A 54,063-nucleotide genomic window follows, 5' to 3' on the forward strand; every position below is an offset into this window, starting at 1 on the left:
CCGCAGCCGGCCGGGGCGCCCGTCACCCACGCGGCCACCACGCCGTCCTTCGGCCCGCCGCCGCCCGGGTTCGGCCCCGTCCGGCCGGACACCCCGCCGCCCGGCTTCGTTCCGCCGCCGCTCGGCGCGTACGGCGCGGCGCAGCCGCCCACCGAGGCGCCCACCGGCCCGCTGCTCGGCGCCCCGCCCACCGTCCAGCTGCGGCAGGAGCCGCCGTCCTACGACACCCCGCCGCCCGGACCGGTGGTCACCGACAGCCCGGCACCCGCGCCGGAGCGGGCCCGCAGCAGGGGCGGGGTCTCCTGGAAGGTGCTGCTGACCGTCGCCCTGGTGATGGCGGTCGGCGGCACGGCCGGCGGGGTCGCGCTGATGGCCAAGTTCAACAAGGACGACGACAAGAACAACTCCGCCCACCAGTCCGGCTCGACCTCGGGGAGCTCCCAGCCGGCCGCGCCGCCGGCGGGCGGCGCCGCCGCGGCCGCGACCACCCCCACGACCACCCCCTCGACCGACCCCAGCCCGTCCTCGGCCAAGTCCTCCGGCTCCTCCTCCGGGGCGGTGACCTCGGCCCCCTCGGCCTCGTCGGGCACCGGTGTGACCGCGCCGGCCCGGCCGACCGGCTACTCCCCGCTGCTGACCCAGAAGCCGCTGTCCATCCCCGGCACCGACGCCTACTACGACTCCTACCGGATCGACCTGGACGCCGGGACGGTGGTGCCGCGCGGCACCGACCTCAAGTGGGGCCTGGGCCTGAACGCCACCGGCAGCAGCAGCAAGGCCAACTCCTTCGTCACCGCGGGCGACAACAAGTCGGACTTCGCGGTGATCACCGAGTCCACCGTGACGCCCGACCAGTGCGCCGTCGCGATCGACTCCCGGCCGGACACCGACCTGTCCTTCAACCGGGTCTCGCCGGGCCGCCTGCTCTGCATCCGGGACCGGGTCACCCGCAACATCGCCGTCGCGGTGGTCGAGGTCGCGGACGTCACCACCGGCGCGGTGAAGCTCACCGTGAGCACCTGGCGCGCCAGCTGACCCGGTCTATCCTGACCAGGTCGAATCCCCACCGGACCGGAGCGAACCGTGTATTTCACCGACCGAGGCATCGAGGAACTGGCGAGCCGCCGCGGCGACGAGGAGGTCACCTTCGAGTGGCTGGCCGAGCGCCTGCGCGAGTTCGTCGACCTCAACCCGGACTTCGAGGTCCCGGTCGAGCGGCTGGCCACCTGGCTGGCCAGGCTCGACGACGAGGACGACGAGTGACCTGGTGAAACGGTGGTCCTGAGGGCCCGGAGGCAACCGCCTCCGGGCCCTCTCGCATGCTCCCCGTAGGGGCGGGTCTCGGGGTGCACTCCGGGTCGGCCTCGGGGTCGGACTCCCTTGACTTCGCCGTCACGCGATATATCGTCTTTGGAAGAGGACGCGATACATCGCGAGTCACAGCAACGGGAGGCGGCAGAGATGAGCCAGTGGACGGTCGAAGGACCCGACAGGATCACCATCGAGGAGACGGTCCGGACGCTCCAGGTGCGGACCATCGACGGCACGGTCAACGTGGTCGCCGCCGAGGGCCCCGCCCGGCTGGAGGTCACCGAGCTCAAGGGCGAGCCGCTGCACGTCACCCTGGTCGACGGCGTCCTCACCGTCACCTACAAGGACCTCAGCAGCTGGAACGAGTTCGGCGACGTGCTCAAGTCGGTCGACTCGGTGAAGGGCTTCTTCTCCTCCTTCAAGCGCAAGCGGACCGCCGCCGTCACCGTGACCGTCCCGGCCGGCACCGAGGTCAAGGTCGGCACCGTCTCCGCCGCGACGACGGTCTCCGGCTTCAGCGAGCACGTCTCGACCCAGACCGCCAACGCCGACATCACCCTGGTCGGCCTGACCGGGCGGACCGACGCCAACACCGTCACCGGCGACGTGGACGCCCAGTCGGTGGCCGGGCAGCTGCGGCTGAACACCGTCTCCGGCCGGCTCACCGTGCTGGCCGGCACCGCCGAGAAGGTGAGCGCCAACGCCGTCACCGGCGCGGTCACCCTGGACCTCGCGGCCGCCACCCCCGCCCAGATCAAGGTCAACACGGTCAGCGGCGCGGTCGGCGTCCGACTGCCCGCGCTGACCGGCACCAAGGTCGAGGCCGGCACCACCAGCGGCGACCTCTCCTCCGGCTTCGAGGAACTCACCGTCGCCGGCAGCTGGGGCACCAAGCGCCTCTCCGGCCAGCTCGGCGACGGCAGCGGCAGCCTCTCGGTCACCACCGTCTCCGGCGCGGTCACCGTGCTCCAGCGTCCGGAGGCCGAGGACGACACCCGGGCCGCCCGGGAGCTGCCCGCCCCCGACCTCACCAAGTCCGACACCCCCGGCACCGGCCCCGACCTCACCAAGGAGGCCTGACATGACCCCCGTCTTCGGCCACGGCCGGCTCCGGCTCTACCTGCTCAAGCTGCTCGACGAGGCCCCGCGCCACGGCTACGAGGTCATCCGCCTGCTGGAGGAGCGCTTCCAGGGCCTGTACGCGCCCTCGGCCGGCACCGTCTACCCGCGGCTCGCCAAGCTGGAGCAGGAGGGGCTGGTCGCCCACAGCACCGAGGGCGGTCGCAAGGTCTACCGGCTCACCGACGCCGGGCGCGCCGAACTCGCCACCCGGCAGGGCGAGCTGGACGAGCTGGAGCTGGAGATCCACGACTCGGTGACCCAGCTCGCCGGGGCGATCCGCGAGGACGTCCGGGACAGCGCCAAGGACCTGCGCGAGCAGCTCTGGGGCGCGGCGGCCGAGCAGGCCAGGCGCGGCGCCCCGGACCCCGGGGAGCAGGGCCAGGAGAACGGCGGGAACCCGTGGGCCGGGCCGTGGGGCGACCAGGCCGCCTGGCAGCGCGCCAAGGAGGAGTTCGCCGCCTTCAAGCGGCAGGCCAAGGAGCAGGCGAAGCGCGCCAAGGAGCAGGAGAAGGCCGCCAAGGCCAAGGCGAAGGCCGCCGAGGAGGAGGCCCGCCGGCTGCGCGAGCAGTCCCGGGCGGCCCGGACGGCGGCCCAGCAGGAGGCGCTGCGGATCAAGCGCCGGGTGGAGCAGCAGGTCCGCGAGCACGCGGCGCGCGGCGACTGGCCGACCGGACTGGCCGAGGGGCTCTCCGAGCTGACCAAGGGCCTGGCCGGGCTGGCCGACGCGGCCCGCTGGGGACAGCCCGGGGAGTCGAAGGAGGACCTCGGCGCCGAGCGGGTCACCGTCACCCGGATCGACCTGGACAAGACCGACCTGGACGGGCCGGCCGACGCCGTCCCGGCCGAGCTGCCCGGGTGGACCGCCGTCGACCCGGCCGGCGACCCGGCCCGGGAGCTGGAGCGGCTGCTCGACCGCTTCCGCGACCAGGTCCGCGACGCGGCCAGGGACGGCGGGGTGACCCCGGCCCGGCTGGCCGAGGCGCGTGCCGTCCTCGGTACCGCCGGCGAGCGGCTGAAGCGGCTGCTCGACCGCTCCTGAGTGCTCCTGAGTGCTCTCGACTGCTCTCGACCTGTCCTGACCGACCGGTCCGGCAACCGGCGCCCGGCTCCCCGCACAGGGAGCCGGGCGCCGGCGCGTCACGGGCTCACGGCGTCAGGACGAGCTTGCCGAACACCTCGCCCTTGGCCAGCCGGGCGAGCGCCTCCGGCGCCCCGTCCAGCGGCAGCACCGAGTCGATCACCGGCCGGACCCCGGTGGTGGCGCAGAACGACAGCAGCCCGGCCAGCTCCTCCTTGGTCCCCATGGTCGAGCCGACCACCCGCAGCTCCAGGAAGAAGATCCGGTTCAGTTCGGCGGCCGCCGGGCTGGGGCCCGAGGTGGCCCCGGAGATGACGATCGTGCCGCCCGGGCGCAGCGACTTCACCGAGTGCGACCAGGTCGCGGCGCCGACCGTCTCCATCACCGCGTCCACCCGCTCGGGCAGCCTGGCCCCGCTCGGGAACGCCGCGTCGGCGCCGAGCTCCAGGGCCCGGTCCCGCTTGGCCTCGTCCCGGCCGGTGACCCAGACCCGCAGGCCGGCCGCCTTGCCGAGCACCACCAGCGCGGTCGACACCCCGCCGCCGGCGCCCTGCACCAGCACGGTGTCGCCGGGCTTCACCCCGGCGTTGGTGAACAGCATCCGATAGGCCGTCAGCCAGGCCGTGGGCAGGCAGGCGGCCTCCTCGAAGGAGAGCCCGGCGGGCTTGGGCAGCAGGTTCCAGGTGGGGACGGCCACCTGCTGGGCGAAGGTGCCCTGGTAGCGCTCGGTCAGGATCGAGCGCGGCTCGTCCGGGCCGACCCCGTGCCCGCTCTGGCCGATCACGGAGTGCAGGACCACCTCGTTGCCGTGCTCGTCGATGCCGGCGGCGTCGCAGCCGAGGATCATCGGCAGCTTCTCGGCGGGCAGCCCGACCCCGCGCAGCGACCAGAGGTCGTGGTGGTTCAGGCTGGCGGCCCGGACCGTGACCACGCTCCAGCCCGGCCGGGCCACGGGTTCGGGGCGTTCGCCCAACTCCAGCCCGCTCAGCGGGTCGTCGGCGTCGATTCGTGCGGCATAGGCAGCAAACATGCACCGGACGATAGCCAGAACGCCCCCGGGCCCGGAACAACGCGTGAGTGTGACGCGTGTCCCGGGCCCGGGCGGGGTTCCGGTACGGGTACCGGCTAGCGGCGGGCGACGCCCTCGGCCCGGGCGGCCTCGGCGACGGCCTTGGTGACGGCCGGGGCGACCCGCTCGTCGAACGGCGAGGGGATGACCTTCTGCGGGGTCAGCTCGTCGGCCACCACGCCGGCCAGCGCCTTGGCGGCGGCCAGCTTCATGCCCTCGGTGATCCGGGTGGCCCGGACCTGCAGCGCGCCGGCGAAGATGCCCGGGAACGCCAGCACGTTGTTGATCTGGTTCGGGAAGTCGCTGCGGCCGGTGGCCACCACGGCGGCGTACTTGTGCGCGACCTCGGGGTGGATCTCCGGGTTCGGGTTGGCCATGGCGAAGACGAACGCGCCCTCGGCCATGGTCGCGACGACCTCCTCCGGCACGGTGCCGCCGGAGACGCCGATGAAGACGTCGGCGCCGGCCATCGCGTCGGCCAGGGTGCCCTTGAGGCCGGTCCGGTTGGACAGGCCGGCGATCTCCGCCTTGACGTCGGTCAGGTCCCCGCGGCCCTCGTACACGACGCCCTTGCGGTCGCACACGGCCACGTCGCCGATGCCGGCCGCCAGCAGCATCTTGGCGATGGCGATGCCGGCCGCGCCGGCGCCGGAGATGACGGCGCGCAGCGAGCCGATCTCGCGGCCGGTCACCTTGGCCGCGTTCCAGAGCGCGGCGGTGGTGACGATCGCGGTGCCGTGCTGGTCGTCGTGGAAGATCGGGATGTCCAGGGCCTCCTGGAGCCGGCGCTCGATCTCGAAGCAGCGCGGGGCCGAGATGTCCTCCAGGTTGACGCCGCCGAAGGACGGGGCCAGCCGGACCACGGTCTCGACGATCTCGTCCACGTCGGTGCAGGCGAGCGCGATCGGCACCGCGTCGACGCCGCCGAACTGCTTGAACAGGATCGCCTTGCCCTCCATGACGGGCAGCGAGGCCTCGGGGCCGATGTCGCCGAGGCCCAGCACGGCGGTGCCGTCGGTGACCACGGCCACCGTGTTGGCCTTCCAGGTGTAGTCGTTCACGAGCTCGGGCTGCTCGGCGATGGCCGTGCAGACGCGGGCGACACCGGGGGTGTAGGCGAGGGACAGGTCGTCCGCGTCGCGCACCGGGACGGTCGCCCGGACCTCCATCTTGCCGCCGCGGTGGAGCGCGAACACGGCGTCGACCGGATCGTCGGTGTCCTGGGTACTGCTGTGGATGATCTCCGCTGCCACGATGACCTCTTCGTCATTGATCGAGCGAGGACACCCGGCCGACGGGGCGGACGACCCGGCCGGTCCCGGCATCCGGTGACCGGCGGCCGGTCAGCGGAACCCGGGAACGCCGAAGCGCCCCCGGGGGAAGGCTGGGTCGGGGCGCCGCCGTCGGACGAGCGCCTCGAAATGAGGGTTTATGGAGTTGTCCGCGAGTGGTCCGCGCTGTGCTTCCGGGCCGAGCGTAGGTCGGACGAGGGCATCGCACCCATGCCTTTTCGTCCAAGTCACATGGTTGTCGTACGCCTCACGGCCACCTGTGGGCACCAGGAACCATGAGAACCGGACCCCGGCAGCGGCAGTGGCGCACACGTACGCACACCCGCGGGGGTGAACACGGACACGGTGTGGAGGCCGGTGCCGCCGGATACGGAGTCGACGTTCTGGACTTCCGTTCCTGTGCACCCCGGGCCTGTTTGCGGCCCGGCGGTCCGGTTCGAGCGTCGGGGGTCACCCGGTACCGAATTCTGACACACCCGCCCACGGACGCGGCAGGTCGGGATGGGAGGATCCGTTGTTCCGCCATCTCGCGTCCACCTCCGCGATGCCGCGGCGCCTCCCCCTCCCTCCCTCAGGAGCAACCGATGCACCACCGTGCCCTGTCCCCCCGCCGGGCCCCCGCCGCGCTCGCCCTCGCCACCGCCGGAACCCTGCTGCTGACCGCCTGCGGCGGCGACAAGACCGTCGCCGAGGACCCGCTCCAGCAGCTCCGGGCGAAGGTCCCGAGCGCCCAGCAGTCGGGCAAGGTGCTGCGGATCGGGATGGACGTCAACTACCCGCCGGTGGAGTTCCGGGGCACCGACGGCAAGCCCGACGGCCTGGACCCGGACATCGCCGCGGCGCTCGGCCGGATCCTCGACCTGCGGATCGAGTACGTCGACACCCCCTTCGACAAGCTCATACCGAACCTCCACCACAAGCAGTACGACGTCGCGATGTCCGCGCTCAGCGACATCCGCCAGCGCCGGGACGGCGTGGACGAGGCCGGCAAGTCGACCGGCCTGGCGGTGGACTTCGTGGACTACTTCATCGCCGGCACCTCGATCGTGGTGCCGAAGGGCAACCCCAAGGGCATCCGCGGTCTGGACGACCTCTGCGGCCGGACCGTCGCGGTGCAGAGCGGCACCACCCAGGACGAGATCGTGGCCCGCCAGGTGACCGCCTGCACCCGCGCCAACAAGCCGCTCACCGTCCACAAGTTCGACAGCGACGCCAAGGCGCTGGCCGAGGTCGCCGCCGGCACGTCGCAGGCGGGCCTGAACGACTTCCCGGTGGCCGCCTACGCGGCGAAGAACACCGACGGCGGCAACCGCTTCGAGGTGACCGGCGCGCAGTCCCGGTCCAACCCGTACGGGATCGCGCTGCGCAAGGAGGACACCGAACTGCGCGACGTCCTGGCCAAGGCGATCGACCAGCTGATCCGCAGCGGCGAGTACGACAAGATCCTCTCCAAGTGGAACGTCGCCGCCGGTGCGGCCCAGAACGCGGTGGTCAACGGAGGCATCTGAGCCGGGTCCGATCGGCCCTCCGGGGCGGGGGCACGGGTGGCGGTCCGGGCGGGGGTCCGGGCCGCCGCGGAGCGGGCGCACGATCGGGCGAGTGCGCGGCCGGGCCTCCGGGCGGACCGCAGGGAGATCTGCATACTTATACGCAGGGTGACAGGGACACGGTATTCGTCCGAATAGCGGACAGCGCGGCCCCCCGTTATCCGATTTTGATCTGAATGAGGGCCACCCGAGCGTCATCAGATGGCAGGATTCCCCCCATCTCGGATCGAGCCGACCACTGGTCGAGGCGGTTCGGTCAACGCCCACCTCGGCGGACGGTGGCGGAGAGCAGTACCCGGTACCACCCTGCGTGTTCTCCCTGCCCGGCCGTACAGCGCCGTACGGCTCTGCTGCTCCGGCGCGCCGCTCCCCCGTGGCACGCCCGTCCGACCTCTCCCTCAGGAGGAGATCCCCCATGATCGCCCGTACCCAGCGCACCCGCCTCCTCGCCTCAGCGGCGGTGCTCGCGTCCGCGTCGCTCGTGCTGACCGCCTGCGGCAGCAGCAAGTCCTCCTCCAGCGGCGGCAGCAGTGCGGCCAACCCCAGCGTCAGCGTCGCCGCCGTGTCCGCCGACCCCGCGCTCGCCGGGCTCGTCCCCGCCGACATCAAGTCCTCCGGCAAGCTGATCGTCGCCGCCGACGCCTCCTACGCGCCCAACGAGTTCAAGGACGACAAGGGCAACATCGTCGGCCTCGACGTCGACCTGGCCGACGCGATCGCCAAGAAGCTCGGCCTGACCGCCGACGTGCAGAACGCCGACTTCACCTCGATCATCCCGGGCATCACGGCGAAGAAGTACCAGCTCGGCATGAGCTCCTTCACCGACACCAAGGAGCGCGAGCAGACCGTCGACATGGTCACCTACTTCACCGCGGGCAGCGCCATCGCGGTCAAGAAGGGCAACCCGGACAAGATCGACCCCAAGGACCTCTGCGGCAAGAAGGTCGCCGTCCAGACCGGTACCACCCAGGCCCAGGAGATCACCGACGTCCGCAACCCGGAGTGCACCAAGGCCGGCAAGCCGACCATCCCCAACGACGGTGACAAGTTCACCCTCCAGACCGACGTCACCACCGCGCTGGTCTCCGGCCGCGACCAGGTGATGATGGCCGACTCCCCGGTCGTCGACTACGCGATCAAGCAGACCAACGGCCAGCTGGAGAAGCTCGGCGGGACCTACGACAGCGCGCCCTACGGCGTCGTCGTCGACAAGGGCTCCCCGCTCTCCCCCGCCGTCCAGGGCGCCGTCCAGTCGCTGATCGCCGACGGCACCTACAAGCAGATCCTGGCGAAGTGGGGCGTCGAGGCCGGCGCGATCGACAAGTCCGAGATCAACGCCGCCAAGAGCTGATCCTCCGCACCACCACACCCCCTGAGGCCCCAAGGTGAAATCTTCCGAGCAGGGGGCGGTGAAATCGGGACGGCCTGAGACCATCAAGGCCGTCCCGGTGCGCCACCCCGGACGCTGGGCCGGAGCAGTAGTGATCGTCGTCCTCGCGGCGATGCTGCTCCACGCCCTGATCTTCAACCCCGCGTTCCAGTGGGACGTCGTCAGAGACACGCTCACCAACGAGCAGATCATCCACGGAATCTGGGTGACGCTCGAACTGACCGCCCTGTCCATGTTGATGGGCGTGGTCGGCGGCGTGCTCCTCGCGATCATGCGGCTCTCGCCGAACCCCCTGCTGTCGGGGACGGCCTGGTTCTACATCTGGATCTTCCGCGGCACCCCCGTGCTGGTGCAGCTGGTGTTCTGGAACTTCCTGGGCGCCCTGTGGCCGAACCTGTCGATCGGCATCCCGTTCGGGCCCGAGTTCTGGTCCGAGTCGACCAACACCCTGATCCCGACCTTCACCGCCGCCCTGCTGGGCCTCGGCCTCAACGAGGCGGCGTACATGGCGGAGATCGTCCGCGGCGGCATCCAGTCCGTCGACGAGGGCCAGACCGAGGCCGCCCACGCGCTCGGCATGAGCCGCGCCGCCACGCTGCGCCGGATCGTGCTCCCGCAGGCGATGCGGGTGATCATCCCGCCGACCGGCAACGAGACCATCTCGATGCTCAAGACCACCTCGCTGGTCCAGGTCATCTCGCTGGCGGAGCTGTTCACGGCCGGCCACGACATCTACTCGCGGACCTTCCAGACCATCCCGGTCCTGGTCGCGGTCAGCATCTACTACCTGCTCATGACCTCGATCCTCACGGTCGGGCAGTACTACATCGAGCGGCACTACGCTCGAGGTGCGAACCGGACCCTGCCGCCCACACCGATCCAGCGGGTTCGGCTGCTGTTCGGCGGCAGGCCCACCCCGAAGGCCAAGAACGACGTGGTCCCCGGACTCGAGGGAGGTGGCCACGCATGACCGACCTCAGCAAGACCCCCGCCGACGCCCCGGGCAGCGGCCCGATGGTGAAGTCCGAGGGCGTCCGCAAGTCCTACGGCCTGGTCGAGGTGCTCAAGGGCATCGACCTGGAGGTCAAGCAGAGCGAGGTGTTCTGCCTGGTCGGCCCGTCCGGCTCCGGCAAGTCCACCTTCCTGCGCTGCATCAACCACCTGGAGAAGATCAACGGCGGCCGCCTCTGGGTGGACGGCGAGATGGTCGGCTACCGGCAGCGCGGCGACAAGCTCTACGAGCTCAAGGACCGCGAGGTCGCGCTCAAGCGGCGGGACATCGGCATGGTGTTCCAGCGCTTCAACCTCTTCCCGCACATGACCGCGGTGGAGAACGTGATGGAGGCGCCGGTCCAGGTCAAGCGCGAGTCCAGGGCCGAGGCCAGGGAGCGTTCGATGGCCCTGCTGGAGCGGGTCGGCCTGTCCGACAAGAGCGGGAACTACCCCTCCCAGCTCTCCGGCGGCCAGCAGCAGCGGGTGGCGATCGCCCGGGCGCTGGCGATGAAGCCCAAGCTGATGCTCTTCGACGAGCCGACCTCGGCGCTCGACCCCGAGCTGGTCGGCGAGGTGCTCGACGTCATGCGCGGGCTCGCCGAGGAGGGCATGACCATGATCGTGGTCACCCACGAGATGGGCTTCGCCCGCGAGGTCGGCGACGCGCTGGTGTTCATGGACGGCGGTGTGGTGGTCGAGTCGGGCACCCCCCGCGAGGTCCTCAGCAACCCGCAGCACGAGCGGACCCGCGCCTTCCTCTCCAAGGTGCTCTGATCCGAGGTGCGCCGAGCGCACCGTCGACGGCGCCCGGCAGGCAGAACCTGCCGGGCGCCGCGCTTTTCCGCTTTCCCCCTGCGGGTAATAGGCTGGAGGCAATCAGCCTGTTACCGATCTCTGGAAGGACCACCGTGGAGCTCGCCTCGTACGCCGATCTGGCCGTCCGGCTGGTGAACACCGAGGAGCCCGAGCGCGGCACCGACTCGCTGACCTCGGTGGACGGAGTGCGCGCCCTGTTCTCGGACTCCTCGCGCGCCCGCAACATCGCCGACGAAGCGGACGTGCCCCGGCTGCGGGCCGTCCGCACCCGGCTGCGCGGGGTCTTCGAGGCCGCCGCCGAGGGCGAGGAGGTACGCAGCGTCGACCTGCTGAACAGCCTGCTGATGGAGTTCCCGGTCAGCCCGCTGGTCTCCGGGCACGACTACCTCGACGCGGCCGGCCGGCCGCGCTGGCACCTGCACCTCGCCGACAACTCGCCGACCGCCACCGCGCACTTCAGCGCCGTCGCCTGCATGGGCCTGGCCGTCCACCTGACCGAGCTGGGCGCCGACCGGCTCGGCATCTGCCAGGCCGCGCCCTGCCGCAACGCCTATCTGGACACCTCGACCAACCGGTCCCGCCGGTACTGCTCGGACCGCTGCGCCACCCGCGCCAATGTCGCCGCCTACCGGGCCCGCAAGCGCCTGGAGGCCCAGGAGGCCGCGGCGGCCGGGCACTAGCGGAGCCGCCCCGGCGGACCGGGCGTCCCGTCAGGCCTGGCGGACCGGGAGTTCCTCCGGCCGGATCCAGACGCCGAGGCGGCGGGCGAGGCCGGGCACCCGTGCCAGCGGGGCGGCCAGCAGCAGCCGCTCCAGCCGCCGCCCGGGGGCCAGCCAGGCCGGGCGCGGGCGCAGCCGCAGCAGCACCCGGCCGAGCACCAGTTCGTCCGGCACCGCCCCGTAGCTGCGGCTGTCGCTGTCCACCGGCCGGTTGTCGGAGAGCAGCCACCACCCCTTGGGGCGACGGCCGTCGGCCCGCTTGACCACCAGCAGGTTCTGCTGGAACGGGTGCCGGAACACCACCACCGCGCCGGGTCGGATCCGCGCGCCGTAGCGGACCAGCAGCTGGTCCCCGTCGCGCAGCGTCGGCACCATCGAGTCCCCCGCCACGTCGATCAGCCCGAACGGCGCGCCGCCGCCCGGCGGACCGTCCTCCGGTTCCGCGCTCCGTGCCACGGCTCCTCCTCCCGGCTCGCGTCCCGCCGTGTCCCGTGTCCTGCTGCTGTCCCGCGTCCTGCGTCCTGCTGTCGCGCTGTCGCGCACCAGTCTGCCGCACCGGCCGCCGGCCGCCGATGTCCGGATTGATCCGGTTCCGGCTCCGTCTTTTGCCCCAGGCAGGCCGCCCGGCCGGGAAACCGGACGGTCCGGCAGGTAATCTCGGGCGCGGGAAGACGATCTAAGGAAGGACTCCCATGTTCTCTCGTCTGTTTGCACCTCGCGCCACCGCCCACGCCCACTGCGACCTGCCCTGCGGTGTCTACGACCCGGCCCAGGCCCGGATCGAGGCCGAGTCGGTCAAGGCCACCCAGGAGAAGTACCAGGCCAACGAGGACGCGCACTTCCGCGCCCGCGCGGTCATCATCAAGGAGCAGCGCGCCGAGGCCGTGAAGCACCACATCTCGGTGCTGTGGAGCGACTACTTCAAGGCCCCGCACTTCGAGAAGTACCCGCAGCTGCACCAGCTCATCAACGACACCCTGAAGGCCGCCTCGGCCGCCAAGGCGTCCACCGACCCGGCCACCGGCCAGGCGCTGCTGGACCTCATCGCCGGGTTCGACAAGATCTTCTGGGAGACCAAGCAGGCCTAAGTATTGGGGCGGATTTTCGGCATCATCGCAGCTGACAGGCCTGGTGGTCTGTGCTGTTTGAGTGCACAGCGATGCACCGCGATGCAGGGTGAAACTCAAGATCATCACCCATCCGTCACCCAAACGATCATGAACGTGAAGCACCCCCCACCCGGACCGGGTGGGGGGTGCTTCAAGTGCCGGGACGCGAGGAGGGTGGCACCTGGACTGCCTCCCGGCACGCCTGGGGTGGCCGGCCGCCGCTAGTCGGCGACCGGTCAGTTCCAGCCCGAGTCGGCCATGGTGAACACGGGCTCCGTCGCCGAGGGCTCAACGCTCGGCCCCGCCGGCTCCGCTCCCGGCGTCGGCGACTCGGCAGTCGGCGCTGGCGCATTCCAACCCGAGTCGGAGGCCCAGCTCTCGGCCGGAGCCGAGCCGGCCACGCCCGCCAGCACTCCGGCCAGGGCCAGTGCTGCAGCGGCCGCGATGATGCGCACTCGATTCATGATCGTTCGTCCCGTTCTGGGCCTTATGGCCGCTTCGTGGACAAGGTGGACTGCCGCCCAGGACACGGGTGTTACTGGGCTGCACGAACGATTCTCCAGTGGCAGGATGACATGATCAAGGCTCAGGCCGTGCGAGAATTCGCATTGCGAGTTTTCCCGCCTGAGAGGTGGTCAGAGCGATGCCCAACACGGTGGCCGGCCGCTTCGAGCCGACGTCCCTGAGCGAAGAGGCCCGCGGCCTCTACATCGCGATTCGGCACGGCGTCGTAGTGGATGACCCCGAGAGCCCGGTTCTGAGGGAGCTCCTCGACTTCGGCCTGGTCGCTCCATACCCGGTCGGGCGCGGGGAGGCCGGCAGGTACATCGCCCTCAACCCGATGGAGGTCGGGACTCAGAAGCGGGACCGCCTCTACCGGCAGATCAGCCAAGCCATGTCCGAGGCAGCAGCCCTTCCCGAGACGGTGCGCGACCTCGCCATCGTCTACCAGTACTCGGATCCGAACCTCGTCGAGGGCGCCGTCGAGAAGGTCGAGGGCATGGACCGGATCAACAGTCGACTGTCAGAGATCATCTCGGCAGCGACGCACGAATTGCTCACGGCCCAGCCTGGCGGCCCTCGCCCGGCTGACGTCCTGAAGCTTGCACTGCACCGGGATGTCGGCGCGCTTCAGCGCGGGGTGGCCATGCGCACGCTCTACAAGATGTCGGCCAGGTCGGACCAGCCCACCGCCCAGTGGGTGGCGGACATCACCGCCGCCGGCGGCAACGTGAGGACGCTGGCCGAGGACTTCATGCGGATGGTGGTCGTCGACCGGCAGACCGCGGTCCTCACGGACCACACCCCGTGGACTGGCCCCGGCGCCGAGCCGCTGCGCGCCCTGATCGTGCACGACGAGGGCCTCGTTCACTATGTCGCACGCATGTTCGATAGGGACTGGAGCCGCGCGGCGATCTGGCGCGGCGAAGAGGCGCCAGAATCGGCCGGCCTGACCGAGCTCCAGCGGTCGATCGTCCAACGCCTCGCGACCGGCGCTGACCAGGTCGGTGCAGCAAAGGAGCTGGGCATAAGCCCTCGCACTGTGTCGGCGCAACTGGCCGAGATGCGCCTTGCTCTCGGGTACTGCTCGACAGCCCAGCTCATGTTCGAGCTGGGCCGCCAGGCCGGCCGCGAGGACTCTTACTCAGCCGGATAGCTCACGAGCGATTCGTGCAGAAATCAGCCGAATCGTGCGCTTCGTCTCCCTTATAGTCTCGGACTGTTCGGCTGACCCGTCGTCGGCTCGAGACAGGCGCACCACAAGGGCCGTCGCCCCTTGGATGTCGTCCACGGCTTCTTCCAGGTCGAAGCCCTTCGCGAGGCTCCATCCTGGGGGCCTTGATTCTTCAGTCACAGTGCGCTCCGGTTCTTGTCCCCCCGGTGCAGAGTCAGCACTCTATCGAACTAAGGTTCTACTGACTGTCCTTTCGATCGCCTGACCAGCCACGATGTCCGCCTCTGGCAGGGCGGCCGCACCGATCCGGCTGAGGTGTGACGGCCCCGAGTCGACGCTCGGGGCCGCCGAGAACGCCTGGCCTGAAGATCAGATCCAGGTGTAGTTGTCGTTCGTGATCGCGGCCAGCTCGAAGGCGGTCACCGGGGCGTCCGGGGACGGGAGCTGTGAGAGGGCCGCGCCGATCGGCGGGAACAGCGGCAGGTCGGCCGTCTTGCGGAAGTCGACCCACTCGACGTGCCCGACTTCATGCCCGCCGTCGGGCAGTTCGTCGTACTCCTCTGTGGCGAGCTGTGCGCGGATCTCCGGGGTGATGTGCAGCCGGTAGATCAGGTGCAGCTTGCGCGGGGACGGGGTCGGGCCGGGCCGCTCCAGCCTGGCATCCATCAGCCACAGCAACTCGGCACCGGCCACGTGTTCGGGGTCGAGGTTGAGTTCCTCCTTCAGCTCGCGGGTGAGAGCGTCCGGGAGCGCCTCGCCGGGCAGCACGTTGCCGCCGACGGTGGTGTAGTGCACGGAGTTCGGGCGCTCGCGGCGCAGCAGCGCGACCTCGGTGCCGCAGAAGACCAGGCCGCTGGTGCGGATCTTGATCTTGCCGAACGGCGTGGTGGTCGTCGCTTCGGTGGTGCTCATCGGGTTGGTTCTCCTCGGCGGGTGGTGTCGGCTGGGGCGTTCCCAGCGTGGCCTCCCGGCCGGACGGCCGGGAGGAGTCGGCGAGTTGGCGTTTCTAGCGTGCCCCGGGAAAGCCGAGATCGGTGCGGGCCTGGGCCTGGGGGACGTGTTCGATCTCGACGCCGGTGAGGGTGAAGCGACGCAGGCCGCACCCGGTGGCGCGCATGACCGGGGCGAGGTGGCAGGGGTCCATCTCCTCGATGAGGACGGTGGGCCGGCCGGTGGCGGGGTTCTTCCGGCCAGTTGCTCCGCGCGGCAGGGGCACGGTGGTGTGCGGCAGGGGCGTGATGCGCCAGATCGGGCCCCGGATGGTGGAGAGGCTGGCCTGCCCGAACCCCCGCTCTTCGCGCAGGGTCATCGGCTCGCCGTTGGTGGCCGCGAGGCCACGGAAGAGCTGCTGTGCCCGGCCCTGGTTGACGATCTGGCCGGTGTCAACGGTGAAGTCCCGGGAGAAGAACGTGGCGGGCGGGTATCCGGCCTTGAGCAGGGCGCGGGCGTGGACGCTGGCCATGGGGAGGATCTGGCCGCGCAGGTGGGCGGCGGCGGCCTTGTCGACGTCGTCGAGGTGGTGCGCGCGGGCCCGGAGGGCGGCGAGGACGGCGTCGATGTCGGCGGCGGTGGCGTCCGGGAAGGGGTCACGCCGGCCGAGGCCGCGGTCGGCCTTGTGGGCGAGGAGCGCTCCGAGGAAGTGCCGGGTGGTGTCGGTGTAGCCGGACACCTTGCGCTGGTCGCTGGCCGGGTACAGGTTGAGCGCGGTGAACCGGCCGTCGGGGTGGAAGTCCGGGTCGGCGCTGAAGTAGTCGCCATCGGCGTTGCGGAAGCGGTGGAGGCGGACGGCGGTGGCCGTGTGCGGTACGGCGAGGACGCCGTGCAGCGCGTCCCGGACGGTGCTCGGGCTGGGCGTGGCCCGGTCGCTGACCACGTGCAGGTAGCGCGTGCCGGGCTGGTCGAGGACGGGCTGGCGTCGCTCGTCCAGGTGCTCGATCGCGGTGTACGGCAGCGGGGAAGTGCCGGGCTGCTGGGCGATCAGCAGGTGCGGCCCGCAGGCGAGGACGTGGTGGCCCTCGAGGTGGGTGTCGGTCAGCTCTGCGATGCCGACCAGCGGGGCGAACCGCATCTCGACCGCGGCGGTGGCGGCGCCGTGGCCGATCCGGTCGAGGAGCGGCCGGTAGGTGGCGAGGGCGTGCGCGAGGTCGTCGGTGTACTGGTCGCGGGAGGTGCCCGGGGCCTTGCCGATGAAGCCGGCCGCGTAGGGGGTGAGGGAGAAGCGGATGCCGTCGAACACGTCGCCGTAGTCGGCGACCAGGCGCTCGTGCATGGCCGTCAACTCGGCGGAGCGGGAGGAGAACCCGACGGTGGACATGCGCATCTTGACGCCGAGGACGTCACGGGCGAGAGCCGCGTAGAGGTCCAGGTGCGGGTACGAGCCGATGTCGTTGTCCAGGTAGGGGAACACGACGCCGGGGCGGTGGATGCGGCCCTCGCCGATGCGAAGCCCCCGGGCGGCGGCCTCGTCGGCGAGCGCGTGCGCAAGGTCGGTGAGGCCGCGGCGGGTGAACCGCCACAGGTCGCTGCCGGCGAACTGGGAGCACATCGCGCAGCGGTTGACGCATCCGACCTCGGGGGCGAGGTACTGGAGTCGGGTGAGGGCGTCGTCCGGCACGGTGGCGAGCTGTTCACGCAGGGGGCTGAGCGTCTCCGTGGTCACGGGGCGGTCCCTTCCGGTCGGGTGGCGGGGGTCAGGTGGTGGTCGAGGGCGGCGAGCAACTGGCGGCCGGTCGCGCTGAGGGTGTGCGGGTCGGCGAACGGGCCATCGGCGCCGGCGCTGATGGCCTCGGCGGTGCCGAGTTCCGCGCCGGGCAGGCACAGCACGTCCGGCGCGGGCAGGTTCGCGAGGAGCACCTGGCCCGGGCCCGCCTCGGCCGGGTGGGAGCCGGGCCCGACCCAGTGGAGCGAGCCGCCTGCGGGCCGGTAGATACCGGGACCGTGAAGTCCGGTCAGGGTCACGGGGCGGGGACCGCGGTGGCGGAGCTTGAGGTAGTACGGGCCCGGGGCGCTACTGGTGGCGGCGTCGATCGTGGCCTCGTTGAACGCCTCGGGGTCGGACAGCCACTCGGCCCGGCCGCCGAGCAGCACGACCAGGTGGGCGACGGCGAACGGCGGCAGTCCGCGGAGCTGCTGGTTGACGCCGGACACTTCGGTCGTGCCCTGGTTGCGGCAGTTGATCTCGTTGAGGACGACACGGCCGTCCTCGGTGAGCAGCGCGTCCACGCCGAACAGGCCGGCCATTCGGTGCTCGGCCCACGCCCACTCGGCGATCCGCACGGCGGCGTCGACCACGGCCTCGGCGGCCGGGCGCGGCCACGGGATGGACCAGGTGTTGCCCGCGCTCTTGGCCGGGGCGATGCCCGCCTCGGGCACCCCGACGGCCTTGTGCGAGGGCCGGTCGACGTACACACGCAGGGTGCCGTCCGGCCGGGGCGCGGACAGGATCGTGATGTTGGAGGACCATCCGGTGACGAACGGCGTGACCCGGTACGGGCCCGGCATCGCGGCGGCCTGGGCGAGGTCGGCGTCGACGTCGACGAACACGGTTCCCCTGCCCCCGGAGTCGGCCCCGGACTGCACGACGACCCGGTCCGAGGACACCGCCCGACGCAGGTCCGCGAGCGAGGGCAGGGGCCCGTCGATGCGCACGCCCGCGAGGCGGATCGCTTCGGGAACTCCGGCGAGGCGGAGGATCTCCCCGAACGCCGCCTTGTCCTCCAGGCGCTGGCGCAGGTCGGCGTCGATGGCGGAGACCAGGCCGTCGGGACCGGCCCAGGATCGGAGCTGCCCAGTGGAGTACCAGGCGGTGATCACCGGTCGGCGACCGAGCCCGGCGACCGCGGCCCGGGCGGCCTGGGCGATCTCGTCGGTCCAGGACCGCCGCTGCCCGACGCCGCGCACCGGGGCCGTGTCCTCGGCCGCGAGGGTGCGGCGGGCACTCGCGGGCTCCCACGCGCGGTACGCGCCGATCGCGAGATCGGGCCGCAGGGCGGGCAGCGCGGCCGGCCCCGAGTAGGAGGTGCGCCCGGAGCTCGCGAACCGCTCGATGCTCACCAGCGCCCGCCCCGCGAGCAGCGCCACGCCCTCGGCCGAGGCGGCCTCGCCCACCGCCGCGTCGTCCTTCACCGACGGGGCGCTCACGCGATCCTCCCGAACTCGGAGGCCCGCACGGATTCGGCACCCAGTGCGGCGGCGACCACGATCTCGGCCATGTGCTCCGGGCTGTGCTCGGAGGTGTCGAACACCAGCAGGTTCCGGTGCCGGCGCCCCATCCCGTGCAGCAGGAAGGCGTTGAACCGGTGGGCGAACGCGGGGTCTTCGACGCTGCGCCGGTCGACGGCGTCGACCTTCTCGCGGCCGGCCATCCGCTCCGCCCGGGTCTCCACGGGTGCGTGCAGGTATACCGCGAGGTCGAACGGCGCGAAGAGGTGCGCGCACCGCAGCGCGAGGGCGGCGGAGAGGTACGGGCCGCCCGACATGCCGAACGCCACCGTGCGGTCCACGTAGCCGTCCTGGACCAGGATCGCGCCGGTGGGCTGCGGCGGGTCGAGGCGAACCAGGGCGGCGTCCACGGCGTATCCGCCGAGCAGGTAGGCGGTGGTGATGAGCGCGCTGTCGGGCTGGCGGACGAGCCGCAGCCGCTTGAGGGCCTTCTTGACGGGGTGGTGCCCGGCGAGAAACCCGCGGTGGCGGGCGGCGGGATGGCCGAGCGACTCGAAGGCGCCGACCAGGTTGGTGACGAGGGTGGTCTTGCCGGACATGTCGAGTCCGTCAACGAGAATCCGCACAACAGGGCCTTTCTCTAGCCGAGAAGGGGACCGGACTGTTCGGAGCTGGTGGTGCAGGCCTCCCGGGCCCGAGGGGGTCTGACGGCCCGGGAGGCGGGTGCGCCGCCGCCCCGCGTGGGACGAGGGCGGCGGCGCTGGGTCCGCCCGGCCGGCGTGCCTGGACCAGTGGCGGGCGGAGTCTGGGGCGGCGTCAGCCGCAGGTGCACAGGTCGGCGTAGACGACCTTGCCGAGGCCGTGGAGGGTCGTGCCCCAGCGGCCACCGGTGAGGCGGTGGACCATGGCAAGGCCGCGGCCGGATGTCTGTTCGCCACCGGCCTTGATCATCACCGGCATGGACCGCGATCCATCCGCGACGATGATGCGGACGAGCCGCTCAGTGGGGCGCCGCAGGGCGACGACCATGCGGGTGCGGCAGCCGGTCTCGACTGCGTTGGTGGCCAGCTCGCTGACGATCAGCATCGCGTCGTCCACCAGCGCCTCCAGCTCCCACTCCAGCAACTTCATTCGGACCATGCGGCGCGCGGCCGGGACGGAGGCTGCCTCGTAGGGCAGCGCGGCGGTGGAGGGCGCCGGACGGGTAGCGACGAGGGTGGTGCTCACCGCAGCCCCCGAGCCCGACGGCGGAACCGTCCAGCGGCGAGCTGGGTCAGAACCGACCTGCGGCGTCCGGCTCGCTCCTCGTTCTCGATGAACAGCTCGCGGCCGGCACCGTCGGTGACCCACATGCCCCAGGAGTGCCAGTTGTGCCCCTGCACGATCTCCCAGCGTCTGCGCCGGTCGGTGGGAGCGAGCTGCACGGTGTCCTCCTCGGGGGCGGGGGTCGTGGCCGCCCGGCGCGCTTCCATGGACACCGGCGGGAGAACGGGGTCCCCACGCACAGGGCAGCTGGTGCGTGCCGCCCGCAGGGCCCCAGGCCCCATTCGGGGTCATTCCCTGCGGACGGCGTGACCAGTAAGGCACCGTCAGCTACGGTCTCCCAGAGCAGAGTTGAGGCGTCCCCCAGGCGTTTCCTGCGCACTCCCGCACGTGACCTGGGGAAACGCCATTCACCGACCGGGGGCAGCATGACGTCCAAACGTGCACGGCTGGCGGAGCGCCGCGTGGCGCTGGGCTACAGTCAGGAGCAGCTCGCCGAAGCGGCCGGTGTCGCAGTGTCGACGGTCGTGCGCTGGGAGGCTGGCCGGGCCACTCCACAGCCATATCAACGACCGCGCCTCGCAAGGATCTTGCGGGTCACTCTGGCGGAGCTGGCAGAAATCCTCACACTGGAAGTGGTGGCGGATTCAACCGCTCCGACTCCAACTGCACTGCTGCTCAGCGACGTGGACGCACCGGAGGACGACGTGGACAGGCGCACCTTTGCGATCGGCACCGCGGCGATAGTCGCCTCGGCGGCGAGCGAGCCGTGGGAGCGCCTGACGGCCGTTCTCGGTGGAAGCCGACCGGATTCGGTGAGCACCGAAGCCCTGCTGGGCACCACCGCCGCGATGTTCAGCGCGGAGGAACACACCCCTGCCCGGCTTCTCGCCTCGCAGCTCGGCGAGCATCTGGACGCCATCACCGCGATGCTGCCTGCTTCTGGGGGCCATCAGCAGGCGCTCACCATCGCGGCTGGCGAGACCGCCGCACTGGCCGGCTGGACCTACTGGGACCTCGGCGACTACAAGCGGGCCCAGCGGTACTACCGCACCGCCCGGCAGGCCGCCAACATCACCGGGCACGGACCGCTGCACGCACTCGTCCTTGGCTACGCCTCGTACGGCGCTGCGAGCGCCCAGGCCCGTCAAATGCTGGCCACCGCGCAGGAGTACGTCCGCTGCCGGGACCACGCCGCAGCCCGCTCCTGGCTCGCAGCCCGCGAGGCAGAGGAGTGTGCGGCGGGCGGCGACCGCGAGGGCGCGGTGCGCGCACTGGATCGGGCCGAGACCGCCTTCGACTACGCCGACCCGGCTACGGCGCCGGCCTGGATGTCGTTCTTCGGACGGGCCCGACTCGGCTCGATGCAGGTCGCCGCCTACGCCCGGCTGCGCCACGAGGGCCTCGGCGCCGCCGCCGATCAGACTCTCGCCGACCTCGGCGAGGACGACCGAAAGGTCCGAGTCGCGGTCCTCGGCGACGTCGCGGCCGGTTACCTGACCGCTGGCGCCGTCGACCAGGCTGTTGACGTCGGTTACCGCGCGCTGGCGGCGACACTGGAGAGCGAGACGACCATGGGCACGGTCAGGCTGTCCGCGCTCGCCGGGCAACTTCCGGAGACCGCCACGGCCCGGTGCCTCCGCGAGGAGATCCGGGCCGCGTTCGCGTAGCCGTTCAGCTGGCGGTGGTCTCGGTGTTCACCCAGTCGAGGTAGGCGTTCGAGCCGGTGACCACCGGGACGCCGATGATCTCGGGCGTGTCGTACTCGTGCTTCGAGCCGATGAACGCGGCCAGTTTGCCGGAGAGGTCGGCCCGGGTCTTGAAGTCAACACGGAACTCGGCTTCGGCCTGCACGTCGCCGTCCCACCAGTACACCGACTGGATCGGGTAGACCTGGGCACAGGCTGCCAGGCGCTCGCGCACTACGGCAGTGGCCAGCTCGCGGGCCTTCTCCTCGCTGGAGTGGGTGGTCGTCACCACGATGAAGTCACGGTTCGTCATGCCCGAACGTTACCTGGAGGGAGGGCCGTTGAGGGCATGAAAGTTTGCCGCCCCGGAACGCGAAACTGCGCCCCCTGCCCGGCCGTAGCCGGACAGGGGGCGCAGTGGTTCAGCGGACGAGCAGGGGGATCAGAGTGCCTGCGAGCGCGGCGAGGCCGGTGAGGGCGCCGATGGTTGGGAGGGGCCACCGGCCGGCTTCGAGCCGGCGGAGTCTGTCCTCCTGGCCGAGGGCAACGTCTGCCTCACGGGCGTGTTCGAGTTCGGCCAGGCGCTTGTTCAGGTCGCTCAGCTCGCCGCGGTGCTCACCGATGGCTCGTTCGACCTGGTCGGAGCGCTGGACGAGCAGGGCGATACCGCCCTTGACCTCGGCGAATCCCTCGCCGACGACGCCGCGCAGGCGTTCGAGTTCCAGCGCGGTTGCCGGGTCGGAGGGTACGGTCACAGGCCACCCCGGGAGGACGGGTCAGCGTCGCGCGGGCCCGGCAGGGCGGCCTTCGGCGCGGTCATCTGGAGCCAGCCGGGAAGCCAGGAGTTGACCACGGGCAGGGCCATCAGGCGGGTGATCGCGGCGGCCACGGTCAGCAGGGTGCCGAGGCCGGGCAGGGCGGACGGAAGGCCGGCCGTCTGGACGAGGAGCGGGAGGGCGGCGGCGATGCCGAGCACCGTGGCGAAGGCGGTCCGTGCGGTGCGGCGGGCGGAGTCGGTCATGGTGGTGGTCTCCGGTCAGTTGGTGACGGTGAAGCCTCGGCGGCGGCCGAGCTCGGTGAGGCTGACGAGGCCGGGGATTCCGTCGGCGTCCGAACCGCCGTAGCCGAGGCTGCGCTGGTAGGAGCGGTACGCGGCGACGGTCCTGGTCCCGAAGGAGCCGTCGACCCAGCGGCCCTCGAGGAAGCCTTCGTCGGCCAGGGCCTGCTCGACGGTGCGGGCCTCGGCGCCGTAGGTCTGGTGGCCCTGCTCGGCGTCCGGGTCGGTGCGGGCCGCGGCGACGACGCGGGCCAGGGAGACGACGGTCTCGCCGGGCAGGTGCCCGAGCAGCTCCCGCAGGGACGACTCGCCGGGGACGCCGTCCGCGTCCGTGCCCGAGTAGCCGAGGCTGCGCTGGTAGGCCTGGTAGTTGAGGGTGTCGGCGTCCCGCCAGTCCTCGTCGGGGCCGACCTGGTAGTGCGCGCCGAAGCCGCGGGCGACCAGGGCCTCGCCGATCTCACGAACCTGGGGGCCGTGGGCGCCGTAGCCGTACGCCACGCCGGCGATGGTGTTCTGGTAGCGGGCGGGGGTGGTCTCGGCGGGCAGCTGCGGTGCGGGTCCGGGCTGGGCGGGGGCGTCCGGGCGCGGCGCGCCGGCCTGCACCCAGGCGTACAGCGGGCCGCCGGGGCAGCTGGTGGCGTAGCCGTCGCGGTGCCCCTTGATCTCCGGCCCGGCTCCGTGCGCCTGCAGGAGCTCGATGCCGTCGCGGATCGCGTTCAGCATCTCCGGGGTCGGGTCGGTCAGGCCGGAGTCGCCGACCAGGCCGACGATCGCGTAGTGACCCTTGTTCAGCGGCTGGCTGCCGTTGGCGCCGGTGCGGCGGCCGATGCCGCGGCCCTCCAGCAGGTAGCCGTGCGGGCAGGCGCCGAACGAGTAGGCGATGTCGCTGTAGTTCTCGACCTTGTTGCCGAGGTGGCTGGCGCGGATGTCCTGCCACTCCTGGATGCACAGGCCGTGGTTGGCGAGCAGGTCGGTGGCCACGTGGGTGCCCTCGTAGTGGACCTTGGCGCCCTGGGTGGTGGCCTGAGGCGGGGCGGCGGACTCGGGCCAGCCGAGATCTGCGCGGGTGACGAGCTGCACGGGATGCCTCCTGGGCATGAAGAAGCCCCCGGGCCGGACGGCGCGGGGGCGAGACGGGGAGTGAGGGTAGGTCAGGTGGCTGCTTCGTAGGCGAGCTGGAGGCGGAGGGATCCGCCAGGGGCCCAGGCGAGGGGGCCGTTTCCGCCCTGGCCGAGTCCCTGCCCGCCGGGGTAGACCCAGCCCATGTCCCAGAGCCGGTAGCCGAAGACGGCTGCGGTGAGGCCGCCGATGTCCACCACCGTGATCAGGCTGTGCCAGGCGGAGCCCGTGCCGTCGATGTGGCGCCCCTGGCCCTGGCGGTGGTGGGAGAGGTCGGTGGGGTCACTGGCGGGGACGGGGAGCCTGATGCCGACGTAGTTGTCGCCGAGGCTTGATCCGGCGCCGCAGGTGAGCTTGGCCTCCATCTCGATCGTCGTTCCGGTGCGGCGGTAGCGGCCGGCCGAGGTGCTGGTTCCCATCTCCCCGTTCCCCAGGATCCACTCGGGGGTCCAGTCGACCCAGGAGCCCTGGGGCACGTAGACGCGCCAGGCGGTGCCGTCGTAGATCTCCTTGCGGCCCTCGGCGATGAGGTAGGTCTCCATGCCGGTGGCCGGGTTGGGCAGGGCTGCGGTCCGGGCGGCGGCGTTGGCGAAGCGCATGTTGGCCCGGGGGACGATGCCGTTGACGAGGGAGGAGAAGCCCTGCTCGGCGTTCGGTGCGTCCAGGAGGCGGGGGTAGGGGACGTTCTGCTGGAAGTCGTCGGTTCCGGTCATGTGGTCTCCGGCCGCTCGGTGGCGGCCCAGGTCGGGTGGCGGGGATCAGGCGAGCGCACCGAGGACGATCCAGGTCCCGGCGCCGTTGCGGGTGACGAGGACGGTGTCGCCGACGGCGGGCGCGCTGTAGCTCTGCAGCCGGCGGACCCCGGCGACGGGGCCGGCCGCGGTGGTGATGTCGACGGCCGGCCCGGCGGTGGCGGTGACGGTGGCGAGGGTCCAGTCCGCGCCCTGTTGGAGCAGGGCGCGTTCGACGGCGTACTGGATCGCGTCGGCCAGGTCGCTCATCCGGTCGTCACCTCCTTGCTGGCCCGCAGGGTGATAGCGAAGTCGCCGTCAACGTCGAGGGGCACGGTGAAGGACTGGACGAGGACGAGCTCGTGGCGGCCGCCGTAGGTCAGGCGCAGGCAGTCAGCTCCCTCGAGGGCAGGGTTGGGCAGGGAGGAGAGGGAGGTCTGGACGTTGGGCGCGGTCGCGTCGCGCAGCAAGGCGGCCGCGACCGCCTCGCAGGCCGCCGTGGTGGTGAGCAGGCCGGAGGAGTAGAACCTCGGTACCCGGCCGTACGGGCCTCCCCAGCGGGTGGGCGAGGTGGGATCGGTGTCGTAGGCGGCGCCGCTGACCGCGGGGCCGCCCGCTCCGGCGCTCGTCTCCCCGCGGGCGATGACGGCGTTGTAGACGCCGGCCCGGGCGAGCTTGCGGCTGACCTTGATCAGGTTGCCGGTCGGGCCTTCGGTGACGTCCCAGACCGGGGTGGCGGTGGACAGGTCGGGCAGGTCGGTGATGACGAAGCGTCCGGTGGCGTCGGCGTAGCACTCGGCGCGCATGCTGGTGGCGAGTTGGGTGACGGCGTCCCACCGGTCGGCCTGGGCGTCCCAGGTGATCGGGGCGACCGACTGGTCGCGTGCGCCGGCGGTGAGGTTGACCACCGGCGCGTCGGGGAGGGTCTCGCGGATCAGGGCGGTGATCGCGGTGACGGTGGAGGCGTAGGAGGAGGTGGAGACCGGGGCGGTGAAGCGGTCGTCCTGGACGGAGGCCTCGGCGCTCTGCCCGGTGACGGTCACGGGGCCGAGCGCCGGGTCTCCGGCCGGCTCGTCGATGCGGAAGGTTCCGAGCGGCACCAACTCGGTGGTGCCGTCCGGGTAGCGGATCCCTCGCTGGACGACCAGCTGCTGGCCGTACACGCCGAGCGGGTCACCCGGGTTCCAGGGCAGGTAGCCGGGGTCGGGGATGGTGAGGGCGAGCTGGCGGCGGACCTTGCTGCCCCGGTCCACGGTGACGCTTCCACCTTCGTGGGGCAGGTCGGCGGCGGTGAGGGTGCCGCCCAGGTAGGCGTCGATCCTGGTGACGACCTGGTGCGGGTTGGACAGCGCGGCGAGGAAGCGGGGTGAGACCGCGTACACGTCAGCTCCCTTGCACTCCGGTGAGCACGTCGAGCCAGGTCCTGGAGCGGGCCAGGACGTCGGCCCAGGTGGTGTTGGTGTCCAGGACGCTCTGCCAGGTCCGGCCGGCGGATCCGACGAGCGCGCCGACGGGTCGGTCGACCTCGGTGACCGCAAGGACGAACTCGCGGTCGGGCTGCGGTGCGTAGTCGCTGAGCCGGTTCTCCTCGGCGTCGCCGACCTGCAGGTAGAGGTCGCCGATGCCCCAGCTGGCGGGCCACTGGGCGAGCAGGGTGTGCCCGGACTCCAGGAGCCACCACAGGGCTTGGCGCTGGGCATCGGTGGCGGTGGTCACGGTGAGCGTGCCGGTGCGCGCCGCCCGGACGTCGGTGAGGACCACGGGGCGGGCCCGGCCCCGTACGGCGTGCACCCCTTGGCGCGCTGACCGCTGCCAGTTCGGCACGGTGGCCACCATGGCGACCAGGCTGCGGGCCGGCAGCGACGGGTCCTTGAGGACGACGCCGAGCTCGTCCGGGTGGGCGAGGGTGATCTGGTCGCTGGTGTAGGTCGTCCAGTCCGTTCCGGCCGCTCCGGTCCAGGCCTTCGCGTAGTAGGAGACGGCGGTCCCGAGCGGCGCCTCGTAGTCCTCGGCGACGGCGACGTCGCCGGTGGCGGTCTCGCCGGTCAAGTCGCCGTTGTAGCCGCGTACGGGGGTCTGGGTGCCGTCGGGGCTCGTACGCCACAGGCCCCAGCGGGTGCGGCCGCCGGTGGTCAGGCCCTGGAGGTAGATCCGCGCGCCGTAGCCGGCCCCGGTGGGCTCGACCCGGGCGGCAAGGCCGCCGGGGGCGATGAGCACCTTGTCGAGGTACCAGACCTCGCCCGGGACCGCGCCGGAGCGCACGAGGGACGGGCGCAGGGTGACGGCCCGGGGCGGGGCGAGGTCGACGGTGGTGGACGGGGTCCACGCGGTGGCGGCGCCTGCGCTGTAGGCGGCGGAGGTCTGGCGGAGGATCTGCCCGGCCGCGTCCAGCCAGGCCAGGCGGACGGTGTAGGCGGCGCCCGCAGCGGGCGGGCGGACCATGGGGCGGAACTGGTAGGCCTGGCCGGGGATGACGGGCACCGGCGCGGCGAGGGTGAGGACGGCTTCGCCCGTGCCGGCGCAGGTGAGCGCGAGGGAGGCGAGGCCTTCGGCGGCCTGGGCGAGGGAGCGGGCGGCCGTCCCTCCGGCCGCGGTCCAGCCGGCGGCGCTGACCTCGGTGGAGTACCTGGGGTAGTCCAGCAGGTTCCCGGGTTCGTTGGCCGCGAGCTGGAGACCGATCTGGTCGAAGAGCCAGACCTGCGCGGTGGCCGTGGCCTGCGGGCGCAGGACGATCCTGGCCTTGGCCGCGCCGGGCGGGGCGGTGCCGGCGACGCAGACCCGGGTCCAGGTCGCGGACGGCAGGGCGGTCCAGGTGGTGGTCGTGGTGCTGATCGGGTTGTCGGCGGCGTCCTGCCAGCGGATGTCGATCAGGACGGACAGCGCGGCGGTGCCGGGCCGGGCGGAGGCGGAGGCCAGGTACTCCTTGCCCGCGGTGACGCTGACGGCCGTGTTGAGGGCGGCCTGGCAGTTGCCCGCGAGGGTGGAGGTCAGCTGCAGGCTCCACCACCCCTCGACGCTCGCGGCCGAGCTGCGGGCGAGGGTCACCGCGTACCAGGCGGCCCAGCCGGTGGCGTCCTGCTCGACGGACTGCGAGGTGTAGTCCAGGAGGTTCCCGGCGGCGAGTGCCGGAGGGCCGAGTGCGGCGGCGTCGACGAGGGCCTGGCCGCCGGCGGCCAGGCCGGTGACGTTGACGCCCAGGACCGCGTAGGCGGCGCCGGCCGGGGCGGTGGCGATGAGGACGGGTGGCGGGGTGTTGAACGCGGTGGAGTTGGCCAGGGTGGAGCTCGGCGAGGTCGAGTACGAAAGCGCCGTGCCGCCGGAGGCGTTCGCGTACCAGCCGATGAAGACGTTGACGGCCCGCCCGGCGGCCGCCGCGACGAGCGCGGCGTAGGCGTAGGCGGTGTAGACCTGGCCAGCCGTCACCGGGACGCGCGTGATCGTGGTCGCGGACGCGGTCCCGGCGGCGGTGGCGGTCAGCTGGAGGGAGGCGGAGCCGGTGTAGCCGCGGCCGCCGAGCGCGAGCGTGGTGTTCGCGCCGGTGGCCCAGCCGGTGGTGTCCGTCTCGATGTCGGAGACGGACGGTGCCAGCAGGTTGGTGGCGACCGCCATCAGATCCTCCGTCCCGTGGTCAGGGCCCGGGCCGTGGCCGTGTCGGCGGCCCGGACCTCGGTGCGGACGATGTCCGTGATCTCCCGGTCGCCGACCCAGACGTGAACCTCGAGGTCTCCCTGTCCGGCGCCGGTGGCGGCGGCGCGGCCGAGGGTGTCCCACTGGCCGGTCGTCAGGACAGGCTCGGGCCGACCGGTGTGGTTGTAGACCAGCGACGTGCCGGTCGGCAGGTAGCCGCCGGAGTCGTAGCCGCCCGGCCGGTTGAGCGCGCTCAGGCTCCCGTACCGGTGGATGGCGTAGTTGAGGCCCGCGTACGTGTTGGCCAGCGGGTCCGTGCTCGTGCCGTACTGGAACGGGCCGGTGTCGCGGAAGGCGTCCGCGTACGCCCGGTAGGTCGGCCCGATGACCTGCATGAGGCCAACACTGGGCGTGCCCGCCTGCCAGTTGGAGTCCCAGCGGTTGACGACGCCCGGGTCGCCGCCGCTCTCCTGGTTCATCCGTCGCAGGACGGTGTCGAGCCAGGACTGGGGCTGGCCGAGCATGGTGAGGGCCTGCTGAACGACCGGCGCCCAGCGCTGCACACCCGAACCGGCGGCCGGTGCCGAGGACTTCCCGCCGCCGACGAACGAGACGACCTTGTCCTTGAGCCCGGTCAGCATCTGGGTCGGGATGCCGATCACGGCCTTCGCCATGGGCGACTCGCCGATCCGGGCGAACAGCGCCCGGACCGGACCGGTCACCTTGTCCCAGATCTTGCTCGGGTTGGTGAGCAGGTCGGCGCCGTCCTTGAGCAGGTCGACGCCGTCACCGACGACATCGGTGACGGTTCCCCAGACCTTCCCCAGGATCCCGCCGTCGGCCATCAGCTGGGTGCCGGCGGCCGCGTGCAGGGCGAGCGCCCTGGCGCGGTACTGCGGGTCGGTGGGGATGACGTACTCGGGGAAGCGCGGGTTGCCCTCGCCGACGATCGCGGTCGGCCGGTTGACCACCATCGGCACGGCCTGGCCCCAACCGGGGCCGACCGTGCCGCCGGCGGCCAGGAGCTTGGGGCCGTCGGGCAGGTGCGGCAGGTGGACGAAATCGGCGACCTTGTCCCAGACCGCCTTGATGCCGTTGGTGTACACGGCCTCGATCAGGAAGTTGACCGGTTTCTTGGTGATGTCCTGGAGCTCGCCCCAGGCCTTGCCGATCATGTCCTTGGCCTTGCCGAACGCCTCGCCCACCGGGGTGAGCGCGCCCTTGATGGCTTCGAACGCTGGCTGCAGCGCGTGCTCCCAGAGCCAGCTCGCTCCGGTGGCGATCCCGTCGAACGCGGGCTTGATCAGGGTCCGCCAGGCCCAGCTCGCGGCCGCGCCGATGCCTTCGAACGCGGGCTGAAGGATGGTCCGCCACAGCCACAGCGCCAGGTCGGCGAGCGCTCGGAAGGTCGCCATCCAGGCGTCGAAGGTCGGCTGGATGATCCACTTCCACAGCCACAGGGCGACCGCGGCGATGCCCTCGAACGTGGGCTTGATCCCGGCCTGCCACAGCCACAGTGCGGCCGCGGACAGCAGGTTGAACGCGACCACGATCGGCCCGATGACGACGACGACCAGGATCGCGAACAGGACCTTGGCCGCCTCCCAGATGAAGGCGAAGGCGGGTCCGAGCGCGTTCTCCCAGAGCCACATCGCGGCCGCGCCGACCATCTGGAGACCGGCCCAGATCGCGGCGAAGACGGGCTGGAGGACGACGGCCCACAGGAACAGGGCGCCGATCCGGATGCCGTCCCAGACGGCCGTCACCGCGTTGTGGAACCAGGTGAAGTGGTTGTAGGCGTAGATCACCCCGGCGACCAGCGCGATCACGGCGATCACGATCGCCTCGATCAGCGGCACGATGATCGTCGCCTGGAGGGCTGCGTCGAAGGTCAGGGTCTCCGCTGTGGCGACCCCCATCGCCACGTTGTAGAGCGCGATGCCGGCGGCCGCCCCGGCGCCCACGATGCGGGCGATCTTGAAGGCCGCGATGCCGAGCCACAGCGCCTGGACCAGTCCGGGGAAAGCGGTGGCCAGGTCGGCCACCTTCTCGGCGAGCCAGCCGATCCCCGCCAGCGCGGGGCCGGACAGCGGGGCGAGCGCCTCGCCGACGGACAGGACCGCGCCCGCGATCTTGCCGAGCGTGTCGGCGAGAATCGGGCCCATCCGGGAGGCGTAGTCGAGGAAGCGCTCGAACTCCGGGCTCCCCTTGAGCTTGCTGCCCCAGGTCGCGAACCGGCCGGTGCCCGACTCCAGCCGCGCGGCGATCGAGTCGATGTGCGGCAGGAACGCGTCGATCACGCCGACGGCGCCCTTGATCGTGTTGCCGAACGCGACCCCGAACGAGGTCAGCGCGGGCTGGACGCTGCTGTCGAGGTCCGTCTTGAAGGACCGCCAGAACGGGCTCTTCAGCTCGGTCCCGGCGCGGTCGAACAGGCCGCCGACTGCTCGGGTGGCGGCCTCGGCCATCGGGGTGAGCCCGGGAAGGCTGGCCTTCGCCGCGTCCACGCCGCGCACCAGCAGGGTGGTGGCGTCCGGCGTGACCGTGGCGGACCACTGCTTGAACGCCTCGCGTATGCCAGCCGGTCCGGCGATGACGTCGAACAGCTGGCGGGCCTGCGGGGAGAGCCTGCCGAGGGCAAGCGCGTACTTGTCGGACGCGCTGGCCGCGCCGCCGGCACTCCGCTCGGTGGACAGCAGCGCCTGCTGGACGCCCCGTTGGGCGTTCGCGACAGACTCTGCCGCGGTGGCCTGGGTCTGGGCGGCCTGGCGCTGGGCGTCGGCGATGCGCGTCTGGGCGTCGGCGATCTGGCGGGCGGAGGTGGCCGCGGCCTTGGAGGCTGCGGCCTGCGCGTCGGTGATCGCCTGGGCCGACTGGGCGGCGGTGCGGGCCGCGCCGGCCTGGGCGTCGGCGAGCGCCCGGGCCTGGTCGGCGGTGCGCTGCTGGGCCTGGACAAGGCGGTCCTGAGCGGAGACGACGGCGTCCGCCCCGTCCACCCCAGCGTCGCGCGCGGCCTGGGTGTCGCTCTGAAGCCGGGCGTACTGCTTGCTCTGCTCCTTCGCGTGCTGCTCGGCCTGGTCGAAGGCGAGCTGGGCCTGGGCGCGCTGGAGCGCGGACGCGCGGGGGTCGGTCCTGGCGGCCTGCAGGTCCTGGGCGGCCTGCTGGACGCGCAGGACGGCGTCGCGCTCGGCCAGCGCGCCGTCGGCGAGCCGGTCGTTGAGGTCGGCGAGCTGGTCGGCGGCGGTACGGCGGGCCGCGGTCAGGTCGGCCTGCGCGCGGGTCTCGCCGCGCTGGGCGTCCGCCAGGGCCTGCTCGGCGTCGGCGACCTGCCGGGCGGCGCGCACCTGCGCGTCGGCGGCCTGGGCGACGGCGTCGGCGACCTGGCGCTGGGCCCGCTCGCGGGACTCGGCCGACTGCGCGGTCGCGTCCGCCAGGCCCTGCTCTGCCTGCTCGATCTGCCGGGCGGCGGCCTGGGCCTGCTGGGCGGCGTTGCGCCGGGCGGCGGCGAGGGACTGCTGGGCGCCGGCCAGGGACAGGGCCCGCTGCTGGGCGCTGAGGTCCGCGTTCGCGCCGGCCGTGGTCGCGCTGGTGGCCTCGTCCTGGGCGGCCTTCTGGGCCTGGAGGGCCTGGGCGACGCCGCGCACCGCGGGGGCTGCGGCCAGGGCGAGCACACCGACACCGCCGGCGGCGGCGAAGGCGCCGGCCGCGATGGCGCCGAGGCCGCCCGCGATGACGGGCAGGCCGCCGATGCTGGCGAGCGCGGCGAGCTGGATGCCCAGCGTCATCACCGCCGCCGACGCGCCGGCGGTGTCGACCTTGATCTTGGGGTGCTTGGCGTCCAGCGCCTCGACGCTTGCAGCCACCGCAGCGAGCTCGGCCTGCGCGGCGGCGGCGTCCGCGCGCACGTCGATACGCACGCCGCGGCGGTTCAGTGCGGCGAGCTCGGCCTGCAGGACGCGTATCGCGGCCAGGGCCTGGGCGACGTCGAAGGTGGCGTCGACGGCCAGGCGCTCGGGGATGGCGGCGAGCTGAGCCCGCAGCCGGGCCAGGCGGATCTCGCTGGCGTCGGTGGCGACCTCGACGTCGATCGCGGGTAGCGAGGCCGCGACGGCCCGCACCTGGGCGATGAGGCTCTCGCGGAACTGCCCCGGGCGGATCTCGACTTCGTGCGGGATCCGGGTGATCGCCTCGATCTCCGCGCTCACCTCGGCGAGCGCGGCACGGGCGGTGGCGGTGTCGATCCTCACCACCGGGTCGGCGTGGGTGGCGCCGAGCTGGCGCAGCTGGGCGTCGAGGTCGGCGACCTTGGCAGCGGCATCGTCCGCGGTGATGTCGATGCCGATGCGCTTGCCCGAGAGCTGCTGGATCTTGGCGCGCAGGCGGGCAAGGTCCGCGTCCGCGCCGGTCTCGTCGACCTGGACGTTCAGCTTGGGCAGAGCCCGGAAAGCAACCTCCAGCTTGGCCTTGAGGCTGCGGGCGAAGGCGCCGCCGCTCTGGTCGCCCTCGCGGGCGGCCGCGGCGGCGGCGCGGCGGCCGCCGGCCTGGACGGCGTCGGGCAGCGCGGCGGCGATGCTCTGCTGCATCGCGTCCGCGATCTGCCGGCCGAGCGACTGGCCGACCCCGGAGCCGGCCCCGGTCAGGGAGGCGCGCAGGCTCTCGCCGAGGCGGTCGCCTAGGACACGGCCGGCCTCCAGGCCGACCCGGTCGGCGATCGGCAGGATCTGATCCTTGAGGCGCTCGTGGAACCGCGGCGTGATCGGGACAACGTCGACGCCGGCCTGGCCGACGATGTCCACCGCCATTACGCCTCCCGGGGATCTCGCATTCGCGGGTCGAGCGCGGCGCGCTGTTCGTCCGTCAGGCGACGGCGGGAGGTGGTCCTGGGCCGGATGCCCGGGCGCGGAGTCGGCTCCGGCTCATGGAACTTGCCGCCGCTCGCGGCGACGGCAACCGCGGTCTGCACCCGGACGGCGTCCAGGACGGAGGCGAGCAGCAACTCGACCCCGGACCACGGGGTCAGGTCCGGGCGGGCCTGGGCCTGGGCCTTCGCCAGCAGATCGGCCGGCGCGGCGTTGCGCAGGGCGGTCTTGGTGAAGCTCTCCGGCGGCAAGTGGTCGATCAGGACCCGCAGGCGCCGCAGCGACATCCGGCCGCGGTAGACGTCGAGGAGGTCGATGCCGCGCAGGGCCAGGTCGGCCTCTAGCGCTTCCGCGTGGTCTTCGAGGACCTGGAGCGTGCCCGCGACTTTCCCAGGCTCTGCCCGGTGGTGCTGGTCATGGCGCGCTCGGTGAAGGCGGTGATTTCGCCCATCGTGGCATCGAGGTCGATGAACTCCTGGACGTCGTCCGGGTGGAGGGCGAGGTGGGCCCAGGTATCGAAGTCCAGGACGCGCAGGGCCCGGAAGAAGGAGGGGCGCCACTGGGAGCCGGGGCGCACGCGCAGCTCGACGCCGTCGAGCTCCTCGGCGACGTAGGAGTCGTCGGTGTCGGTGGCCTCGATCTCCTGGGCCTGGGCGGGAGTCGTCTCGGTCATGGGCGCGGGTCTCCGGTGCTCGAGGGAAGTGGTGGGGTGCGCGGGCGGGATGGACGGGAGCGGAGCCCGGACCCGCGCGGATGCGGGCCCCGCCGGTCTCAGGAGCCGCCGCCGGTCGGGAAGAAGTTGGCGACGTCGATTCCGCCGTAGTCGATGCTGCGGCTCAGCGCCTTGGAGGTGGCGCCCTTGTAGAAGGTGAAGGTCATGTCGACGCCCATGACGTCGTCGGCCTGCGGCTTCTCGTCCCCGCGCTCGGTGACCTCGGCGTTGGGCGCGTAGAGGCGGATCTTCTTCGCGCCGTCGATGGTGTCGAAGATCATCGCGTAGCGGAGGTCGTCCGGCTTGTCCGGCAGGGGGTAGGTGACCGTGCCGCCGACCGCGGGCTTGAGCGTGGCGATCGGCACGTTGTCATACAAGGACCTCACCACGGGGTTGAGGGCCTCCTGGCAGGTGACCTGGACGGTCTTGGTGGACTTGGGCCGAAGGGTCCGGATCGGCTCCATTGAACCGGCCGCCTGGATCTCCTTCTTCTCCTCGGCGATCTTGAGCGTCCCGCCGTCGGTGGTCACCCAGCCCAGGCACAGCCAGGCGGCCGGCGGGGCGGTGAAGCCGGTCGGGGCTGCGGTGTTGAGCGGCGCGACGAAGACCAGGTAGTCGGTCGCGCCGAAGCTCAAATCGGCATTTCGGGTATCGGTCATCGGCCCTCCCGGGGCGCGAGAGGCGAGGCAGCGCGCAACTGCCCGGCGTGGTGGATTTGTTGGTCAGGCCCCGTAGGAGGCGGGGTGAAGTCGCACGGTGACGCTCACCCCACACCGGCGCACCGCCGGGTTACCGTACGGACGGGCAGCGGGCCCGGAGTCGACACGCACCTCGGAGACGAGGGCGCCGGGCTCGGCCGGGCCACGCAGCAGGGCGAGCTCGCGGGTGATCGCCAGGGTGAGGGTGCGGGCGGCCTCGTAGGTGGCGGCGTAGACGTCGACGTCGACGCGGGGCGCGGAGGTGAAGCGGGCGGCCGGGCCGCCGACGGCGCCTACCTGAACGAGCGGCAGGGCCTTCTCGAAGGCGGCCGGCAGCTCGGTGCAGGTCCGCACGCCGCACCTGTCACGCAGCCACCGGGTGAGGACCTTCTCGACGTCGACCGGGTCAGCCGCCACTGTTGATCTTCGCGGCGTCCAGGGCCCGGCGCAGGACCGCGTACTTGGGGACCTTGTCGGTGCCGAACTCGACGTGCAGGGCGTGCGGCGCGGTGTTGATCAGCCGGGATCCGGACCTCAGGCGCGGCTTGCCCTGGAAGGGCACGTTCTTGACGAGCGGCACGATCTTGAAGGCATTGCGGTACTGGCCGGGGTGGGGGTCGACGGCCGGGTCGCCAACGGGGGCGAGCTCCTCCGCGGCCTGCTGGATGCGGCGGGCCGCCTTGGCGGTGGCGCGCTGCATGCCGGGCGACTGGAGCAGGCGCCCGATGCCGGTGTACCGGCCGGTGTAGGTGCTGCGGTGGGCAGCCATCAGCCGGTCACCTCCCGAAGGTTGACTGCGACGTGGGCCAGCGGCCCCGGGAAGGGGGACGGGAGGCCGTGCACCTGGTAGGTGGAGCCTGCGTGCCGGATCCGGTCGCTCGCGCGCAGGTCGCTGCCCGGCGGGGCAAAGAGCACACGCACGACGACGACCTGGTCGCGGCCCTCGGTCTGCTCGGTGCTCGCTGCGGCCTGGCCGTCGGGCGGCAGGACCGCGCATCCGGTGAGCAGGGCTGTCTCGTCCGGGCCAGGCACCTCGTTGCCGTAGGGGTCGAGCGTCGGCGGCCCGGGGCGCAGGCGCTCGACCTCCTCGGTCATGTAGGGGTTGTTCACTGCGGGCCTCCAGCGATGTCGAGCATCCGGGCCCGGCGGCCGGTGGTCTCGGCCAGGCCGACGGCCCGCCGGACCCGTCGCAGCTCCTGGTCGGTGAGGACCGCGCCGGTCAAGGCGTCGGTGTAGGACTCGGAGACGGCGCCCGCGGTGGCCGAGCGCAGGCCGCCGGGGTTGGTCAGGCAGCGGCCGGCGACCGCGAGGGCGACCGACTTGATGCCGCGCTGCGGCGGGTCGGTGAGGCGCTCGCCGACCTCGCCCCGGATCGCGTCCTCGGTCAACTCGTGCGCCAGCTCATACTCGGCGGCGGACACGGTGCGAGGACGCAGGTAGGTGGAGAACTCAGTCGCCGAGAACAGGGGCATCGGCACCTGCCTTCCGCCGTCCGCCCGCGCGCCGGGTGGCGAGCGCCGGGGCCTCGGCCGCCTCGTCGGGCTCGGGCTCGGGCTCGGCGTCTGGCAGCGGCTCGGCCACGGGCTCGCTGACGGGCACGGGTTCGGGCTCGGCTGCGGGCACGGGCGGCGGGGTGCCGGGCTCGCTGTCCTCGTCGGACTCCCAGGCCTTCGGGTTGGTGATCCGTTCCGCGGCCCAGGCCGGGACCTCGGCGCCGGCCTCGAAGGTGTGGGTGCCGTGCTGGTCGTCGGTGACGTGGACGCGGGAGGCCAGCCTGCGCCCGGTCACAGCACGTCCGCGGTGAAGCTCAGGTCCGGGTTGGCCAGGACCGGCAGGGCAATGGCGGCAGCCTTCGTCCACAGGGCCGGCGGGTCCTCGGTGCCGTAGACGCCGGCCACGACGCCGGGGGCGTCGTCCGTGCCGGCCATGCCGTAGCGGGGGTCGGTGGCCTCGACGGTGGTGCCCCAGAAGGTGGCGCCGAGGTCGGTCTCGTCGGGTCCGCCGGCGGGGGCGGGCAGGAAGAGGAACCGGTCGTCGGGGATCACCCGGGTCGCGGTGCCGGCGACCTTGACCTTGGCGTCGTAGACGTAGATCGGGGGCAGGCCGTTCGCGGTGAGGACCCGCTGCAGGTCCTCCATGCTCACGATGCTCGGCGAGCCGACCACGGTGGCCACCAGGGCGCGGAACTCCGGGTTACGGAGCATGTTGTTGACGACCTTCTGGGACGTGACGGCGGCACCGGGCTTGTCGCCGTCGTTGGTGTCCAGGTAGGTGTCCCGCCAGCCGAGCATGTCGGTGAGGATGGTGGCGGTCGGGTCGCTCCACACCTTGGCGGCCGTGACCGTGTGGAGGGCGCTGCGGCCGAAGTCAACGGTCGCTGTCACACCGTTCTCGGCGATGGTGACCTTGCCATTGGTCAGGGCGTCGCCGCGGGCCAGCTCGATGCGGGCGGCCAGCGCGCGGGCCATCCGGACGGCGTCGCGCTGCAGAGCGTTGGTCATCTCGCCTGCCTGGCGGTCGGCGGCGCGCTGGCGGATGCGGTCGTACTCGCCCTGGCGGATCTTGCGGGACAGCGGCGGAAGCTCGCCGGTGACCCGGGTGACGCCGGGCCGGCCGCCGATCGGGGCCTCGGCGTCGTAGGCGCGGAAGGTGGCGGCCTCGGTCAGACCCTCGCCGCCCCGGGCGAAGCGGTACTCGAGGTCGTCGACGTAGACGTTGGGCAGGAACCGGCTCAGGGTGAACTGGTTCTGTTCGCGGTCGGCGGCGGCGGCCCGGATGTAGCCGGTGAGGACCGCCGGCTGGATGTAGTCGGTGTTGAGCAGCATTCAGCGGCCCTTTCCACTCAGAGGAACTGGATGCGGCCGGCGACGTCCGCGCGGCCGTTGGCGTCGACGGCGAGCGGCAGGCGGGCGGTGACGACCTTGCCGTGGTCGAGCAGGGCGCCGACAACGGGGGCTCCGGCGGTGCGCGGGGCGCGGACGCTGGTCATGAGGAAGCCGACGCAGGTCTGGCGGCCGTCAACGGCGGTGTCGTCGTACGGGCCGAACTTGCCGCCAGCAGTGATCTGGCCGAGCGGCAGCCCGGAGGGGAAGTAGCCGTTCGGGTAGTGGGTGCCGGCCGTGAACTTGGTGGTGTCGAGGGTGATGGAGCGCGTGGCGTCGGTGCCGTGGGCGCTGCCCAGCCAGGAGTGGTCCTCCTGCTGGAAGGTCTCGGTGCGCAGGCCGAGTTCCATGGTCGCGTCCTCCTAGGATCGCGTCGGGTGCTGGGCGCGGTAGAGCTCCGCGCCCGCCTGGACGGTGGTGGCGGGCTTGACGTCGCCGCCCTGCGGGCCGCCGACGCGCACCTGGCCGGCCGGGGCCTGGCCGGGGAACAGGGACTTGAGCGTGTCCGCGTCCGTCTCCAGCTCCTCCTTCGTGGTGCCGCGCAGCCGCTCGGCCTGGTCGACGCTCAGGCCCTTGGCCATCGCGACCTCCAGCAGCAGCGCTCGCCGGGCGGCGGTGTCGGCCGCGGCCTGGGCGGCGGCCGCTGCGGCCAGCGCGGTGTCCTTCTCGGCCTGGACGCGCTGGGTCTCGGTCAGCTCGGCGTTCTTGCGGGTGGCGAGCTCGGCCTCGGCGGCACGCAGGCGCTCCAGCTCGGTGGCGTCCGGTGCGGCGGCGGCGCGCTGTTCGTGCTTGCGCGACTGGTGCTTCCAGTACGCGGCCTGGTGCTCGGGGATCATCTCGGCGACCGGAGTAGCTTCGGGGAAGCCGTGCGCGCCGACCTGCGGCCCGCCGCCGGCCCCGCCTGACCCGGTGCCGCCGGTGCCCGTGCCGGTCCCGCCTCCGCCGCCGGCCCCGGGGTCTTCCTCGTGCAGCATCCAGGGCCGCGAGGCGATCAGGGACTGGACGGCGGTGCGGTTGAGGGTGCGTCGTGGCATGCGGAACTCCTTGGGCACAACGAAGGGGCCCGCCGTGTCGGCTGGCCCCTTCGGGTGGGTCGGTCTCTTCGGTTAGTGCACAGCGCCGTCGCGTTCAGCGAGCGGCATCGTCGGAACCTGTGGTGGCGTCCCGGAGACGGCCGGTGCCGGCACGGCGCTCATCGCGGCGAGGAACACTGCGACGTCGTCCTGCGGCCCGGTCGGGTCGTAGTAGGGGCCGACGGGAGTCAGGGCAAGCGGGCCGGTGACCAGTAGGCGTACGAGGGCGCTGCTGTCGGGGTCGGCGTCCCATCCGCCTGCTTCTCGTTCGACCCATCGTCCGCTGTCGGTACGGGACTGCACGCGCCAGGGCATCGCTTCACCTCCTCACAGCAGGGCCAGAAGGGCCAGCATGAAGGCTTGCAGCTCGATTCCACCGTACTGCTTGCTGCTTCGGCCAAACAGGTCCTGAAGGCCTACCTGGAAGACCTCGGAGGGTGCCCGTGCTGGGTCGTCGGGGTAGCCGGACTCGTAGGTCTTGCCGGTGTAGGCGTCGGCCCAGGAGTCCTCGTAGGTCAACTCCATGTCGGCCTTGTTGTACCAGGAGTAGATGTCGGCCATGTTCTTCGGCGATTCGAGTACACCGTTGGCTGTCGCGCGTCGTCGCACGTAGGTGTACTCCAGCTCGCGAAGTCCCGGGACGTACTGCTCCATGCGGTGTCCGAGCTCGTGCGCCGCAATCTCCGCTGCCGAAGTCGTGAACGCGCCATCGTAGGTGGGGACATCACGCAGCGAGAGGGACAGGAAGTCAGGCCTGCTGCCTCCTCCTGGCAGGTACCACGCGCGCTGGTTTCCGACGATGTGCAGCGGCGAGCCTTGCGTGGTCGCGTGCCACGACGCAGGGAAGTGTCGGAACGCTTCGCGTAGTTGATCTTCCCAGTCGTCCGGCGCGCTCCCGCTGTCGAACGGAACCGCGGACGGATCGCCCAGTTGCGCCGGGGTGCCGCCATCCATCTCTCGGATGTCTCGGAGCAGCACGTGGATGATGCCGGCTTCGCGTTGCGCGACCGCTCGACGGGCCTCCCGCAGTACGTCGACCTCGACGTGTTGCGAACCTGCTGACCTCAGCTCGTCGCGCAGCCGCTGGAGCTCTGCGTCGCCCTGCATCGCGTCGAAGAGCTCGTCCCGCAGCGCGTGGCCGACCTCCAGCACCCGGTCGAGGTGGCGCTCATACGTCTCGGGCGGGAGAAGTCGGCCGTAGACATCCCTGCGGTAGGTGAACTCATGCCATTCCGGGCGTTCCTGGAGGAAGTATCGCTCACTCGAGTTCGACGCGTCGGCCAGCGACTTTCCTGCCAGCTCGCGAAATTCCGAGAGATAGCTGTTAGCAAGGTAGATGTCATGGTCAACGTCCTGTGTCTTCTCTGCGAGAAGGCCATCCCGCTTGTAGCGCGGCGTGCGACGCTTCTTGAACTCGGCTTCGGCATCCGCAACGATCCGGTCCCGCTTCGTCTGGAGGTCCTCGAGTTCCTGCTGGACCTCGAGGATTCGCTTCTCCAGAGGGCGTGCTGCCGGATGCGTGATGCGGCGGTCGTTGAGCCAGTCCTCTCGGGTCTGCGGCAGTGACGCGCGGACGTCGTCAAGCTGCTGGCGCGTCGCCTCGGAGATGCGCGCCGACGGCTCGGGGATCTTGGGCTCCGGCGGGGTCGGCGTCTCGTCCTTCGGGTTCAGGTCGTCTGGCCCCGTGAACTTGTGGCCCCTGAAGGACAGGACCGGTCCGATCTCGCCGTGCTCGTTCGCGATGATGATCTGGCGGTAGTCCACGGCTCGGGCGGAGCGGTCGTGGGTGCCTAGGGCCCCTTCGACGGCCCTGTGGATCGCGTCCAACTTCACCGGGTCGACGACCTGCCCCGGATCCTCATCGGCGTGAACCGTCGTGATGCCGCAGTCGCAGCCCGGATGGATCGGCAGCAAGGTCTCTTTGCGGTACCTCTGTGTGCTCGCCACCAGGCAGAGCGCGCAGTCGTACTCGCCGTTCAGGGTCCGCAGGTAGTAGGTGATCTTCGGCTGCTGTTCGAGGACGTCATGCGCGGCATGTGTGCGTGCGAGCTGTAGGTCCGTCTTCGCGAGGACCTGGAGCCTGTTGGCACCTCGCTCCGTCGCCACGTCCAGCGGCTCGCCGTCGGACAGGGCCCTCCATGTGACCTTGAACGGGCGGAGGTAGACCTCTTCCGGCGCCGTGCCGTTGCGGACTGCAGCTCCGGTGACGCGGTCCATGTCCAGCGTCACCCGCGGCGACGGCTCGCTGGCCACGTCTCGGTACAGCTGCTCGAGGTAGGACGCAGTCAGCGCGGCGATGGTGCGCTGACCGGCCTGAACGGCGGGGAGCGCCTGGCGCTGGAACCTCGGGACGTCGCCTGAGCGCCAGGAACCGAGGGACTGCCACTGTCCGGTGAGCTGCCGCAGGACGGTCCGCCAGGTGGCGGCGACACGGGCGTCGTACCGGACCGACGGGTCAGGCTGCGGCACGGCCCACCACCCCAGGGTCTCCAGGGGCGGCCGCGGGCGCCGGCGCAGGTGCTGGCGGCCGGCTGGTCTCGGTGGCCAGGGGCGCGAGCATCGCGTCCTGGGCACGGTCGACCTCCATCCGCGAGATCTCCTGCGGGGTGTAGCCGAGGTCCTCCATGCGCTGGCGCCACGGGACACCGGCCGCGGCCTTCTTGACGGCGGCGTCGGCGAGCTCCGCGACGGTACGGGACTCGGGGTCGCGCCAGACGGTCTCGGCACCGGTTACCCGGGCGCGCTCGGTGTCACCGAGCACGCGGAACGCGAGCCTCAGGACTTGCTCCCAGGACTCGCCGAAGGCCCTCTGCCGGTCCTTCACCTTCGCCACGAGGCCGGTTTCGGCTGACTTCAGGGCGTCGCCGCTCACGTTTGCTACGACGCCCATCAGGTAGTGCGGCGGGGTGTGGCTGAGGGCGGCGAGGTCCTGGACTCCGGCCGAGACAGCCTGGACGTACGGGCCCAGGTCAGTGGCTTGGAACTCGCCGAATCGGGTGTCCGGGCTCTCGGTTGTCCACAGCTTGGTGATATCGAGCTTGAACGGCTCGACCGGTTTTCCGGTCACCGGGTCCTCGTCGACCTCCAGGCCGGCCGCCCACCTCTGCCTGAAGCTGCCGTAGCGCATGGCCGCGATCAAGTTGAGGACGGAAAGGTTGATCCGGTCCTGCACGGAGGTGATGTCCTCGTGCTCGGCGAAGCCGGACAGGGACCGGTTGCGGCGGTTGACGAACGGCACGATCGGGACCTGCCCGAGGAGGTTGGCCTCGCTGTTGCCGCGGTCGCCCGGCAGGGAGAAGGCGTCCCAGCGGCCGAGGATGTGCCTGCCGACCAGGCCCAGGAAGACGGGCTGTTCGTCCTTGGTCTGGAAGTGGTGGATGCCGTCGGGCAGCCAGAGGGTCGCGCGGGTTTGGCCGGTCCAGTCGTCGCGCCAGAGCTTGAGGCCGGCGGCGAGCTTGCGCGGCCGGCCGGGCTGGTGTTCGACGGCCATCTGGCGGGGTGTCTCGTGGCTGAGGGCCGGCTGCCCGTCCTCGTCCCGCTCCACCAGCACGTAGGCGCGGCGCTGGGACAGTGCGCCGTAGTGGACGAGGTCGGCGTCGGCGTCCATGAAGTTCGCCTGCCAGATCTTGTTGGCCTCGCTGTCGGCACTCTTGTCGCCGAAACGGAAGCCGGTGACGCCCAACCGCTCGGCCGGGGCGTCCAACACGAGGCCGGACCAGTTGGTGCGTGCGACGTTCATCCAGTCGCCGACCGCGCCCGGCGCGACACCGGGCACGGACGGCAGGTCGGGCTCGCCGATCGCGTACTTCCACAACCGGTCGAGCTCCTTGCGCTCGGCGAGGATGCGGTGCCCCAGACGGGCCAGCCACCACCCAGGGGAGCCGACCACAGTGGCGTCGATCGCCATGGGGCCTCCCCTCGCCAAACCGCTCAGAACGCGCGGAACTTGCTGGAACGTTTCTTCTTCTTGGTCACTCCCTGCGCGACTGCGTCGGCGCGGGCTTCGTAGGCGAGGACGGCGGCCATCGCGGCGTCGATCTTGCGGGGGCTCTTGGCGTGTTCCTTGCCGATGCCGAGGTGGTTGCGGCCCATCCGGCGCCGGCGGGCGTTCAGGATGTGCCTGGTGAGCGTCGTACCGAGCCGCAGGCCCGGCGTCAGGGTGGTGTCGTCGGTGGCCACAGCCGAGGCGTGGCTCAGGCGCCGGTCCTCGACCGCCTCCCGGAAGCGGTCCAGGGCGGTCTCCATGACGGTGGCCCGGCTGGTCCACCACTCCAGCGGCGCCTTCTGAGTGGCGCGCACCGGCAGGTCGGCGCCGAAGTCGCGGGTCCAGGCGTCGACGTAGTCCTGCCAGTAGGCGGGGTCGCAGTAGAAGCCGGCGACCTCGTAGGTGGCGAAGGCGCGGGCGACGGCGGCGTCGACCTCGGTGCGCGGTACCTGCCAGTCCTCGCCGCCGGGGCCCTCCGGCTTCTCCCAGACGCCGAGCAGCTGCAGGTGCCCGTCCCAGATCCGGCAGGCGACCAGGGCGGTCGAGTCGTCCCGGACACTGCCGTCGAATCCGAGCGTGACCAGCTCGCCCGGGGCGATCTCCTCCGGGGTGCGGCAGGCGGCCCAGGCGTCCGGCTCCAGCCAGGCGTCCGAGACCGTGGTCCGGCTGTTGAGGAAGTAGCGGCGCGAGTCGGCGGCGTCGTTGCGGGTGTCGTAGAAGTCGTCGACGAGGGTGTCCTCGTCGATCCACGCCATCGCGTCGCCGTAGGCGTCCCGGAGTGCGGCCCGGAGCTGGGCCTCGTTCTTCAGGTCCGCGACCTCGCCCCAGCGGTGGTCGTAGAGAAGGCGGTGGCGGCCGCGCTTCTTGCGACCCTCCCGCAGGGCCTCCGCTTCCTCGAAGGTCTTCTCGGCCATCGAGTCCTGGCCGGGCGCGAACATGGTCGTGGTCTCCAGGAACCACGTGCCGGCGCCCTTCTTGCGCTTGCGCAGGTTGCGGGTGACGGTCTTGTACATCCGCCGCAGCTCGGGCGTGATGTACAGGTGTGTCTCGTCCAGGACGAGGAAGGTTTCCTTGCCACCGTCCTTGGAGGCGCTGGAGGCAGTCGACGGGGTGATCTCTCCGCCGCCGGGCAGGATGATCCGTGTCAGCCCGGCGTCGACGCCCGTCACCTGGCTGAGCCGGGACGACTCGTCGACCAGGTTGAAGTGCACCGTGTCGTAGGTGTTTCCGGTCTGGCCCTCCTCGGTGGCCATGATCCGGATGTAGGGCACGGTGACCGGACGGCCCATCGGCTCGCCCGGCGCGTAGGTGTAGGTGAAGCCCAGGCCCCATGGGTCGGTGTAGGTCTCGCCGCCCTCGGCCCACCCGGCGAACCGGCACGGGCCCAGCGCCTCGAACAGGCTCAGACGGGCGCCGAGGCCGGACTTGTCGCAGCCCTTCGGCCTACTCAGGAATGCCGAGTCGTAGAGCAGCCGGCCGCCACCCTCTTCGAGGGCGTAGCAGTCGACCAGAAACCCGGTGTACTCGTCGCCGTGCTGGACGGCCATGCCCTGGACGTCGCCGGGCCCATGGACGACGAACCATTCCATCCAGGCGACGGCGAGCCAGCCCAGCGAGCGGTCGCGGTCGTGGCCGGGGGCTCGCACGAGGGAGCGCGGCACCCGGCACCTCCTACCCGCTCAGGCGTGCCCGCCGGGAAGCCAGGTCGGTGACGTCGGCCTTGCCCGGCATCGCGACCGGCGCGGGTTCGGGCGCAGGTATCTGGCTGGGGGTGCTGACCTGGAGCTTGAGCCTGAGCCGGTCCTCCGTGGTCGCGCCGAACTTGGCCGCCCGCAGGCGGATCTCGCCGGCCAGGTCCAGCTTCTGCCGGGTCCACATCGTGTGGTGCATCAGCGCGGTGTCCAGCAGCATCGCCCAGTCGGTCTCGGTGAACACCTGGGCCTGCGGGCTGCGGCGCCAGGTGTCCCACCACTCGACGGTGACCGGGTGCCAGTCCTCGTCGCCGAGCACACCGAACGGCAGCTCGGGGCCGCGCAGTTGGTTGTCCGACTCCACCGTGACGGCGGGCATCGGGGCGGTGTTGCGGCGGCGCCGGTGGGCCGGATCCTTGGGAGCAGGTCCGCGGCCTGCCATCAGGTCACGTCCAGGTGGATGTCGGTGACCAGCACGAAGTGCGCGCCGGCGGCTTCCTTGAGCTTGGGCAGCGTCCGGGTGAGCGCCTCTACGTCTTCGGCCCGCAGGGTGTGCGTCTCGTCGATCACGAAGGCGAATGGAGCCGGATCGTCGGGGCGCGCCGGAAGCGGCAGGACCTGGATGCGGGCCATGGGGCCTCCCGTGTCGGGGCGGCAGCGGCCGCCCCATGACGGGAGGGCTTACTGCGTCAGCGCGGTGACCAGCGCGGAGAGGTCCGCGAGGGTGGACGGGCAGGCGCCGTGTCGGCGGCCCGTCATGGTGATGTAGCGGCCGGTGCCGTAGACCTCGACGGCCAGGCCTCCGGGGCGCCGGATGCGGCGTCCGTGGCGGACGTCCGCGCGGCCCCAGATGTGCAGGCCTGCGCCGGAGGGCGAGACTTCGGTGTAGGTGGCACCGGACTGGGCCACGATGTCGGCGGCCCAGGTCTCGAGTGTGCCGTCCGCGGCGAGGCAGTGGTCGAGGTCGATGCACACGATGCCGTCGCCAGCCAGGACGAAGCCGAGTCCGGCGCCGGCCGTGGACCGGGCCGCGGTTGAGTAACTCGTCCAGGTGCCGGGGTCGGTACTGGAGGCCGGGGTGCCGGCGGTCGTCAGGGGCACCTTCCTCGCGCTGTAGCGCACCCACCTGTCGCGGGTGGTCAGCTCGGCGGGGATGGCGGGCGTCTGGCGGGCCTTCATGCGCGAAAGGGCCTTGCGGCACCGGGGCGAGCAGGTATGCGCGTGGGCGCGCGCCATGATGGCGAGCGGCTTGCGGCAGTGCTCACAGGTGCGGGTCATGGCTCCATGATATTAGGTCAGGTGTCACGCTTTCAAGGCCCTGACCTGCATAGATGCTGGATTCAGCGGTCTCATCGAGGGGCCGTGGCGCCGTGCGGTCGCCTGCCGTTCGGGGGGTCGAAACAGCCCGGACTGGCGTAGATCAGCGGGGGGCGAGGCCACCCGGAGGCGCCTCGAGCCAACCCTCCAGACCCGTACAGACCGCGAGATCCAGCACCCTTACGATCCTCCGGTCGACCCGGAGGGGGTTACCCCCCTGGGGTCATGATCAAGTAAGGCTGACCTTACCTGCCCCGTCCGGGCCGAGCCGGACAGCTCACCCGCCCGCTCAGGGTAAGGCGAGCCTTACCGGCCGCTCGGGTCAGGGGAGGGCGAGTCGGGGCGGAAGCCGATGGGCAGCCGGGCCTTGGACGGCCGGGCGCCCTTGGGCTCGCCCTTGAGGTCGATGCGTCGCGGCACGAGGACGAGGGTGACGGTGACCGGGTGGTCACTGTCCCCCGTGTCGACCTTCGGAGCCTCCGCGAGCGTCCCGACGTCGGTGCCGTTGACCCGGACCGTGGTCGGCATCAGCGGGAGGCCGCTGTCATGTCCGGGCTCCACGATCTCCACGTGCGCGCCGTCGCTCACACCTGCCACCCGGGCGCCGGGCGGGCGGGGAAGCTCTTCAGGGCCTTGGCCTCGTCGCTCCAGTACGTCGGCAGTCCCGCCCAGGGGTTGCCGCTGGCGAAGGTCGCCGCAGTCGCGAAGAGGTTGTGGCAGCCGCGGCCGCGCGCGAGGCCGACGGCCTCGCGCGCGTCGGCCTGGCTGGCCTCGTAGACCAGATGGGCGATGCGCTCGGGCTCGTGCTCGAAGACCCAGGCCGGCACGGAGAGTGTGCGGTAGGTCGGCATGTCGCCCTCGAAGACCACGGCGACATCGCCGATGTCCAGGTGCCCGGGTGCGGGCAGGACCCCGTAGTTGAGCACGGCGAACTTCATTCCGGCCTTGCGAAGTCCGAGGACCGACACGGCTGTGCTCTGGACCTGTGCGGCGGCCGAGGGGGCGCGGTCGAGGAAGACGGAGTCGATGCCCCGACTGATCCACTTGGCGGCGTCCTGGTTGATCGTGTAGTCGCCGCCGTCGCGGGCGCCGAAGGCGTAGTCGATGTACCCGCAGACCTTGGTGACGCCTCCGGCCTTAACCGCCCTGGCGGCGTCGTAGAGGACCGGGTCCTCGACCGCGCCTGGGCCGTCGGCCTGGTTGAGGACGATCCAGCGGACCGGCTGGTCGGAGGTGGTCAGCGCGGCCCAGCTGCGAGCGTCGATCCCGGGGTGGACGTACATGGGTACGCCGGCGGCCATGGTGTCGAGCGGCATCAGTCCTCCAGGGCGGGGTGCGGTCGGGGTGTGCGCTTCTCGCTGACCAGGTGCGCGGCGGAGGCGGTGCCGCCCTCGCTGCTGCTCTTGCTCCGGTGGCACGGGGAGCACAGGGCGCGGAGGTTGGCGTCCGTGTGGTCGTCCCCCGCGACGATGTGGTCGACCTCGGTGGCCGGGCGGCCGCAGGTCCCGCCGTCGGAGAACCGGTTGGTGCAGGCGTGCTTGTCGCGGTGCAGGATGCGGCGCCGGATCCGCGGCCAATCCGGCGGCAGGCGGGCCCGGCGGTCGCTGTTGGCCCAGGCCATTTCCCGTCCCCCTGCTGGCTCGTACGGATACGCTGCGGCGCATGGTGAAGGTCTTCGGCAAGGCGCAACCGGTCGACTTCGTCGGCGCCGCGGCAGAGCGATACAAGGGGGGGCACCAGGTCCACACGGTTCTGTGGGAGGGCCCGCCGCCGGTGTACGTCGGCACGGTGAACGACCTCTCCGACGTCATCGAGCAGGTGGAGAAGGCGGGCTGGCGGCTGGACCAGACGCAGTCGCTGGCGCCGGGGGCTCAGGGCCGGCCGAAGTTGCTGTTGCTGTTCCGGGCGGTGCCGATCGGCCTGCCGGGTCCGCAGTTGGGCGGCCGTTAACGCCGAGAGCCCCCGCTGCTGTTCTGCGGGGGCTCTCGGGCGGGCTCATTGTTTCCGGGCATGCCGGATCTGCCAGCCACTATGCGGCAGGGCCTGGCGGTTCGTCAAGCCACTACGGCGGCATCCTCGGCGGGCACCGCGGGCAGGTCCTCCTGCTCGGTGTCCGGCTTCCTCTTGATCTGGGAGATCCGCGAGCGGTGCAGCCCTGTGCGCTCGGCCAGGACACCAGGGTCGACCTTGCCCGCCAGGAAGCGGCGGATCAGGGAGTCGCGGTCGCGTTCGGCCTCGACCGCCTGGTCGCGCCCGGCGGCCCTGCGCTGGACGGCGCGGTCGAGGAGGTTGAGCGCGCTCTCACCCAGCGGACCGGTGTTGCCGAAGGGCGGGTACCAGCCTGCGAGCTGGTGGTACGACTGAGTCGTGTGGTGCTCCTCCAGGGCCGGGTCCTGGCGCTCGATGACAGTCCGGCCGAGGGTGATCGCGGTCGGGCCCGGGTCGGCGACGACCGGGTTAAACAGGTGGTGAACGCCCTCATCGTCGGTGGTCACCAGGCCGTTGGCGTAGGCGCTGTGCGTGCGGCTGAGCGGGTCGGGATGGTCGGTGATCTGCAGGATCACGCTTGCCCGGGCGTCGTAGACAGTGACGCTCCAGATGGTGGCGGCACCGTGTATGGCCCAGGGGTCGGCGAGGCCGTGCAGGGTGGCGTGAACGGTGTCGCCGACTCTCAGGTCGATCATGGGTTCTCCGTGAGGTGTTGTGAGCGCGCTCTCCGACGAGCTGGTGAGTGCGCTCACCAGCCGCCGGGTCCGGCCCGAGTGGAGGCCGATCGCGGGTACCCCCGGGGCCGGGCCTGCCGGTCAGGTGCAGTTGCGGGTGCCCTTCCCGGGGCCCTCCAGGTGGATTGCGTCGGTCGGCTTGTCGCAGGGGCGGCGGGGCGCGGTGTAGGTGGTGCGGCCGCAGCGGGTGCAGGTGGCGTACATGGCGCTGTCCCTTCAGGCAGGAGGTGTCATCCCTTCCTGCTCGCGGCGGCCGCCCGACAGGGGCGTGGCTCAGATTTCCGGGTGGCGCTGGCGGAAGTGCTCGTCGATGGCCTGCTCGACGTTGGTGCGGAAGGCCAGCGCACGCACCTCGGCGTCGAGGCAGAGCGCGGAGTTCAGGTCCTCCAGGGACCAGTCCGCGGGCAGGATGACCCGCAGGGGTCCGTCGCCGACCGGCTCCTCGTGCGTCCACCCGCACTGGAGCGGGCAGCGGAAGCGGGCGAGCGTTTCGGCACCGAACACCATCTCCGGGTCGGGGATGGTCGTGACTTCGGGCGGCGGGGCCTGGCGGGCGCGGTCTATCTGGGCGAGGAGCTCGGGCACCGTGGGGTCAGCCGCTGCCTGCATGGCGGCAAGCAACTCGTCGAGACCGTCGTCGTCCCGGTCGTCCGTCACAGCTTCACCTCCGAAGCCTGCCGGGCGGGGTGTCGAGGGTTGTGCCGGTCGGTCATCTGCGGGTCCTTCCAGGGCTGGTGCCCGCCCCGGCGGTTCGTTCCGGGGCGGGCGGATGGCTGGCTTCGGGGTGGCGTCAGGCCGCGCTGGGCAACAGTTGGACGAGGGCGGGGCCGGACCAGGTGGCCGAGCAGGTACGGCACTGGACCTCGGGGTCCTGGCCGCCGCCCTGGCGCATCACCAGCTCGCCGCCGCAGTGGCAGGGCCGCGGGATCGGGTCCTCTCGGCGGGCCAGGCCGAGGGTCTTCTCGATGCGCTGGCGGGCGCCGGCGGCGACGATGGCGATGCGGTCGACCTCGGCCGGCCGGAGCCGGCGGAACGGCCCGGCTTCGCCGTCCAGGCGCTTGGCGAGCCAGAGGGCGGCGGTGCGGGCGTCGCGTCCGCCACCGGTCCAGCTCCAGCGCCGGGGGTCGGCCTGGTCGGCGGTGGCGGCCAGGGACAGTCGCAGGCCGATGTCGTCGCCGGGACCGGCGGCCTTCGCGGTGCGGGCGGGCCGCTGGACGGAGCTGGCGATCTGGTCGGCGATGTGCAGCAGTGTGGCGTCCAGGGCGCGGATGGTGTCCAGGACGGCGAGCCGCAGGGGGACGGGGCGCTCGCCCGGGGCGAGGGCGGTGCGCTCGGCACGCTCGGCAGCCTGGTCGGCGAGGTACTCCTCGCGGGCGTGCTCGTCGAGGGCGGCGAGGTAGGCAGTGATGCCCGCGGGCGGCCAGCTGGTGATGGTGGGCGTGTCGAGTTGCTCGCGCAGGTCGTCCCAGAGGTCGGCGATGGTGGTGAGGTCGGTGAGGGCGGTGCGCTCGGTGCTGGTCACTGTGGGTCTCCTGCCAGGTGGGGCGTATGGTGATCGCACCGAGTGGGGCGTCCCCGGGGCTGTGGCCGGCACAGGGGGCGCCCCGTCGTCGTGTCCGGGGTCAGCCGTAGTACGGGCAGAGCAGCCACTGCGGCCGCACCTGAGTTGGCGTCAGCCCGAGGGTGTCGAGAGCGCGCTGGAGACGCCCGTCCCAGTCCTCGACCTGGGCCTGCTCGGCCAACCTGGCGAAGTCAACGGGCCGGGTCTCGCCCAGCTCGGCAGTGATCTCCATCGCGGCGAGGACGTGGCTGGCGCAGTCGGGCACGCAGTGTGTGACGATCTTGACGCCGACGCGGGCCTTGGCCTGGCACCTACGGTCGAAGTAGCCGTCGGCCCGCCAGTCCATCTCCGTGAATCCGGCGGCCGCCAGCAGCACGGCCTCGACGGCCTCGGTGACGCCGTCGTCGTTCAGCGTTGGCCAGGTGACGGCGAGGCTGCCGTCCTCATCGACCTGCTTGACGGCCCAGCCGCTGTCGTCGCCGCCGAGGTTGTAGCCGTAGGCCAGCTTGGCCCTGGCGGACATTCCCATGGGTCTCTCCCTAAGTGGCGGCCGGCGGCGTGGCCGGGGTCTCGGTTGGCCCGTCGAGAGCGGCTCCGCCTGCGCTTCGGCGCTCCTGTGCGCGGTCGGCCTGGTACTGCTCCCACAGGCGAAGGAGCCGGCCGGCCTCGGCGGGGGTCAGGTGACGGGCGCCGCGGCGAATCAGGTCGTCGAGGTGGACCTGCTCGGTGTCGGTGAGCGGGGCCGTGGTCGGCCTCCGGCTGGTCATGGGTCAGTCCCCCACGGGTGCGATGAGACCGCTGTCACGGGCGGCGGCCTGGGTATCGGGCTCAGGCCGAGCGTTGCGGGGTCCACTGGCCCGGCGGGTGAGGAGAAAGACCCCGGCGATGGCGATCAGGCTGCAGGGGATGAGGACGAGCCACGCGTTCACCGGTCCGCCTGCCCGAGGTGCTGCCGACCCCGGGCGGCCTCCTTGTCCCTCCGGAGCTGACCGCTGCCCTGTCCGAGAGCAGTGTGGGTACTGGCGATGGTGCGGCGGGCCTTCGCGGTGACCACGTCGACGCATCCGCCGGGCAGGTCGATCGTCCAGTCGAAGTCGTCCAGGGTGACGCCGAAGGGGGCCGCCGTCTGGAGGATCGCGTTGAGCAGGCGGCGAGCGTCGTCGCGTTGCTGGTCGGTGATCGGGTCACCGTAGCGCTGCACGGCAGAGATTCGGCTGGCCACCGTACGGCCCTTGTGGTCGGTGAAGTCGGTCATGAGCCTCTCCTGGGCCGCGGGGATGTGCGGGATGGTGCGGGGTTCCTTGCGGGGATGTGCGGTGCGCCGAACTGGGCCGTTGACCTGCGGCGCTGCGGGGTTTGCGGGTATCTGCGGAATGTTCTTCAGGTTGAGGTGTGAGCTGAGTGGCAGATGGGATGCGGCACACGTTGCATGCTGCGAGTGGTGAAGCGGGGATGTGGTGTTCGTACGGGCAGGGTTCGCAGAGATCCCCGCAGATACCCGCAACCCCGCAACGCTGCTGGTCAGCGAGCCGCGGTGGCCTCGAGGGATACCCGCGCGCTGCGGGTATGTGATCCCCGCAGATGCCCGCAGCACGCGACTGGTGGCGTTCACGTCCTGCTCGTGGGGAGCCGGTTGGAGTCGTGAACGTCGACGCGCCAGACGTTCTGCTTCCGGTGTGAGTCGGGGAACTGGACGAGCTTGTGGGTGCCGAAGTACCGGCCCTGGCGGGCCTTCAGCCAGTGGCCGAGCTGCTTCGCGGAGGGGAGCTCGTCCCGCTGGGTGGGGACGTACTCCTTGAGCGCGCCGAGGGCCTCGCCGGTGGTCACCCCGCGCTCGCCGAACTTCTCACGCCACATCTCCAGGAAGAGCTGCCACTCCTGCAGTTCGTCGTCCATGGCGGTGGCCTCGTCGCGGTCTGCCATCCAGCCGAGGACCCCGAGGTAGTCCAGGATCCCGGCGATGAGGCTGGCCCACTCCGAGTAGTCACCCTTTCGGACGCGGACGGTCCTGGCGCCGGCGGCGACCCAGCCGCGGACCATGGTGACCAGCGCGGCGACGACGGTCGAGGCGTTCGTACGCAGCCAGGGCCGCAGGTCGCCGACGGTGTAGCCGTCGCGCTGGTCGGGGTCGGGGCAGTCGGGGTCCAGGCGGACCCACATGACGCGCCGGCCGTTGTCGCCGCCGGTGCGCAGGCTGTTGCCGGTGGCTATCCAGAGGCGGTCGTTGGGCATTGCGACGGAGGCGGTGCTGCCCAGGATGCGGTCCCGCCAGACCTCCTCTGTGAGCAGGGCGGAGAGGATCGGGGACTTGATGATGTGGCCGTTGGGCAGGTTGTCGAGGGCGACGACCGGCTGGCCGGTGGTGTAGAGCTGGGTGGTGACGGCCTTGCGGAGCTCGGCGTCGTTCTCCGGCCAGGGCGTCGACGCGATGCCGTAGAAGTACTGGAACGCGTCCTTGAGCAGGCTCTTGCCGGAGCCGGCCGCCGTCGCGGTGATGACGAACATCGGGGTGGTGCCGTGGAAGTACGGGCGCACGATCGGGGTGAGCAGGGCACCGAGGAAGTGTGCGCGGTCGGACGGGGCCTGCCAGGGGAAGTCGGCGAGCATCTGGCCGAGGACGATGTGCTTGGCCTTCGCGACGCTCTCCAAGGTGACCTCCGGAGCCAGGCGCCGAAGCGGGACGCGGGGGTGGAGGTAGAGGCCGGTTGCCGAGTCGTACCCGGGCTGGGTGATCAGCGTGGCGTCCGGGCGCAGGACGGGTGAGGTGACGACGCCCTTGATCTTGTTCAACGGCCAGTCCTTTCGACCGAGGATGGTGGAGCAGGTCCGGGGGTTGAGCAGGGTGCGCACTGCCTTGGTGCCGCCGCTCTCCTCGTCCTTGGCGACGGTGTAGGTCTGGAGGTGGTCGGCGAGGTAAGCGCGCAGGTTGTCGGAGCTGAGCTGGACGAGCTGCGGGTTGCCCTGGTCGTCCTCGTCGACCCAGCACGGGCCGCCGGAGCGCTTGTAGAGGCCGGGCAGGACGCCGGAGGCCATAACGGCGAGGACGCCGTCGATGCCGTCGGCCTCGTTGGTGATGTCGACCTCGGGGCGAGCCTGGGGCCCCGGGTCCTCGGGGAGGTCCGGCTCCTGCTCGGGGTCGTAGTGAAGGGCCAGGGCGCCGTCGACCGGCGGGGCGGGCCGGTGGACGGGCAGGTGGGAGACGGGGGCGAGGGAGCGGTGCGGTGTGGCATCGCCGTAGCCCTTGCCACGCAGGGACCGGGCGGCGGCCTTGTGGTCGCCGGCGTGGTGAAGCAGGGCGTACGCGCCGAACTTGGTGTACGGCACTTCCTGCTGGAAGTCGGTGGAGCTGGTGAAGACGAACAGGCGGTCGCGGTCGGCGGCGTGGCCGGTGGTGGCGGACAGGCCGCGGTCCTTACCCGGCCGGCGCCAGTAGCGGGTGCCGCCGCGCTGGGTGACGAACGTCCAGCCCTCCGGCTGGAGGATGTCCGCCCAGTCGACGCGAGCCTCGAAGTCCTCGCCCGGGCGGACCTGGCCGCCGGGCAGCGGCCGCGGGTCACGGGGCGCCGACTTCGGTGTCTCCGCCTTCGGCAGGGAGTCGACCATCCGGCAGATCTCGCGGACAGCCCCCATGACGTCAGCGGCCAGGACCGGGATCGTCTCGGGGCCACCGGCCACCCGCTGGTACGGAAGGCCGGAGGCGTGCACGGTGCCGGCGCTGGGCTCGACCAGGCCGTAGCCGCCCTCGCCGCGGGTCTCGATCTGCACCCGGATGATGCGGCTGTTCGGCTTCTCGGCGAGGCGCTGGCGTTCCTCCGGGGTGTACTCGTCCTCGCGGGCCAGCCGGGAGGCGAGCTTGGTGTTGCCGGGCACCGGGCCGCCGGTAACCCGCACCCGCAGGTGCAGGCCGCCGCTGGGCGACTCCGTGGCCCAACCGGTCGTGATGGCGTCCCACTCCGGGCCGAGGCCCGAGGCCTCCATGATGTCGGTGACCGCCTCGAGGATCCCGTCCTCGACGGCGTGGCCCTCGAACTCGATCAACTCGACGCCGCCGGACACGGAACCGTAGACGACCGCCATGCCGGCGGTCCGGCCCGGGGCGAACCACTTGTCGTGCTCCTCGGGGGTGGAGCGGGTGACCTTGTACGGTGTCCAGCTGCGAACGTCCGCTGCCTTGCTGCCGTCCGCCTTGATAGGCAGGACGCACAGGCCGACGTCGTGGTACTCACGAGCGGCGTCACGCAGGGTCTGGGCAACGGTGGTGCTGGTCAACGGAGCTCTCTTCGTCGGAGCTGGGGTAGGGGGAAGGGAAGGTCCGGCGCGGCGGGCCGGCAGGTTCAGCGGCGCCAGGCGGGCGGCAGGGCCACCAGCCGCTGGTCGACCTCCTCGCCGACCCGGACCCCGGCGAGGTCCAGGTCGGTGAGGAGCTTCAGGGCCGCGTTGATGACCGACGGCTGCCCGCTCGACAAGCCGTCCGCGATGTGCTCGACCACCGTCCGGCGCAGGGCGTCGGCGGGGACCGGGGCGGTGTTGCTCTGGCGAGCGGGCATCAGATGGTCCTCTGGTTCTCAGGTCAGAACGGCGGTTCGGTCGAGTAGCCGGCGGCGGTGCCGGGTTGGGTCCAGCCGAAGAAGCGGCGGGCGATCCAGTGGGGGATGCGCCACGCGGCGATCAGCAACTCGGAGTCCCAGCAACCGCACAGCACGGCCCTGGTGCCGGCGTACTCGCCGGTGTAGTAGTCGCCGTAGTCCTCGTCCCAACCGCCGGCACCCTCGCAGTCCGGGCAGTTGGGCCGGGG

At 71.9% G+C, this 54,063-nt stretch carries 62 protein-coding genes and 2 pseudogenes (1 of these 64 only partly in view); 14 read left to right on the plus strand and 50 right to left on the minus strand.

Annotated elements, in window-relative coordinates; translation table 11 throughout:
* From BI06_RS50840 to BI06_RS17215, 4 genes and pseudogenes are all read left to right on the plus strand, one after another.
* A pseudogene (locus BI06_RS50840) lies at positions 1–1,035 on the plus strand (hypothetical protein); the annotation flags it as partial.
* Positions 1,036–1,083: 48 nt separating this feature from the next.
* A complete protein-coding gene (locus tag BI06_RS17205; protein WP_030392846.1) occupies positions 1,084–1,263 on the plus strand; it encodes a DUF6104 family protein in 180 nt (59 codons plus the stop codon).
* A 198-nt stretch (positions 1,264–1,461) separates the two neighbouring features.
* Positions 1,462–2,391 (plus strand): DUF4097 family beta strand repeat-containing protein, encoded by a 930-nt coding sequence (locus BI06_RS17210; RefSeq protein WP_051741158.1) that lies wholly within the window; start codon positions 1,462–1,464, stop codon positions 2,389–2,391.
* A gap of 1 nt (position 2,392) precedes the next feature.
* The gene (locus tag BI06_RS17215; RefSeq protein ID WP_043468927.1) at positions 2,393–3,472 is read left to right on the plus strand and encodes a PadR family transcriptional regulator; all 1,080 of its coding nucleotides are present in this window, start codon (positions 2,393–2,395) and stop codon (positions 3,470–3,472) included.
* Positions 3,473–3,578: 106 nt separating this feature from the next.
* On the opposite strand, the gene BI06_RS17220 is transcribed toward BI06_RS17215, so the two are convergent.
* A complete protein-coding gene (locus tag BI06_RS17220) occupies positions 3,579–4,541 on the minus strand; it encodes a quinone oxidoreductase (RefSeq protein WP_030392849.1) in 963 nt (320 codons plus the stop codon).
* A 95-nt stretch (positions 4,542–4,636) separates the two neighbouring features.
* The gene (locus BI06_RS17225) at positions 4,637–5,833 is read right to left on the minus strand and encodes an NADP-dependent malic enzyme (RefSeq protein ID WP_030392850.1); all 1,197 of its coding nucleotides are present in this window, start codon (positions 5,831–5,833) and stop codon (positions 4,637–4,639) included.
* A 623-nt stretch (positions 5,834–6,456) separates the two neighbouring features.
* Here BI06_RS17225 and BI06_RS17230 point away from each other — a divergent pair.
* The 5 genes from BI06_RS17230 (at position 6,457) to BI06_RS17250 (ending at position 11,298) form a co-directional block, all read left to right on the plus strand.
* The gene (locus BI06_RS17230) at positions 6,457–7,380 is read left to right on the plus strand and encodes an ABC transporter substrate-binding protein (RefSeq protein WP_051741160.1); all 924 of its coding nucleotides are present in this window, start codon (positions 6,457–6,459) and stop codon (positions 7,378–7,380) included.
* 454 nt (positions 7,381–7,834) lie between these two features.
* Positions 7,835–8,770: an ABC transporter substrate-binding protein gene (locus tag BI06_RS17235; RefSeq protein WP_030392852.1), complete on the plus strand. Its 936-nt coding sequence runs from the start codon at positions 7,835–7,837 to the stop codon at positions 8,768–8,770.
* A gap of 58 nt (positions 8,771–8,828) precedes the next feature.
* Positions 8,829–9,779, plus strand: a complete 951-nt coding sequence (locus tag BI06_RS17240) for an amino acid ABC transporter permease (protein ID WP_233290171.1) — start codon at positions 8,829–8,831, stop codon at positions 9,777–9,779.
* Complete coding sequence (locus BI06_RS17245; RefSeq protein ID WP_051741162.1) at positions 9,776–10,576, plus strand: amino acid ABC transporter ATP-binding protein; 801 nt, start codon at positions 9,776–9,778, stop codon at positions 10,574–10,576. Before BI06_RS17240 ends, BI06_RS17245 begins: the two co-directional genes overlap by 4 nt.
* A 134-nt stretch (positions 10,577–10,710) precedes the next feature.
* Positions 10,711–11,298, plus strand: a complete 588-nt coding sequence (locus BI06_RS17250) for a CGNR zinc finger domain-containing protein (protein ID WP_043468929.1) — start codon at positions 10,711–10,713, stop codon at positions 11,296–11,298.
* 30 nt (positions 11,299–11,328) lie between these two features.
* Here the strand turns inward: BI06_RS17250 and sodX are convergent, their stop codons facing one another.
* Complete coding sequence (gene sodX / locus BI06_RS17255; RefSeq protein WP_078879834.1) at positions 11,329–11,712, minus strand: nickel-type superoxide dismutase maturation protease; 384 nt, start codon at positions 11,710–11,712, stop codon at positions 11,329–11,331.
* A gap of 317 nt (positions 11,713–12,029) precedes the next feature.
* Between sodX and sodN the strand changes: the two genes are divergently transcribed.
* Positions 12,030–12,425 (plus strand): superoxide dismutase, Ni, encoded by a 396-nt coding sequence (sodN, locus tag BI06_RS17260; protein ID WP_043468932.1) that lies wholly within the window; start codon positions 12,030–12,032, stop codon positions 12,423–12,425.
* 257 nt (positions 12,426–12,682) lie between these two features.
* Here sodN and BI06_RS17265 read toward each other — a convergent pair whose 3' ends face one another.
* Positions 12,683–12,901, minus strand: coding sequence for a hypothetical protein (locus tag BI06_RS17265; protein ID WP_055731130.1), 219 nt, complete (start codon positions 12,899–12,901; stop codon positions 12,683–12,685).
* Between the two features lie 188 nt (positions 12,902–13,089).
* On the opposite strand from BI06_RS17265, the gene BI06_RS17270 reads away from it, so the two are divergent.
* Positions 13,090–14,103, plus strand: coding sequence for a TrmB family transcriptional regulator sugar-binding domain-containing protein (locus BI06_RS17270; RefSeq protein WP_051741166.1), 1,014 nt, complete (start codon positions 13,090–13,092; stop codon positions 14,101–14,103).
* Between the two features lie 387 nt (positions 14,104–14,490).
* Here BI06_RS17270 and BI06_RS17275 read toward each other — a convergent pair whose 3' ends face one another.
* From BI06_RS17275 to BI06_RS17300, 6 genes are all read right to left on the minus strand, one after another.
* On the minus strand, positions 14,491–15,033 hold the full coding sequence (locus BI06_RS17275) for an NUDIX domain-containing protein (protein WP_043468933.1): 543 nt from the start codon (positions 15,031–15,033) through the stop codon (positions 14,491–14,493).
* A 94-nt stretch (positions 15,034–15,127) separates the two neighbouring features.
* Positions 15,128–16,780 (minus strand): hypothetical protein, encoded by a 1,653-nt coding sequence (locus BI06_RS17280; protein ID WP_043468936.1) that lies wholly within the window; start codon positions 16,778–16,780, stop codon positions 15,128–15,130.
* Positions 16,777–18,261 (minus strand): ATP-grasp domain-containing protein, encoded by a 1,485-nt coding sequence (locus BI06_RS17285; protein ID WP_043468938.1) that lies wholly within the window; start codon positions 18,259–18,261, stop codon positions 16,777–16,779. The genes BI06_RS17280 and BI06_RS17285 overlap by 4 nt, the downstream gene beginning before the upstream one ends.
* Entirely contained in the window at positions 18,258–18,881 is a 624-nt protein-coding gene (locus BI06_RS17290) for a hypothetical protein (protein WP_043468941.1), read from the minus strand. Before BI06_RS17290 ends, BI06_RS17285 begins: the two co-directional genes overlap by 4 nt.
* Positions 18,882–19,098: 217 nt before the next feature.
* Positions 19,099–19,509, minus strand: coding sequence for an ATP-binding protein (locus BI06_RS17295; protein ID WP_051741168.1), 411 nt, complete (start codon positions 19,507–19,509; stop codon positions 19,099–19,101).
* Positions 19,506–19,706, minus strand: coding sequence for a hypothetical protein (locus BI06_RS17300; RefSeq protein WP_149030390.1), 201 nt, complete (start codon positions 19,704–19,706; stop codon positions 19,506–19,508). Before BI06_RS17300 ends, BI06_RS17295 begins: the two co-directional genes overlap by 4 nt.
* 267 nt (positions 19,707–19,973) lie before the next feature.
* On the opposite strand from BI06_RS17300, the pseudogene BI06_RS55525 reads away from it, so the two are divergent.
* A pseudogene (locus BI06_RS55525) lies at positions 19,974–20,153 on the plus strand (helix-turn-helix transcriptional regulator); the annotation flags it as partial.
* Positions 20,154–20,360: 207 nt separating this feature from the next.
* Entirely contained in the window at positions 20,361–21,215 is an 855-nt protein-coding gene (locus tag BI06_RS17305) for a hypothetical protein (protein ID WP_233290172.1), read from the plus strand.
* Positions 21,216–21,219: 4 nt separating this feature from the next.
* On the opposite strand, the gene cutA is transcribed toward BI06_RS17305, so the two are convergent.
* The 30 genes from cutA to BI06_RS17455 all read right to left on the minus strand — a co-directional run bounded on the left by cutA (position 21,220) and on the right by BI06_RS17455 (position 46,605).
* Entirely contained in the window at positions 21,220–21,546 is a 327-nt protein-coding gene (gene cutA, locus BI06_RS17310; protein ID WP_043468947.1) for a divalent-cation tolerance protein CutA, read from the minus strand.
* Positions 21,547–21,655: 109 nt separating this feature from the next.
* On the minus strand, positions 21,656–21,988 hold the full coding sequence (locus BI06_RS17315) for a hypothetical protein (RefSeq protein ID WP_043468950.1): 333 nt from the start codon (positions 21,986–21,988) through the stop codon (positions 21,656–21,658).
* Entirely contained in the window at positions 21,985–22,254 is a 270-nt protein-coding gene (locus BI06_RS17320) for a hypothetical protein (RefSeq protein ID WP_051741172.1), read from the minus strand. Before BI06_RS17320 ends, BI06_RS17315 begins: the two co-directional genes overlap by 4 nt.
* A gap of 15 nt (positions 22,255–22,269) precedes the next feature.
* Positions 22,270–23,370: a peptidoglycan-binding protein gene (locus BI06_RS46410; RefSeq protein WP_233290173.1), complete on the minus strand. Its 1,101-nt coding sequence runs from the start codon at positions 23,368–23,370 to the stop codon at positions 22,270–22,272.
* 71 nt (positions 23,371–23,441) lie between these two features.
* A complete protein-coding gene (locus BI06_RS17330) occupies positions 23,442–24,122 on the minus strand; it encodes a hypothetical protein (RefSeq protein WP_043468952.1) in 681 nt (226 codons plus the stop codon).
* Between the two features lie 45 nt (positions 24,123–24,167).
* Positions 24,168–24,410, minus strand: a complete 243-nt coding sequence (locus BI06_RS17335; protein ID WP_233290174.1) for a hypothetical protein — start codon at positions 24,408–24,410, stop codon at positions 24,168–24,170.
* Positions 24,407–25,522 carry a DUF5047 domain-containing protein gene (locus BI06_RS17340; protein WP_043468955.1) on the minus strand — a complete coding sequence of 372 codons (1,116 nt, stop codon included), beginning with the start codon at positions 25,520–25,522 and terminating at the stop codon, positions 24,407–24,409. Before BI06_RS17340 ends, BI06_RS17335 begins: the two co-directional genes overlap by 4 nt.
* A 1-nt stretch (position 25,523) precedes the next feature.
* A complete protein-coding gene (locus tag BI06_RS48110; protein WP_043468958.1) occupies positions 25,524–27,749 on the minus strand; it encodes a hypothetical protein in 2,226 nt (741 codons plus the stop codon).
* Positions 27,749–32,569: a transglycosylase SLT domain-containing protein gene (locus BI06_RS50845; RefSeq protein WP_043468961.1), complete on the minus strand. Its 4,821-nt coding sequence runs from the start codon at positions 32,567–32,569 to the stop codon at positions 27,749–27,751. The genes BI06_RS48110 and BI06_RS50845 overlap by 1 nt, the downstream gene beginning before the upstream one ends.
* Positions 32,569–32,913 (minus strand): hypothetical protein, encoded by a 345-nt coding sequence (locus BI06_RS17355; RefSeq protein ID WP_043468964.1) that lies wholly within the window; start codon positions 32,911–32,913, stop codon positions 32,569–32,571. Before BI06_RS17355 ends, BI06_RS50845 begins: the two co-directional genes overlap by 1 nt.
* 53 nt (positions 32,914–32,966) lie before the next feature.
* Positions 32,967–33,299: a hypothetical protein gene (locus tag BI06_RS17360; protein WP_043468967.1), complete on the minus strand. Its 333-nt coding sequence runs from the start codon at positions 33,297–33,299 to the stop codon at positions 32,967–32,969.
* Between the two features lie 98 nt (positions 33,300–33,397).
* Positions 33,398–33,997 (minus strand): hypothetical protein, encoded by a 600-nt coding sequence (locus tag BI06_RS17365; protein WP_043468970.1) that lies wholly within the window; start codon positions 33,995–33,997, stop codon positions 33,398–33,400.
* 63 nt (positions 33,998–34,060) lie between these two features.
* Positions 34,061–34,453: a hypothetical protein gene (locus BI06_RS17370; protein WP_043468973.1), complete on the minus strand. Its 393-nt coding sequence runs from the start codon at positions 34,451–34,453 to the stop codon at positions 34,061–34,063.
* Positions 34,443–34,805 (minus strand): HK97 gp10 family phage protein, encoded by a 363-nt coding sequence (locus tag BI06_RS17375; RefSeq protein ID WP_043468975.1) that lies wholly within the window; start codon positions 34,803–34,805, stop codon positions 34,443–34,445. Before BI06_RS17375 ends, BI06_RS17370 begins: the two co-directional genes overlap by 11 nt.
* Positions 34,805–35,146, minus strand: coding sequence for a hypothetical protein (locus BI06_RS17380; protein WP_051741175.1), 342 nt, complete (start codon positions 35,144–35,146; stop codon positions 34,805–34,807). The genes BI06_RS17375 and BI06_RS17380 overlap by 1 nt, the downstream gene beginning before the upstream one ends.
* Positions 35,143–35,508 carry a hypothetical protein gene (locus BI06_RS17385; protein ID WP_107113341.1) on the minus strand — a complete coding sequence of 122 codons (366 nt, stop codon included), beginning with the start codon at positions 35,506–35,508 and terminating at the stop codon, positions 35,143–35,145. Before BI06_RS17385 ends, BI06_RS17380 begins: the two co-directional genes overlap by 4 nt.
* Positions 35,486–35,824, minus strand: coding sequence for a hypothetical protein (locus BI06_RS50850; protein WP_051741177.1), 339 nt, complete (start codon positions 35,822–35,824; stop codon positions 35,486–35,488). The genes BI06_RS17385 and BI06_RS50850 overlap by 23 nt, the downstream gene beginning before the upstream one ends.
* Entirely contained in the window at positions 35,821–36,861 is a 1,041-nt protein-coding gene (locus BI06_RS17395; RefSeq protein WP_043468980.1) for a major capsid protein, read from the minus strand. Before BI06_RS17395 ends, BI06_RS50850 begins: the two co-directional genes overlap by 4 nt.
* Before the next feature lie 17 nt (positions 36,862–36,878).
* On the minus strand, positions 36,879–37,268 hold the full coding sequence (locus BI06_RS17400; protein ID WP_043468982.1) for a head decoration protein: 390 nt from the start codon (positions 37,266–37,268) through the stop codon (positions 36,879–36,881).
* 12 nt (positions 37,269–37,280) lie between these two features.
* On the minus strand, positions 37,281–37,952 hold the full coding sequence (locus tag BI06_RS17405; protein WP_043468985.1) for a hypothetical protein: 672 nt from the start codon (positions 37,950–37,952) through the stop codon (positions 37,281–37,283).
* 72 nt (positions 37,953–38,024) lie between these two features.
* Positions 38,025–38,306, minus strand: coding sequence for a hypothetical protein (locus tag BI06_RS17410; RefSeq protein ID WP_043468988.1), 282 nt, complete (start codon positions 38,304–38,306; stop codon positions 38,025–38,027).
* A 12-nt stretch (positions 38,307–38,318) separates the two neighbouring features.
* On the minus strand, positions 38,319–40,460 hold the full coding sequence (locus BI06_RS52435; protein WP_063794981.1) for a hypothetical protein: 2,142 nt from the start codon (positions 40,458–40,460) through the stop codon (positions 38,319–38,321).
* Positions 40,447–41,898: a phage portal protein gene (locus BI06_RS17420; RefSeq protein WP_051741179.1), complete on the minus strand. Its 1,452-nt coding sequence runs from the start codon at positions 41,896–41,898 to the stop codon at positions 40,447–40,449. The genes BI06_RS52435 and BI06_RS17420 overlap by 14 nt, the downstream gene beginning before the upstream one ends.
* 23 nt (positions 41,899–41,921) lie before the next feature.
* A complete protein-coding gene (locus BI06_RS17425; RefSeq protein WP_043468990.1) occupies positions 41,922–43,637 on the minus strand; it encodes a terminase large subunit in 1,716 nt (571 codons plus the stop codon).
* A 10-nt stretch (positions 43,638–43,647) separates the two neighbouring features.
* The gene (locus BI06_RS17430; protein WP_043468993.1) at positions 43,648–44,109 is read right to left on the minus strand and encodes a hypothetical protein; all 462 of its coding nucleotides are present in this window, start codon (positions 44,107–44,109) and stop codon (positions 43,648–43,650) included.
* A complete protein-coding gene (locus BI06_RS17435; RefSeq protein WP_043468996.1) occupies positions 44,109–44,300 on the minus strand; it encodes a hypothetical protein in 192 nt (63 codons plus the stop codon). Before BI06_RS17435 ends, BI06_RS17430 begins: the two co-directional genes overlap by 1 nt.
* A 48-nt stretch (positions 44,301–44,348) precedes the next feature.
* Positions 44,349–44,945, minus strand: coding sequence for a bifunctional DNA primase/polymerase (locus BI06_RS17440; RefSeq protein ID WP_043468999.1), 597 nt, complete (start codon positions 44,943–44,945; stop codon positions 44,349–44,351).
* Positions 44,946–45,290: 345 nt separating this feature from the next.
* Positions 45,291–45,572, minus strand: a complete 282-nt coding sequence (locus BI06_RS17445) for a hypothetical protein (protein WP_051741181.1) — start codon at positions 45,570–45,572, stop codon at positions 45,291–45,293.
* Positions 45,569–46,300 carry a spherulation-specific family 4 protein gene (locus tag BI06_RS17450; RefSeq protein WP_051741183.1) on the minus strand — a complete coding sequence of 244 codons (732 nt, stop codon included), beginning with the start codon at positions 46,298–46,300 and terminating at the stop codon, positions 45,569–45,571. Before BI06_RS17450 ends, BI06_RS17445 begins: the two co-directional genes overlap by 4 nt.
* On the minus strand, positions 46,300–46,605 hold the full coding sequence (locus BI06_RS17455; RefSeq protein WP_043469002.1) for an HNH endonuclease: 306 nt from the start codon (positions 46,603–46,605) through the stop codon (positions 46,300–46,302). Before BI06_RS17455 ends, BI06_RS17450 begins: the two co-directional genes overlap by 1 nt.
* A gap of 41 nt (positions 46,606–46,646) precedes the next feature.
* Here BI06_RS17455 and BI06_RS17460 point away from each other — a divergent pair, with 41 nt between their 5' ends.
* Entirely contained in the window at positions 46,647–46,934 is a 288-nt protein-coding gene (locus BI06_RS17460) for a hypothetical protein (protein ID WP_043469005.1), read from the plus strand.
* A gap of 104 nt (positions 46,935–47,038) precedes the next feature.
* On the opposite strand, the gene BI06_RS17465 is transcribed toward BI06_RS17460, so the two are convergent.
* From BI06_RS17465 to BI06_RS17505, 10 genes are all read right to left on the minus strand, one after another.
* Entirely contained in the window at positions 47,039–47,668 is a 630-nt protein-coding gene (locus BI06_RS17465) for a hypothetical protein (RefSeq protein ID WP_043469008.1), read from the minus strand.
* 120 nt (positions 47,669–47,788) lie between these two features.
* Positions 47,789–47,911: a hypothetical protein gene (locus tag BI06_RS54720; protein WP_255360225.1), complete on the minus strand. Its 123-nt coding sequence runs from the start codon at positions 47,909–47,911 to the stop codon at positions 47,789–47,791.
* Between the two features lie 69 nt (positions 47,912–47,980).
* Positions 47,981–48,364, minus strand: a complete 384-nt coding sequence (locus tag BI06_RS17470; RefSeq protein WP_043469011.1) for a hypothetical protein — start codon at positions 48,362–48,364, stop codon at positions 47,981–47,983.
* 133 nt (positions 48,365–48,497) lie between these two features.
* The gene (locus BI06_RS17475) at positions 48,498–49,229 is read right to left on the minus strand and encodes a hypothetical protein (protein WP_051741185.1); all 732 of its coding nucleotides are present in this window, start codon (positions 49,227–49,229) and stop codon (positions 48,498–48,500) included.
* Positions 49,230–49,329: 100 nt separating this feature from the next.
* Positions 49,330–49,797 (minus strand): hypothetical protein, encoded by a 468-nt coding sequence (locus tag BI06_RS17480; RefSeq protein WP_043469014.1) that lies wholly within the window; start codon positions 49,795–49,797, stop codon positions 49,330–49,332.
* A 10-nt stretch (positions 49,798–49,807) separates the two neighbouring features.
* Positions 49,808–50,035 carry a hypothetical protein gene (locus BI06_RS17485; protein WP_051741189.1) on the minus strand — a complete coding sequence of 76 codons (228 nt, stop codon included), beginning with the start codon at positions 50,033–50,035 and terminating at the stop codon, positions 49,808–49,810.
* Between the two features lie 158 nt (positions 50,036–50,193).
* On the minus strand, positions 50,194–50,523 hold the full coding sequence (locus BI06_RS17490) for a hypothetical protein (RefSeq protein WP_043469016.1): 330 nt from the start codon (positions 50,521–50,523) through the stop codon (positions 50,194–50,196).
* Positions 50,524–50,876: 353 nt separating this feature from the next.
* Complete coding sequence (locus tag BI06_RS17495) at positions 50,877–53,537, minus strand: bifunctional DNA primase/polymerase (RefSeq protein ID WP_051741191.1); 2,661 nt, start codon at positions 53,535–53,537, stop codon at positions 50,877–50,879.
* Between the two features lie 65 nt (positions 53,538–53,602).
* On the minus strand, positions 53,603–53,815 hold the full coding sequence (locus tag BI06_RS17500) for a hypothetical protein (protein WP_043469019.1): 213 nt from the start codon (positions 53,813–53,815) through the stop codon (positions 53,603–53,605).
* Between the two features lie 23 nt (positions 53,816–53,838).
* Positions 53,839–54,063: the 3' portion of a hypothetical protein gene (locus tag BI06_RS17505; protein WP_051741193.1), read on the minus strand. Its footprint extends 156 nt past the window's final position; the window shows 225 of its 381 coding nt (coding positions 157–381); its start codon lies off the right edge, out of view; its stop codon occupies positions 53,839–53,841.

Source organism: Kitasatospora sp. MBT66 (genome assembly GCF_000710405.2).
GTDB lineage: Bacteria > Actinomycetota > Actinomycetes > Streptomycetales > Streptomycetaceae > Kitasatospora > Kitasatospora purpeofusca.

Excerpts from the sequence above, each read along its gene's own strand:
- BI06_RS17210 (WP_051741158.1), top strand. The coding sequence starts at position 1,462 with ATGAGCCAGTGGACGGTCGAAGGACCCGACAGGATCACCATCGAGGAG.
- BI06_RS17215 (WP_043468927.1), top strand. The coding sequence starts at position 2,393 with ATGACCCCCGTCTTCGGCCACGGCCGGCTCCGGCTCTACCTGCTCAAG.
- BI06_RS17220 (WP_030392849.1), bottom strand. The coding sequence starts at position 4,541 with ATGTTTGCTGCCTATGCCGCACGAATCGACGCCGACGACCCGCTGAGC.
- BI06_RS17230 (WP_051741160.1), top strand. The coding sequence starts at position 6,457 with ATGCACCACCGTGCCCTGTCCCCCCGCCGGGCCCCCGCCGCGCTCGCC.
- BI06_RS17235 (WP_030392852.1), top strand. The coding sequence starts at position 7,835 with ATGATCGCCCGTACCCAGCGCACCCGCCTCCTCGCCTCAGCGGCGGTG.
- BI06_RS17245 (WP_051741162.1), top strand. The coding sequence starts at position 9,776 with ATGACCGACCTCAGCAAGACCCCCGCCGACGCCCCGGGCAGCGGCCCG.
- sodX (WP_078879834.1), bottom strand. The coding sequence starts at position 11,712 with ATGGTGCCGACGCTGCGCGACGGGGACCAGCTGCTGGTCCGCTACGGC.
- sodN (WP_043468932.1), top strand. The coding sequence starts at position 12,030 with ATGTTCTCTCGTCTGTTTGCACCTCGCGCCACCGCCCACGCCCACTGC.
- BI06_RS17270 (WP_051741166.1), top strand. The coding sequence starts at position 13,090 with ATGCCCAACACGGTGGCCGGCCGCTTCGAGCCGACGTCCCTGAGCGAA.
- BI06_RS17275 (WP_043468933.1), bottom strand. The coding sequence starts at position 15,033 with ATGAGCACCACCGAAGCGACGACCACCACGCCGTTCGGCAAGATCAAG.
- BI06_RS17290 (WP_043468941.1), bottom strand. The coding sequence starts at position 18,881 with ATGTCCGGCAAGACCACCCTCGTCACCAACCTGGTCGGCGCCTTCGAG.
- cutA (WP_043468947.1), bottom strand. The coding sequence starts at position 21,546 with ATGACGAACCGTGACTTCATCGTGGTGACGACCACCCACTCCAGCGAG.
- BI06_RS17320 (WP_051741172.1), bottom strand. The coding sequence starts at position 22,254 with ATGACCGACTCCGCCCGCCGCACCGCACGGACCGCCTTCGCCACGGTG.
- BI06_RS17330 (WP_043468952.1), bottom strand. The coding sequence starts at position 24,122 with ATGACCGGAACCGACGACTTCCAGCAGAACGTCCCCTACCCCCGCCTC.
- BI06_RS17335 (WP_233290174.1), bottom strand. The coding sequence starts at position 24,410 with ATGAGCGACCTGGCCGACGCGATCCAGTACGCCGTCGAACGCGCCCTG.
- BI06_RS48110 (WP_043468958.1), bottom strand. The coding sequence starts at position 27,749 with ATGGCGGTCGCCACCAACCTGCTGGCACCGTCCGTCTCCGACATCGAG.
- BI06_RS50845 (WP_043468961.1), bottom strand. The coding sequence starts at position 32,569 with ATGGCGGTGGACATCGTCGGCCAGGCCGGCGTCGACGTTGTCCCGATC.
- BI06_RS17355 (WP_043468964.1), bottom strand. The coding sequence starts at position 32,913 with ATGTCGCTGCGGCGCCTGCGGGTCCTGATCGACCACTTGCCGCCGGAG.
- BI06_RS17360 (WP_043468967.1), bottom strand. The coding sequence starts at position 33,299 with ATGACCGAGACGACTCCCGCCCAGGCCCAGGAGATCGAGGCCACCGAC.
- BI06_RS17365 (WP_043468970.1), bottom strand. The coding sequence starts at position 33,997 with ATGACCGATACCCGAAATGCCGATTTGAGCTTCGGCGCGACCGACTAC.
- BI06_RS17375 (WP_043468975.1), bottom strand. The coding sequence starts at position 34,805 with ATGGCTGCCCACCGCAGCACCTACACCGGCCGGTACACCGGCATCGGG.
- BI06_RS17385 (WP_107113341.1), bottom strand. The coding sequence starts at position 35,508 with ATGCCCCTGTTCTCGGCGACTGAGTTCTCCACCTACCTGCGTCCTCGC.
- BI06_RS17395 (WP_043468980.1), bottom strand. The coding sequence starts at position 36,861 with ATGCTGCTCAACACCGACTACATCCAGCCGGCGGTCCTCACCGGCTAC.
- BI06_RS17400 (WP_043468982.1), bottom strand. The coding sequence starts at position 37,268 with ATGGAACTCGGCCTGCGCACCGAGACCTTCCAGCAGGAGGACCACTCC.
- BI06_RS17405 (WP_043468985.1), bottom strand. The coding sequence starts at position 37,952 with ATGCCACGACGCACCCTCAACCGCACCGCCGTCCAGTCCCTGATCGCC.
- BI06_RS17410 (WP_043468988.1), bottom strand. The coding sequence starts at position 38,306 with ATGCCCTGGCGCGTGCAGTCCCGTACCGACAGCGGACGATGGGTCGAA.
- BI06_RS17420 (WP_051741179.1), bottom strand. The coding sequence starts at position 41,898 with ATGGCGATCGACGCCACTGTGGTCGGCTCCCCTGGGTGGTGGCTGGCC.
- BI06_RS17430 (WP_043468993.1), bottom strand. The coding sequence starts at position 44,109 with ATGGCAGGCCGCGGACCTGCTCCCAAGGATCCGGCCCACCGGCGCCGC.
- BI06_RS17435 (WP_043468996.1), bottom strand. The coding sequence starts at position 44,300 with ATGGCCCGCATCCAGGTCCTGCCGCTTCCGGCGCGCCCCGACGATCCG.
- BI06_RS17440 (WP_043468999.1), bottom strand. The coding sequence starts at position 44,945 with ATGACCCGCACCTGTGAGCACTGCCGCAAGCCGCTCGCCATCATGGCG.
- BI06_RS17450 (WP_051741183.1), bottom strand. The coding sequence starts at position 46,300 with ATGCCGCTCGACACCATGGCCGCCGGCGTACCCATGTACGTCCACCCC.
- BI06_RS17455 (WP_043469002.1), bottom strand. The coding sequence starts at position 46,605 with ATGGCCTGGGCCAACAGCGACCGCCGGGCCCGCCTGCCGCCGGATTGG.
- BI06_RS17460 (WP_043469005.1), top strand. The coding sequence starts at position 46,647 with ATGGTGAAGGTCTTCGGCAAGGCGCAACCGGTCGACTTCGTCGGCGCC.
- BI06_RS17465 (WP_043469008.1), bottom strand. The coding sequence starts at position 47,668 with ATGATCGACCTGAGAGTCGGCGACACCGTTCACGCCACCCTGCACGGC.
- BI06_RS54720 (WP_255360225.1), bottom strand. The coding sequence starts at position 47,911 with ATGTACGCCACCTGCACCCGCTGCGGCCGCACCACCTACACCGCGCCC.
- BI06_RS17480 (WP_043469014.1), bottom strand. The coding sequence starts at position 49,797 with ATGGGAATGTCCGCCAGGGCCAAGCTGGCCTACGGCTACAACCTCGGC.
- BI06_RS17485 (WP_051741189.1), bottom strand. The coding sequence starts at position 50,035 with ATGACCAGCCGGAGGCCGACCACGGCCCCGCTCACCGACACCGAGCAG.
- BI06_RS17490 (WP_043469016.1), bottom strand. The coding sequence starts at position 50,523 with ATGACCGACTTCACCGACCACAAGGGCCGTACGGTGGCCAGCCGAATC.
- BI06_RS17500 (WP_043469019.1), bottom strand. The coding sequence starts at position 53,815 with ATGCCCGCTCGCCAGAGCAACACCGCCCCGGTCCCCGCCGACGCCCTG.